This window comes from Acetatifactor muris (genome assembly GCF_024623325.1).
Lineage (GTDB): Bacteria > Bacillota > Clostridia > Lachnospirales > Lachnospiraceae > Acetatifactor > Acetatifactor muris.
In genome coordinates this window covers 230,686-286,381 of the sequence record NZ_JANJZD010000003.1, presented here as the reverse complement: position 1 = coordinate 286,381, position 55,696 = coordinate 230,686, and the positions used below count along the sequence as shown (strand labels likewise).

At 50.1% G+C, this 55,696-nt stretch carries 52 protein-coding genes and 1 tRNA gene (1 of these 53 cut by a window edge); 46 read left to right on the top strand and 7 right to left on the bottom strand.

Going from position 1 to position 55,696, the window contains the following annotated elements:
- Nucleotides 1–188 precede the first annotated feature (188 nt).
- Nucleotides 189–704: a hypothetical protein gene (locus NSB25_RS04525; protein ID WP_103238020.1), complete on the top strand. Its 516-nt coding sequence runs from the start codon at nucleotides 189–191 to the stop codon at nucleotides 702–704.
- Nucleotides 701–1,759, top strand: coding sequence for a hypothetical protein (locus tag NSB25_RS04520; RefSeq protein ID WP_103238021.1), 1,059 nt, complete (start codon nucleotides 701–703; stop codon nucleotides 1,757–1,759). The genes NSB25_RS04525 and NSB25_RS04520 overlap by 4 nt, the downstream gene beginning before the upstream one ends.
- Before the next feature lie 337 nt (nucleotides 1,760–2,096).
- On the opposite strand, the gene NSB25_RS29625 is transcribed toward NSB25_RS04520, so the two are convergent.
- Nucleotides 2,097–2,261, bottom strand: a complete 165-nt coding sequence (locus tag NSB25_RS29625) for a helix-turn-helix domain-containing protein (RefSeq protein WP_306817555.1) — start codon at nucleotides 2,259–2,261, stop codon at nucleotides 2,097–2,099.
- 167 nt (nucleotides 2,262–2,428) lie between these two features.
- On the opposite strand from NSB25_RS29625, the gene NSB25_RS04510 reads away from it, so the two are divergent.
- Together NSB25_RS04510 and NSB25_RS04505 are read left to right on the top strand one after the other, a co-directional pair.
- A complete protein-coding gene (locus NSB25_RS04510) occupies nucleotides 2,429–2,716 on the top strand; it encodes a DUF6809 family protein (protein ID WP_103238023.1) in 288 nt (95 codons plus the stop codon).
- A gap of 46 nt (nucleotides 2,717–2,762) precedes the next feature.
- Nucleotides 2,763–3,023, top strand: a complete 261-nt coding sequence (locus NSB25_RS04505) for a hypothetical protein (RefSeq protein ID WP_146039961.1) — start codon at nucleotides 2,763–2,765, stop codon at nucleotides 3,021–3,023.
- A gap of 78 nt (nucleotides 3,024–3,101) precedes the next feature.
- Here NSB25_RS04505 and NSB25_RS04500 read toward each other — a convergent pair.
- Nucleotides 3,102–3,174 (bottom strand) — tRNA-Gly (locus tag NSB25_RS04500).
- 181 nt (nucleotides 3,175–3,355) lie between these two features.
- Between NSB25_RS04500 and NSB25_RS04495 the strand changes: the two genes are divergently transcribed.
- From NSB25_RS04495 to NSB25_RS04475, 5 genes are all read left to right on the top strand, one after another.
- Nucleotides 3,356–5,266 carry a DUF5696 domain-containing protein gene (locus NSB25_RS04495; protein ID WP_242982279.1) on the top strand — a complete coding sequence of 637 codons (1,911 nt, stop codon included), beginning with the start codon at nucleotides 3,356–3,358 and terminating at the stop codon, nucleotides 5,264–5,266.
- A 143-nt stretch (nucleotides 5,267–5,409) separates the two neighbouring features.
- The gene (locus tag NSB25_RS04490; protein ID WP_103238025.1) at nucleotides 5,410–5,811 is read left to right on the top strand and encodes a hypothetical protein; all 402 of its coding nucleotides are present in this window, start codon (nucleotides 5,410–5,412) and stop codon (nucleotides 5,809–5,811) included.
- A gap of 177 nt (nucleotides 5,812–5,988) precedes the next feature.
- Complete coding sequence (locus tag NSB25_RS04485) at nucleotides 5,989–7,869, top strand: beta-L-arabinofuranosidase domain-containing protein (protein WP_103238026.1); 1,881 nt, start codon at nucleotides 5,989–5,991, stop codon at nucleotides 7,867–7,869.
- A 55-nt stretch (nucleotides 7,870–7,924) separates the two neighbouring features.
- The gene (locus NSB25_RS04480) at nucleotides 7,925–8,947 is read left to right on the top strand and encodes an endo-1,4-beta-xylanase (protein ID WP_103238027.1); all 1,023 of its coding nucleotides are present in this window, start codon (nucleotides 7,925–7,927) and stop codon (nucleotides 8,945–8,947) included.
- A 194-nt stretch (nucleotides 8,948–9,141) separates the two neighbouring features.
- The gene (locus NSB25_RS04475) at nucleotides 9,142–9,804 is read left to right on the top strand and encodes a TVP38/TMEM64 family protein (RefSeq protein WP_242982280.1); all 663 of its coding nucleotides are present in this window, start codon (nucleotides 9,142–9,144) and stop codon (nucleotides 9,802–9,804) included.
- Here the strand turns inward: NSB25_RS04475 and NSB25_RS04470 are convergent.
- The gene (locus NSB25_RS04470) at nucleotides 9,779–10,876 is read right to left on the bottom strand and encodes an acyltransferase family protein (RefSeq protein ID WP_103238028.1); all 1,098 of its coding nucleotides are present in this window, start codon (nucleotides 10,874–10,876) and stop codon (nucleotides 9,779–9,781) included. The two genes, NSB25_RS04475 and NSB25_RS04470, sit on opposite strands and share 26 nt — an antisense overlap.
- Before the next feature lie 248 nt (nucleotides 10,877–11,124).
- Here NSB25_RS04470 and NSB25_RS04465 point away from each other — a divergent pair, with 248 nt between their 5' ends.
- From NSB25_RS04465 to htpG, 5 genes are all read left to right on the top strand, one after another.
- Nucleotides 11,125–12,726: an MBL fold metallo-hydrolase RNA specificity domain-containing protein gene (locus NSB25_RS04465; protein WP_103238223.1), complete on the top strand. Its 1,602-nt coding sequence runs from the start codon at nucleotides 11,125–11,127 to the stop codon at nucleotides 12,724–12,726.
- Nucleotides 12,727–12,835: 109 nt separating this feature from the next.
- Nucleotides 12,836–13,327 carry a dihydrofolate reductase gene (locus NSB25_RS04460; RefSeq protein WP_103238029.1) on the top strand — a complete coding sequence of 164 codons (492 nt, stop codon included), beginning with the start codon at nucleotides 12,836–12,838 and terminating at the stop codon, nucleotides 13,325–13,327.
- A 108-nt stretch (nucleotides 13,328–13,435) separates the two neighbouring features.
- Nucleotides 13,436–14,488, top strand: coding sequence for a branched-chain amino acid aminotransferase (locus NSB25_RS04455; protein ID WP_257479229.1), 1,053 nt, complete (start codon nucleotides 13,436–13,438; stop codon nucleotides 14,486–14,488).
- A 55-nt stretch (nucleotides 14,489–14,543) separates the two neighbouring features.
- Nucleotides 14,544–15,605, top strand: coding sequence for a peptidylprolyl isomerase (locus NSB25_RS04450; protein WP_103238224.1), 1,062 nt, complete (start codon nucleotides 14,544–14,546; stop codon nucleotides 15,603–15,605).
- 258 nt (nucleotides 15,606–15,863) lie between these two features.
- Nucleotides 15,864–18,041: a molecular chaperone HtpG gene (gene htpG, locus NSB25_RS04445; protein ID WP_103238031.1), complete on the top strand. Its 2,178-nt coding sequence runs from the start codon at nucleotides 15,864–15,866 to the stop codon at nucleotides 18,039–18,041.
- A gap of 119 nt (nucleotides 18,042–18,160) precedes the next feature.
- Here htpG and NSB25_RS04440 read toward each other — a convergent pair whose 3' ends face one another.
- The gene (locus tag NSB25_RS04440) at nucleotides 18,161–19,441 is read right to left on the bottom strand and encodes a peptidoglycan-binding protein (protein WP_242982281.1); all 1,281 of its coding nucleotides are present in this window, start codon (nucleotides 19,439–19,441) and stop codon (nucleotides 18,161–18,163) included.
- 926 nt (nucleotides 19,442–20,367) lie between these two features.
- Here NSB25_RS04440 and NSB25_RS04435 point away from each other — a divergent pair.
- Both NSB25_RS04435 and NSB25_RS04430 read left to right on the top strand, forming a co-directional pair.
- Nucleotides 20,368–21,228 (top strand): helix-turn-helix domain-containing protein, encoded by an 861-nt coding sequence (locus NSB25_RS04435; RefSeq protein ID WP_103238226.1) that lies wholly within the window; start codon nucleotides 20,368–20,370, stop codon nucleotides 21,226–21,228.
- A gap of 113 nt (nucleotides 21,229–21,341) precedes the next feature.
- Complete coding sequence (locus NSB25_RS04430; RefSeq protein WP_103238033.1) at nucleotides 21,342–22,013, top strand: hypothetical protein; 672 nt, start codon at nucleotides 21,342–21,344, stop codon at nucleotides 22,011–22,013.
- Nucleotides 22,014–22,208: 195 nt separating this feature from the next.
- Here the strand turns inward: NSB25_RS04430 and NSB25_RS04425 are convergent, their stop codons facing one another.
- The gene (locus tag NSB25_RS04425; RefSeq protein WP_257479227.1) at nucleotides 22,209–22,400 is read right to left on the bottom strand and encodes a hypothetical protein; all 192 of its coding nucleotides are present in this window, start codon (nucleotides 22,398–22,400) and stop codon (nucleotides 22,209–22,211) included.
- 367 nt (nucleotides 22,401–22,767) lie between these two features.
- On the opposite strand from NSB25_RS04425, the gene NSB25_RS04420 reads away from it, so the two are divergent.
- The 16 genes from NSB25_RS04420 to NSB25_RS04345 all read left to right on the top strand — a co-directional run bounded on the left by NSB25_RS04420 (nucleotide 22,768) and on the right by NSB25_RS04345 (nucleotide 39,011).
- The gene (locus NSB25_RS04420; protein WP_103238035.1) at nucleotides 22,768–23,055 is read left to right on the top strand and encodes a co-chaperone GroES; all 288 of its coding nucleotides are present in this window, start codon (nucleotides 22,768–22,770) and stop codon (nucleotides 23,053–23,055) included.
- 47 nt (nucleotides 23,056–23,102) lie between these two features.
- Nucleotides 23,103–24,728 (top strand): chaperonin GroEL, encoded by a 1,626-nt coding sequence (gene groL / locus NSB25_RS04415; RefSeq protein ID WP_103238036.1) that lies wholly within the window; start codon nucleotides 23,103–23,105, stop codon nucleotides 24,726–24,728.
- A gap of 267 nt (nucleotides 24,729–24,995) precedes the next feature.
- Nucleotides 24,996–26,639, top strand: coding sequence for a glucosyltransferase domain-containing protein (locus NSB25_RS04410; RefSeq protein ID WP_146039963.1), 1,644 nt, complete (start codon nucleotides 24,996–24,998; stop codon nucleotides 26,637–26,639).
- Between the two features lie 38 nt (nucleotides 26,640–26,677).
- Nucleotides 26,678–26,851 (top strand): chorismate--pyruvate lyase, encoded by a 174-nt coding sequence (locus NSB25_RS04405; protein WP_103238227.1) that lies wholly within the window; start codon nucleotides 26,678–26,680, stop codon nucleotides 26,849–26,851.
- A gap of 206 nt (nucleotides 26,852–27,057) precedes the next feature.
- Nucleotides 27,058–27,519 (top strand): LytTR family DNA-binding domain-containing protein, encoded by a 462-nt coding sequence (locus NSB25_RS04400; protein WP_103238038.1) that lies wholly within the window; start codon nucleotides 27,058–27,060, stop codon nucleotides 27,517–27,519.
- Between the two features lie 34 nt (nucleotides 27,520–27,553).
- Nucleotides 27,554–28,270, top strand: coding sequence for a LiaF domain-containing protein (locus tag NSB25_RS04395; RefSeq protein WP_103238039.1), 717 nt, complete (start codon nucleotides 27,554–27,556; stop codon nucleotides 28,268–28,270).
- A 166-nt stretch (nucleotides 28,271–28,436) separates the two neighbouring features.
- Nucleotides 28,437–29,858: an acyl-CoA carboxylase subunit beta gene (locus tag NSB25_RS04390; protein WP_103238040.1), complete on the top strand. Its 1,422-nt coding sequence runs from the start codon at nucleotides 28,437–28,439 to the stop codon at nucleotides 29,856–29,858.
- Between the two features lie 16 nt (nucleotides 29,859–29,874).
- Nucleotides 29,875–30,666 (top strand): OadG family protein, encoded by a 792-nt coding sequence (locus tag NSB25_RS04385; protein ID WP_103238041.1) that lies wholly within the window; start codon nucleotides 29,875–29,877, stop codon nucleotides 30,664–30,666.
- Between the two features lie 113 nt (nucleotides 30,667–30,779).
- Nucleotides 30,780–31,160 carry a biotin/lipoyl-containing protein gene (locus tag NSB25_RS04380; RefSeq protein ID WP_103238042.1) on the top strand — a complete coding sequence of 127 codons (381 nt, stop codon included), beginning with the start codon at nucleotides 30,780–30,782 and terminating at the stop codon, nucleotides 31,158–31,160.
- A gap of 51 nt (nucleotides 31,161–31,211) precedes the next feature.
- Complete coding sequence (locus tag NSB25_RS04375; protein ID WP_103238043.1) at nucleotides 31,212–32,363, top strand: sodium ion-translocating decarboxylase subunit beta; 1,152 nt, start codon at nucleotides 31,212–31,214, stop codon at nucleotides 32,361–32,363.
- Nucleotides 32,364–32,430: 67 nt separating this feature from the next.
- Nucleotides 32,431–33,858, top strand: coding sequence for an oxaloacetate decarboxylase subunit alpha (locus tag NSB25_RS04370; RefSeq protein WP_103238044.1), 1,428 nt, complete (start codon nucleotides 32,431–32,433; stop codon nucleotides 33,856–33,858).
- Between the two features lie 125 nt (nucleotides 33,859–33,983).
- Complete coding sequence (locus NSB25_RS04365) at nucleotides 33,984–35,366, top strand: BaiN/RdsA family NAD(P)/FAD-dependent oxidoreductase (protein WP_103238045.1); 1,383 nt, start codon at nucleotides 33,984–33,986, stop codon at nucleotides 35,364–35,366.
- A gap of 86 nt (nucleotides 35,367–35,452) precedes the next feature.
- Nucleotides 35,453–36,133 carry a (d)CMP kinase gene (cmk, locus tag NSB25_RS04360; protein WP_103238228.1) on the top strand — a complete coding sequence of 227 codons (681 nt, stop codon included), beginning with the start codon at nucleotides 35,453–35,455 and terminating at the stop codon, nucleotides 36,131–36,133.
- 76 nt (nucleotides 36,134–36,209) lie between these two features.
- Complete coding sequence (ispH, locus tag NSB25_RS04355) at nucleotides 36,210–37,100, top strand: 4-hydroxy-3-methylbut-2-enyl diphosphate reductase (RefSeq protein ID WP_103238229.1); 891 nt, start codon at nucleotides 36,210–36,212, stop codon at nucleotides 37,098–37,100.
- Nucleotides 37,081–38,220 (top strand): 30S ribosomal protein S1, encoded by a 1,140-nt coding sequence (gene rpsA, locus NSB25_RS04350; RefSeq protein WP_103238046.1) that lies wholly within the window; start codon nucleotides 37,081–37,083, stop codon nucleotides 38,218–38,220. Before ispH ends, rpsA begins: the two co-directional genes overlap by 20 nt.
- Nucleotides 38,220–39,011: a CheR family methyltransferase gene (locus NSB25_RS04345; protein ID WP_103238047.1), complete on the top strand. Its 792-nt coding sequence runs from the start codon at nucleotides 38,220–38,222 to the stop codon at nucleotides 39,009–39,011. Before rpsA ends, NSB25_RS04345 begins: the two co-directional genes overlap by 1 nt.
- Before the next feature lie 98 nt (nucleotides 39,012–39,109).
- Here NSB25_RS04345 and NSB25_RS04340 read toward each other — a convergent pair whose 3' ends face one another.
- Nucleotides 39,110–40,213 (bottom strand): ribonuclease H-like domain-containing protein, encoded by a 1,104-nt coding sequence (locus tag NSB25_RS04340; protein ID WP_103238048.1) that lies wholly within the window; start codon nucleotides 40,211–40,213, stop codon nucleotides 39,110–39,112.
- 239 nt (nucleotides 40,214–40,452) lie between these two features.
- On the opposite strand from NSB25_RS04340, the gene rsxC reads away from it, so the two are divergent.
- From rsxC to NSB25_RS04275, 13 genes are all read left to right on the top strand, one after another.
- Entirely contained in the window at nucleotides 40,453–41,769 is a 1,317-nt protein-coding gene (rsxC, locus tag NSB25_RS04335) for an electron transport complex subunit RsxC (RefSeq protein ID WP_103238049.1), read from the top strand.
- A 14-nt stretch (nucleotides 41,770–41,783) separates the two neighbouring features.
- Complete coding sequence (locus tag NSB25_RS04330; RefSeq protein WP_103238050.1) at nucleotides 41,784–42,743, top strand: RnfABCDGE type electron transport complex subunit D; 960 nt, start codon at nucleotides 41,784–41,786, stop codon at nucleotides 42,741–42,743.
- Entirely contained in the window at nucleotides 42,733–43,353 is a 621-nt protein-coding gene (locus NSB25_RS04325) for an FMN-binding protein (protein ID WP_242982282.1), read from the top strand. The genes NSB25_RS04330 and NSB25_RS04325 overlap by 11 nt, the downstream gene beginning before the upstream one ends.
- A complete protein-coding gene (gene rsxE, locus NSB25_RS04320) occupies nucleotides 43,346–44,059 on the top strand; it encodes an electron transport complex subunit RsxE (RefSeq protein ID WP_103238051.1) in 714 nt (237 codons plus the stop codon). The genes NSB25_RS04325 and rsxE overlap by 8 nt, the downstream gene beginning before the upstream one ends.
- Before the next feature lie 9 nt (nucleotides 44,060–44,068).
- Entirely contained in the window at nucleotides 44,069–44,644 is a 576-nt protein-coding gene (locus NSB25_RS04315; RefSeq protein WP_103238231.1) for an electron transport complex protein RnfA, read from the top strand.
- A 14-nt stretch (nucleotides 44,645–44,658) separates the two neighbouring features.
- Nucleotides 44,659–45,456, top strand: coding sequence for an RnfABCDGE type electron transport complex subunit B (locus NSB25_RS04310; RefSeq protein WP_103238052.1), 798 nt, complete (start codon nucleotides 44,659–44,661; stop codon nucleotides 45,454–45,456).
- A 62-nt stretch (nucleotides 45,457–45,518) separates the two neighbouring features.
- Entirely contained in the window at nucleotides 45,519–46,625 is a 1,107-nt protein-coding gene (locus tag NSB25_RS04305) for a glycoside hydrolase family 25 protein (protein WP_103238053.1), read from the top strand.
- A gap of 146 nt (nucleotides 46,626–46,771) precedes the next feature.
- Nucleotides 46,772–47,425, top strand: coding sequence for a cell wall hydrolase (locus NSB25_RS04300; RefSeq protein WP_103238054.1), 654 nt, complete (start codon nucleotides 46,772–46,774; stop codon nucleotides 47,423–47,425).
- A gap of 84 nt (nucleotides 47,426–47,509) precedes the next feature.
- Nucleotides 47,510–49,090 carry a glucose-6-phosphate isomerase gene (locus NSB25_RS04295; RefSeq protein WP_103238055.1) on the top strand — a complete coding sequence of 527 codons (1,581 nt, stop codon included), beginning with the start codon at nucleotides 47,510–47,512 and terminating at the stop codon, nucleotides 49,088–49,090.
- Between the two features lie 268 nt (nucleotides 49,091–49,358).
- Nucleotides 49,359–49,952 (top strand): recombinase family protein, encoded by a 594-nt coding sequence (locus NSB25_RS04290; RefSeq protein ID WP_103238056.1) that lies wholly within the window; start codon nucleotides 49,359–49,361, stop codon nucleotides 49,950–49,952.
- A gap of 194 nt (nucleotides 49,953–50,146) precedes the next feature.
- Nucleotides 50,147–51,409 carry a histidine--tRNA ligase gene (hisS, locus tag NSB25_RS04285; protein ID WP_103238058.1) on the top strand — a complete coding sequence of 421 codons (1,263 nt, stop codon included), beginning with the start codon at nucleotides 50,147–50,149 and terminating at the stop codon, nucleotides 51,407–51,409.
- Between the two features lie 143 nt (nucleotides 51,410–51,552).
- Nucleotides 51,553–53,334 carry an aspartate--tRNA ligase gene (aspS, locus tag NSB25_RS04280; RefSeq protein ID WP_103238059.1) on the top strand — a complete coding sequence of 594 codons (1,782 nt, stop codon included), beginning with the start codon at nucleotides 51,553–51,555 and terminating at the stop codon, nucleotides 53,332–53,334.
- 3 nt (nucleotides 53,335–53,337) lie between these two features.
- Entirely contained in the window at nucleotides 53,338–54,144 is an 807-nt protein-coding gene (locus NSB25_RS04275; RefSeq protein ID WP_103238060.1) for a 4'-phosphopantetheinyl transferase family protein, read from the top strand.
- On the opposite strand, the gene NSB25_RS04270 is transcribed toward NSB25_RS04275, so the two are convergent.
- A complete protein-coding gene (locus tag NSB25_RS04270) occupies nucleotides 54,134–55,162 on the bottom strand; it encodes a glycoside hydrolase family 172 protein (RefSeq protein ID WP_103238061.1) in 1,029 nt (342 codons plus the stop codon). The two genes, NSB25_RS04275 and NSB25_RS04270, sit on opposite strands and share 11 nt — an antisense overlap.
- A gap of 280 nt (nucleotides 55,163–55,442) precedes the next feature.
- On the opposite strand from NSB25_RS04270, the gene NSB25_RS04265 reads away from it, so the two are divergent.
- Nucleotides 55,443–55,696: the 5' portion of a hypothetical protein gene (locus tag NSB25_RS04265; RefSeq protein WP_146039964.1), read on the top strand. Its footprint extends 829 nt past the window's final position; only the first 254 of its 1,083 coding nucleotides appear in the window; the start codon lies at nucleotides 55,443–55,445; its stop codon lies off the right edge, out of view.

Genomic DNA, 55,696 nt, shown 5'->3' with positions numbered 1-55,696 from the left:
CTTCCGTAAGCTTGATTACATATTTTCTGGGTCTTGCCATAGGAATCACCGCCGTTTTTTTCTTAGTATATACCAAAACGGCTGTATTTACCAGCATAATTTATCTATATATCAACATGTCACTACAGTAGTATAATTGTGTCAATCCTACAATCTGGATATGGGAAGCTGATAAATGGGAGGATTTCATGGAAAAATTAAGAGCAATTCTTTTCACGGCGGGTCTAATGCTCTTTCTTCTGGCAGCGGTAACGGGCTTTCTTTCCGTACAGGACTATTTGGATATTCTTCCGGCGGAAAGTTACGAGGATAAAGGTGTCTATACCTTCCGGCCTTACCAGGTGCTGCCGGTCCAGGTGGAGAATACCGGAACCGGACGGGAGAAGCGCATGAATCCCACCAAAACCGTTTACATGGTCTATTACAGGGATACGGAGGCAAAGGGGTATCGGTGGGAGGAAAGGGCTGTCAGCCGTGAGAGCGGAGAGAAGACCGTGGATGCGGGGGTGACTGTGGAACGCAGGGTTCTAAGCATTTTGAGTTCGGGGGCCTATATCACCGTGGCGCCGGAGTTGGATGCGGAGCGCTATACGGCGGGCCTGCGAAGAAGGGATTTGCTGTTACTGGGGGCGTCGGCGGCATATATTCTGTTTTACCTGGGGGCCTGGTGTGTCTTATGGTACAGGCGGAGGAAGTCAATATGATAAGGAATCAGCTGAAAGAGAAACTGGAAGAGCAGCGGAAGGTGTACGAGGCTCTGAAAGCCGGGGATGCAGGTCTGGTCTGTTATAAGGAATTCCAGAACGGAGAATGGGGCACGGACGACGCCAATTACACCAACCGCCTGCGACTGGCCTATTACCTTCTGTATGATCAGATTGACGACGAGAATATAGTAGAATATCTGTTCCGGGAGGAGCTGAAGGACAGGGAGAACAATTCCTTCCAGGGCATCGGGAGTACTCTGTGTATTTTGACATGGCTGTTGAGGAAGTATAACCAGGACCACAAGTACGACAGTCTGTTTGAGCAGGCAAAGAATGCGAATTTTGACTGCGCCTGCGGTTATGACCCGGAAGATACGGTTGAGGAGGCGTTCGACAGGAATGACCTTCTGGATTGTATTTATCTGTGCCGGGAACTGGAGTATAAGGATGTGATGGGCCTGTTGGTGGAGGCCTGGAAAAAGGAGACGGAGGATGGGGCGGGCTGGAACCATTCCAACCGCAGGATGCTGATCGAATTTCAGGCCTGTCTGGGCAGAGAGGGGGAAAACGAGAAGCTCTATCTGGAGCAGCTGCAGGAAACTTTGGAGGCAGATTCGGGAAAGGCGAGGGACATCATTGCAGGATACCGGGATTTGATTCGCCATTATCTGGATGTGGGGGACTATGGGGAAGGGGCCAGGTACTGCAGATTGGTTCTGGAAACCATGGACTGCGGAGAAATCAGAGGAATTCGTCTGTTTGACGATATCCTGGAGGAATGCTGCGAAGTGATTGCCCAGGTTTCCGGAGCGTGTATGAAAAATCATTCCCGCCATCTGTCGGAAAGCAATTCTGAAACATGCTCCGGGGAAAATGACGGGCTGTGGAAGCGGATAAAAGCAGAGCTGAAGAGCAAGTCCCGGTCTGCCTGGTATGGAAACCTTTATTCAAAGGCAATTGCCGCCGGGAAGGCCATGAATGACCCATATGCCCAGGTATTGGAGCGGGAGTATCTGGAATGGCGGAAAGACCGCGGTATAGTAACAGAATAGCCAATATCGGATGCTTTCCGGGGCGGCTTCTGTTCGTTTTGTCGTGGTGATACTGGTTCCGAAAGCCATTGAGACATTGAAACGGATAGAGAGACAGGGCGAGTACATGTTCATGCCATGTACACAAAAAACAGCGGAACCCCACATTTTATGGGATTCCGCTGCACATTAACCAGAGCGATAGACTGGACTCGAACCTTTTTCAGCCTTCGAAAGCCAATAAAATCAAGGAGGAATGCACACTGTCTACAAAGTGTCTAAATGAAAAAGTATAAATAAAGGTAAGTAAAGCCATGTGGGAAGACTCTCATATGGCTTTATTCTATAGTATAAATATCTAGGTAAATCTGACAATATCATTTGGCGAACAATCCAAAGCGCGGCACAATTTTTCAAGTGTCAGAATGGTAATGTTTCCATTTTTCCTTAAGTTGTATATGGTCTTAGTGTCTATATCCCCATGTTTTATCAAATAGTATTGCGATATATGTTTTTCTGCCATAGTCTTCCATAGTGGGCTGTAATCTACCATTTCTGTATCCTCCATGTAGGTATATTATCCCGCATTATAAGGGAAATTTGCAGAATGAGAATAATCATAATGATTTTTAACATTGTGAAAAAAGTCATAATATGATATTATGTACAAAAAATAAGGAAGACAGACATATGGTTGAAATTGAAAACTTAAAAAAGGAAATTTTAGATTTGATTACACCCTATCTTGCAGAACGCGCTGGGAAAATTTACATTGAAAATGAGGAATATAAAGAATCCTCAAAAAATGCGGATTTGATATTTGAGGAATTGAATGAGACATTGACGGATGAACAACAGGAATTACTTGAACGGTATTCTGTTGCAAATAACATTACAGTAGCTCTTACCGAACGACTTGCATATCAACAGGGAATGCGGGACTTCCTAAATCTTTTTATTTCACTCTTAAAGGGATAGCAGATTTAAAGAAATCAGGGACCAGACAGAGAACCGTTTTGAAGTCGTGGAGCATACTAAAACGAATCAGGACCGTTTCGTGATACTGGTTCCGAAAGCCATTGAGACATTGAAACGGATAGAGAGACAGAGATGCGTAAGACCTACGCCAAACTTGAATGCCGGCGGCGTCTCCTTAGACTGCATCCGGGAGCTGGTGGGGCATGAAGACGAGCGCACGACTTTCCACAATTATTGCTATAACCGGGAGACGGATGCCCGGACACATGAGAATATCGAGCGTGCGCTTTCACGGGATAAAGTGTAATCAAATGTAATCAGAACACATGTACACAAAAAACAGCGGAACCCCACATTTTATGGGATTCCGCTACATAAAAAGAAGAGCGATAGACGGGACTCGAACCCGCGATTTCCACCTTGGCAAGGTGGCGCTCTACCAACTGAGCCACTATCGCATAAAATAATTCATTGTCTCCTGAACGCCTTCATCTCTGAAGATTTCCTGCGAACAAAATGTATTTTACTACAAGATTTTCCTGTTGTCAATAAATTTTTTTATCTTTGACCGAAGTGCTGTATCTGTAGTAAAATGGTAGCAGTTCAGACAAAACAATAAAACCTTCAGGAGATTTGGATATGAATGACGACATGACAAAATCAAATTATCAGCCGCTGACGATCTCTGCAGCCGGGATTACCGTGACTTTTTTCCCGGACAGTCTGTGCTGCCGGGTGGAAGCCGGTAATCGTATCTGGGAACAGACCTGTCCTCCACGCATTGAGCGGAAGGAGTGCTCCGCAGTATTATTTTCAGATGCAGCCTCCATTTCGCACAGATATTATCAAAGCGGTGTGGGAACGGGGATTCTGTCTTCCTATGACGGCTTTGCCGAGATGGAGAAGTTTTCCTTTGAGACACTCATCTGGATTGAGCATGCCACCGGGAATGTGCGGTTTGAGCTGATTCCGGGCAGAGACGGGGAGGCGTTTGCGGCAGTACACTGGCCGACGCCTTTTGCATTTGACAATCCTGTCTCTTCTTCGTATACGGTCATGCCTGTACTGCAGGGGATTTTGATTCCCAATACATGGGAGACGGCCGTCGGAAAGCTGCCTTTTAACGGACAGATGTGCAGTGCGGGAGCTTATATGCCGTGGTTTGGCCAGGTGGAGGCGCGGAGAGGGTACATTGCCATCTGTGAACAGCCCTGGGACGCCGGATATGAAATTGACCATCCGGCGGGAGGGCCTTATTCTCATGTGGGAATGTATTTTCTGCCCAGCCTGGGACGCCTTGCCTACCGGCGTGTTACGCGGTTCACGTTCCTGGAAGACTGTGATTACAATGATTTGTGCAAGGTTTATCGGTCCTATGTGAAAGAGACAGGGCTTTTTACTACGCTGGCGGAAAAGTCGGCGCGAAATCCTCTGGTCAGGAAGCTGGTGGGTGCAGCCATTGTACATAAAGGAATCAAGACGCATGTGTCTCCGGATTCTTTGTTCTATGACAGGGAGCATCCGGAGAAAAACGATGTGGTTATCCCTTTTGCGGAGCGCACCCGGGAGATTCTGCGGTTCCGGGATAAGGGAATGCGCAGGCTTTACCTGCATCTGGACGGCTGGGGAGATCCCGGCTATGACAACAGACATCCGGACTATCTGCCTGCCTGTGAGGAGGCCGGCGGCTGGGAGGGGATGAAGGAGCTGTCCGAAACCATCCGGGAATGTGGCTATATGTTCGGCCTTCATGACCAGTACCGGGATTACTATATGGATGCGCCTTCTTTTGACCGGGAATTTGCCTGTGAGGCGCCGGACGGCTCGATTTTTGATATGGCCAGGTGGGCCGGAGGACGGCAGAGCTATCTGTGCGCCACGCAGGCGCCCTATTATGTGAAGCGGAATTTTGAGGAGGTGCTGCGGCATGGCATTCATCTGGAAGCTTCTTATCTGGATGTGTTCACCTGTAACGAAGGCGATGAATGTGCCAATCCCCGCCACAGAATGACCCGAAGGGAATGTTTTGAATATCGAAGCGCCTGCTTCCGGTATCTGTGTTCGAAGAAAATTCTGCCCAGCTCCGAGGAATGCGGCGATTGGGCCATGAGAGATCTTGTGTTCTGCCATTACGGGCCTTATGATTTTATGCTGGAAAAACCGGGAACGCCCCGGAGAGGAATTCCGGTTCCTCTGTTTAATCTGGTTTACCATGACTGTATCATTCTGCCCTGGCCCATGGACAGACTGCCGGATACGGAGGATTATATGCTGTATGCCCTGTTAAACGGCGGCGGGGCCTATGTGGATAAGGATGGAGCTTATCCGGACTGTGACGGTGCGTTTGACGCGGCCAGGGAAAAGCAGCTGGACGAGGACATTTCCCGTTACCGTGTGGTGGCCGCGCTTCAGGAGCAGGTTGCGGATTATGAGATGGTACGACATGAATTCCTGGACGGAAGCCCGCACAGGCAGCGGACTCTTTTTGCAGATGGCACACAGGTGACAGTGGACCTGAAGAGCGGAGAGTACCGGATCAGCCATCCATGAATGCCTTTTGTAAAAGGTATTTTCAGAGAAGCGGATTTGGGCCGGACTGACCGGAAAGGTATAAATATTTTGAATGGACATGAGGTTCCGGCTATGATATACTGGTGTTGTCGGAGAGGGCTTATCGCAAGGAGGAAAGGAATATGGCATTAACGAAGGAAGACCTGAAGGCGTTGTCGGATTTACTTGACGAAAGGCTCGACAAAAGATTAGAACCCATGGAGAAGAAGCTGGACAAAATTGAGAACAGACTCGATACGGTCGAGAGCAGGCTTGATACGATTGAGAGCAGACTTGATACGATTGAGAGCAGACTTGATACGATCGAGAACAGACTCGATACGGTCGAGAGCAGGCTTGACAAAGTTGAGAGCAGACTCGACCGGCTTGAGACAGATGTGGCAGCGGTGAGAAAGGGGTTGACGGAAGTCCGGGGAGCACAGATCAAAATGGACCGCAGAATTTCCGATATCTACAATCTCGCTCTGGACGCATGGGGACAGGGTGTGGAGAACAGAGCATGGCTCCAGAGAATGACAAAGTGACAAAGTAGTATTTATGTGATTCGGGCAGATCACAGACAGGGCAGAGACGGATGCAGATTCCGGTCTCTGCCTTTTTTCCTTCAATAAATGTGAGGATTCATCAATTATATATTAGTATTGTCCATTGCGGAGAAGCCGGCGGCAGCGTATAGTGGAAGAGAGAGGAGGAATAACACTATGGAGGGAAACGCAAATCTGCAGGAAAAGAGAGGACGGGAAGTCCGCATCCTGGACCCGGAGCTGCAGCGCCGGCAGGCGGCGAACAGGGATTATATGTATCATCTGGAAAATCGTTTTCTGCTGCTGAATTTTAATCTGGAGGCAGGGCGGGACACTTCGTCCAATGTAATCGAAGACATGCACGGGGGATGGGAATTCCCCACTTGCCAGCTGCGGGGACATTTTCTGGGGCACTGGCTGTCAGCCGCCGCAATGAATTACCATGCCACCGGCGACAGAGAGCTGAAGGCGAAGGCGGACGCCATAATAGCCGAACTGGAGGAGTGCCAGAAGGAGAACGGGGGCTCCTGGGTGGGACCCATTCCGGAAAAGTATCTGTACTGGATTGCCGGGGGCAAGAGAGTCTGGGCGCCCCATTACACGATTCACAAGGTATTTATGGGATTGCTTGACATGTACGAATTTGCGGGAAATCAGACGGCGCTGAAGATTGCAGAGAACTTCGCCGAATGGTTTTATGACTGGAGTGCAGGGTATTCCCGCGAAGAATTTGATGATATCCTGGACTTTGAGACCGGAGGCATGCTGGAGATATGGGCGCAGCTGTATGATTTTACCGGCAATGAAAAATATCGGGAGCTGATGGAGCGCTATTACCGGGGACGTCTGTTTGACCCGCTGCTGAGAGGCGAGGATGTGCTGACCAATATGCATGCCAACACGACCATACCCGAGGTAATCGGATGTGCCAGAGCTTATGATGTGACCGGTGAGGAAAAATGGCGACGGATAGCGGAAAGCTACTGGGAGCTTGCCGTGACAAAGCGTGGCTGTTATGCCACAGGCGGACAGACCTGCGGTGAAATCTGGTCTCCCATGAAGAAGCTTTCCGCCCGGCTGGGGCAGAAGGGACAGGAGCACTGCACTGTCTATAATATGATGCGTCTGGCAGGATTCCTGTTCCGATGGACCGGAGATCCGGCCTACCTGGATTATCAGGAGAGGAATCTGTACAATGGGATTATGGCGCAGGCCTACTGGCAGGGGAATTTTACCCACGGATTTACCAGTCCTTATCCCACGAAGGGTCTGCTGAGCTATTTCCTTCCCATGCAGGCGGGGGCCAGAAAAGGATGGAGCAGCAAAACAGATGATTTCTTCTGCTGCCACGGTACGCTGGCACAGGCCAATGCGGCGTTCAACAGAGGCATTTATCATCAGTCCGGAAGAACGATTTATGTCAGCCAGTATTTTGACAGCGAAGCCGCATTTGACGTGGAGGGTACCTCTGTGACCCTGCTGCAGAAAAGGGATCCGCTGACGGGAAGCAGTCATCTTTCCAGCGACTCCTCCGCGAGGCAGTCGGTGCTTGAAGATACCAGGAAATGGCCGTCTAATCCGGATTGCCTGGTGCCCTGCCTGCGCGTTCAGACGCCGGAGAAGATCCAGATGACACTGATGATTCGGATTCCCTGGTGGATAGCTGGAAAAGCACAGATTTTAGTCAATGAGAAGGAAGTATTCTGCACAGAGCAGGGAGGCATTTTTGTACCGCTGGAGAGGACCTGGGAGGACAAAGATGTGGTGCGCATTGTGCTGCCCAGAGCCGTGAAGGCACAGGCACTGCCTGACAGAGAGGACACGGTTGCATTTCTGTACGGACCGGTGGTGCTGGCCGGTCTCTGCGAAGAGGAGAGACTTCTGCATGTGCCGGATATCGCACACCCGGAAAGTGTCCTGGTTCATGACAATGAGCGGGAGTGGGGGAGCTGGAAATCCACCTTCCGCACGGTGGGGCAGGAGAGAGGCATCCGGTTTATTCCGCTGTATGAAGTGGGGTATGATACATATGGCATTTATTTTCCGATAAAACCTTGAAAGAATTTTAACGTTTCGTTATCGCGCAGTGATTTTAATCAGGAGGGATTACACTATGAGTTTGAGAGAAAGCTATCAGCCGTTTTTTAAGATGGGAGCAGCAGTTCCCGGCAGAATTTTCGGAGAGGAAGTCACTCTGGCACACATTGTGAAGGAGTATGATTCCATTACCTGTGAGAATGACATGAAGCCCATGTTTCTCCTGGACGAGGCACGCAACTGTGCCGAGCCGGAGAAATACGACCGCTGCCCTGCGGTTAAGTTTGACACCATTGAACGCTATATGGATTTTGCGAAGGAGAAGGGGCTTGGCGTCAGAGGACATACGCTGGTGTGGCACAACCAGACACCCAGATGGTTTTTCACGGAAGGGTACAGCAAAGAGGAGGAGGCGCCGCTGGCAGACCGGGATACCATGCTTGCCAGACTGGAAAATTATATCCGCGGTGTTCTGGAATCCATCCAGCAAAGGTGGCCCGGGGTGATTTACGTCTGGGATGTGGTAAACGAGGCCATTGACAACGGAGGACTGCGGGAATCCCTCTGGACGAAGACAGTGGGAGAGGATTTCGTCATCCAGGCATTTCGGTTTGCCAGAAAATACGCGGACAGTAATGTGAGTCTGTTTTACAATGATTATGATACCTTTGTGCCCTGGAAGAGAGATGTCATCTGCGAACGTATCTTAAAGCCTCTTCTGGAGGAGGGCCTTGTGGACGGCATGGGCATGCAGGCTCATCTCACCATGGAGACAGATATGGGTGAGTTTGAAAAAAGCCTGAAATGTTTCGGGGCGCTTTCCCTGCAGGTACAGGTTACAGAGCTGGATATTCACAATGCGGATCCTTCGGAGGACTCCATGAATGGACTGGCTGACCGGTATGAGAAACTGTTCCGAATGCTCCTGGACAGCCGAAAGGAAGGCAAAGCAAATGTTACGGGAGTCACCTTCTGGGGATTGCATGACGGTATTACATGGCTTACTTTTTTCAGAAGAGAGAGAAGTTATCCGCTGCTGTTCGATGAAAATCTTCAGCCGAAAAAGGCTTATGAAGCTGTGCTTTCTGCTAGCATATAGTCCGCCCTGTCCAAAAGTGTTTTTTAGGGATTTGTTTTAGAAATCTTTAGAATTGCCTGTGTAATATTTTAAGAATTGTCCGTTATACTTAGGTAACATCAGAAGAGGCATGTCAGACTGCCGCAGTGCGCAGAGACAGCCTCGCCTGAAATGACAGCAAAAGGATTTGCAACGGACAGGGAGAAAACAGACAGATGGCAATGAATGAACAGGCAATAACGAAACAGATAATGACAAAGCAACCAATGACCAAACAGCCAATGACAAAACCTTCGATGGCAGGGCAGGCAGAAAAATATAAAAAATGGGTGACGGCGGGAGTGCTGGCGTTATGCCTGCTGTTTACGGTGTTTTTATGTAAGGCTTATTTTGACGGGAAATTTAACTCGGTGGATACTTTCCAGAAATATATGGCAGGCTTCGGCCTGCTGGCGCCTTTGTTTCTGGTGGCGGTGCAGGCGGCGCAGGTGGTGCTGCCGATACTGCCCGGGCTTGCGGGCTGTGTGGCAGGGGCGCTTATGTTCGGGTGTATGGGCGGATTCTGGTGCAATTATATCGGCATTTCCGCAGGCTCCATCATTGCTTTCCTGCTTGCCAGGAGATACGGAAGCGGATTGGTCAAGAGGATGTTCCCCGGAGAGAAGTATGACAAATGGGCCAACTGGGCAGGCAACAGTAAGTTTTATACTGTGATATTGTTCCTGGGCATGGTGCTCCCGCTGTTTCCGGATGATTATTTCTGCTATTTCACCGGAATCACAAAAATGAGCACGCGTAAATTTGTGGCGATTATTGTGCTGGGGAAACCCTGGTGCATTCTTGCCTACTGTATCATGGCTTCGGCGGCGGTGGCGTAAGCAGCCGTCCGCGCAGCCAGTTGGACAATCTGACTTCTATCAGGGCATGGCTGACCAGCGCCAGGCCCACGCTGACGGCAATGGCAACAGCCGTACCTGCCAGGGCCCGGGAGCTGCAGACAGAAAAGTCGAACACGGCTCTGTCCAGCAGCATGACAGGATAGTAATGCATCAGATATAAAGAAAAACTGATATTGCCAAGTCTGACCAACGGACCTGGCATTTTTTTTGCGCTCAGACCTGCCAGGAAGGCGCAGAGTACAATGAGCAGAGCGGGCAGGCCCCACAGAATGGGCCTGCGGAATCCCAGAATATTGATGTGAGGTTTCGTAATCAGAAGCCCCCAGAGACAGCCCAGGCAGCCCGGAAATCCCAGCAGGAGACAGGCTCTGGGCAGTTTTCTGGTCCGGTACAGGCGATACAGCCCCCATGCGGCATAGTAGGCAAGGATTCCATAGATAAATTCCAGCATGACCGGATTTCCATAGAAAGCCAGGGCAGCAGGCGGGGCGGGCACCAGCCGGGCGATAAGTATGGTCGCAATGAGGAAAAGGCTGCAGAACAATCCCCGGAATCGGTGGCTGATGCCCAGAGCAATGCCAAATATAAGATAGAAAAACAGTTCACAGTTCACAGTCCAGCCGATGCGCATCAGAGGCTGAAGCACACCGCCGCCTATGTCAAAGGGGACAAAGCAGAGGCTTTTCAGCAGGAATACCGGGTCTGCATTTGTCTGCTGGAACATGGTCGGAAACAGCAGCAGCAGTATAAAAGTGCCCACAGTCATCAGGTAGTACAGCGGCAGAATGCGGATGAGGCGCTTTGCCAGAAAATGTCTGCCGTCTCTGTGAGTGGAGAACATAATCATGAAGCCGCTGATACAAAAGAAAATATCCACGCCGAAGGCGCCGCAGTTTAAGAAGCGGATGTGTTCCAATATGATAAAAACTGCCGTAATTCCCCGCAGTACCTGTATGGAATCAAAATGCATCTGATGAAAATCTGGTAATTTCTCTTCTTCCATGAGCGTCCTTTCATGTTGTGTCCGGCTTTCCCGAAACAGCTCCGCCATAGTTTATTTTGCCATTATACCGTATTTTGCCGCAAAAAGCCATGCCCAAAATGCAGATAAAGATTTCGCCGGAAAAAAGAACACAAAGGACAGCACTTTGCCGAATAAAATCATTGCGTTCCCGGGCAGTATCGTATAAAATTAATTTAGGAGACGGTTCTGTGAAAGCAGAAGCGGAACTGAGTACAGCAATCGTCCCGGGACGGTTAATTACGGAGCTGGAACAGCGAGAACAGGAGGGAAAAGGGATGAAGATGATTTTTGTCGGAGCGGCCCACGAGGTGACAGGAAGCTGTCATTATCTGGAGGCGGCAGGAAAACACATGTTAGTGGACTGTGGTATGGAGCAGGGCGTGAATGTCTTCGAGAATGTACCTCTCCCGGTGGATGAATCGCTGATTGACTATGTATTTCTGACACATGCGCATATTGACCACACGGGATTGCTGCCTCTTTTGTATGCAAAGGGCTTCCGGGGACAGGTATATGCCACGGATGCCACAGCAGATCTATGCAGCATTATGCTTCGCGACTGCGCTCACATTCAGATGATGGAAGCTGAGTGGAAGAACCGGAAGGCGAAGAGAAGCGTGGCGCTTACCGCCGAGGAGCCTCTGTACACCATGGAGGACGCGGAAGGTGTGATCAAGAGACTTGTCCCCTGCCATTACGGCACGGAAGTGAAGGTATGTGACGGTGTGACCATTCGCTTTACGGATATCGGCCATCTGCTGGGATCTTCCAGTATAGAAGTATGGCTGACGGAGGAGAATGAGACGAAGAAGATCGTTTTTTCCGGAGACATCGGCAATAAGAACCAGCCTCTGCTGCACAGTCCGATTCCAACGAAAGAAGCGGACTATGTGGTGATGGAATCCACTTACGGAGACAGACTTCACGGGGCGGAGCGGCCGGATTATGTGCATGAGCTGGCCGCCATTCTGAAGGAAACCTTTGACAGAGGCGGTAATGTGGTGATTCCCTCTTTTGCGGTGGGCCGGACCCAGGAGCTGCTCTTTTTCCTGCGGAAGATCAAGGCGCAGCGGCTGGTGAAGGGACATGAGAATTTTCCGGTGTATGTGGACAGTCCGCTGGCGGTGGAGGCCACGGGCATCTTCCAGGACAATCGGATGGAATGTTTTGCCGGAGAGGCTTTGTATCTGGTCCAGGCAGGTATCAATCCCATTTCCTTCCCGGGGTTAAAGCTTGCCATTACCAGCGAGGAATCCAGGGAAATCAACTTTAACGAGACGCCGAAAGTCATCATTTCCGCTTCCGGAATGTGCGATGCCGGACGTATCCGGCATCATCTGAAGCATAACCTCTGGAGACCGGAATGTACCATTCTGTTTGTGGGGTATCAGGCGGTGGGAACGCTGGGCAGACTGCTTGTGGACGGAATCGACGAGGTGAAGCTTTTCGGTGAGTCCATTCAGGTACGGGCGGAGATTAAAAAGCTGGTGGGCATGAGCGGTCATGCGGACAAAAACGGGCTGATCGAATGGCTCTGCGGCTTCGAGGAGAAGCCGAAAAAGGTGTTCGTGGTCCATGGCGAGGACAGTGTATGTGCCGGTTTCGCGGAATGTCTGAAGCTTGAGTACGGTCAGAGCACATACGCGCCGTACAGCGGGACCGTTTTTGACCTGCTCTCCGGTAAGCTGGAATATGAGGCAAGGCCTGTGCCTGTGAAGAAGAAGGCGAAGAGCGTCGTTTCCAATGTCTATGCCAGACTGCTTGCGGCGGCGCAGCGGCTGCTTAACATGGTCAGGGGAATCGACGGTATGCCGAATAAGGATATGGCGAAATTTGCCGACCAGATTAACTCGCTCTGTGATAAGTGGGAGCTGTAACGACTGTTGTTTCAACAGGATATCAACATTGCAGGACTTGAGAACCTGAATTTCAAAAGGCCGGGACCTGCAGATGAAACGAACACCTGCGGGGAGGGAAAGTATATTTATGAATATCATAGCGGCAGCGGACAGAAACTGGGCAATCGGCAGAAAAGGCCGCCTGCTTGTCAGCATACCAAACGACCATAAATTTTTCCGTGAGGAGACCATGGGGAAAGTCGTCGTCTTCGGACGAAAGACCCTGCAGACCTTTCCCCAGGGCATGCCTTTGCAGGGCAGAACAAACATTGTTCTTTCCAGGGACGCGGCCTTTCGGGTGAAAGGAGCTGTGACGGTTCATTCCCTGGAGGAGCTGAGACAGGTGCTGGAGCCCTATCCGACGCAGGATGTCTACTGTATCGGCGGAGAGAGCATTTACCGCCAGCTTCTGCCCTGGTGCGACACGGCGCATATTACGAAAATCGACCATATTTATGAAGCGGATGCATATTTCCCTGATCTGGACAGAGACTCCGGCTGGAGGATTACGGCGGAGAGCGACGAACAGACTTACTTTGACATTCCCTATACCTTTTTCCGCTATGAGAGGAGAAAATAAAACCGGATATATTGACTTTTTACGGGAAAAGGATAATAATGTTACCAACTCCCACGGAATGCCGGACGGATTACGATTCGGAAGGGGAGAGGCGGGAGTAATTTTACGATAAACACAGGAAAGAAGGGAACGGCAATGGAAAAGAAAAACATAGATTGGGGTAATATCGGATTCGGATATATTCAGACAGACAAACGATATGTTTCCTTTTTTAAGGATGGGGCATGGGATGAAGGCGTGCTGACAGAGGACGCCAATGTGGTTTTAAACGAGTGTGCGGGAGTGCTGCAGTATGCGCAGACCATATTCGAGGGACTGAAGGCCTATACCACAGAGGACGGACATATCGTGGCTTTCCGGCCGGATTTGAATGCAGAGAGGATGGAGTCCTCCGCAAAGCGTCTTGAGATGCCGGTATTTCCGAAGGAACGCTTTGTGGATGCCGTGACGAAGGTGGTGGAGGCAAATGCCGCTTATGTGCCGCCTTACGGCAGTGGGGCAACCCTGTATATCCGCCCCTATATGTTCGGATTCAACCCGGTTATCGGCGTGAAGCCTGCGGATGTGTATCAGTTCAGGATTTTATGTACCCCTGTGGGTCCTTATTTCAAGGGAGGTGTGAAGCCTCTGACCATTCGTGTCAGCGATTTTGACCGGGCGGCGCCTCACGGAACGGGAAATATCAAGGCAGGTCTGAACTATGCCATGAGCCTGCATGCCATTGTGACAGCCCACGCGGAAGGCTATGATGAGAATATGTACCTTGATCCCGGCACGCGCACGAAGGTGGAGGAGACCGGAGGGGCCAATTTCCTGTTTGTGACCAGAGATGGCAGGGTGGTTACCCCCAGGTCAGACAGCATTCTGCCTTCTATCACCAGACGTTCTCTCGTGCATGTGGCGAAGGAATATCTGGGGCTGGAAGTGGAGGAGAGAGAAGTATTCCTGGAGGAGGTAAAGGATTTTGCAGAGTGCGGTCTGTGCGGCACGGCGGCAGTGATTTCTCCTGTAGGAAAGATTGTTGATCATGGTAAGGAGATATGCCTTCCCAGCGGAATGACGCAGATGGGGCCTGTCACAAAGAAGCTTTACGATACCCTGACGGGGATTCAGATGGGCAGAATCGAAGCTCCCGAAGGCTGGATTCATGTGATTCAGTGAAATTCCGCCCGGAAGGGAAGCAGGCGATAATGTCAGTTTGGAAGTAAGGCGGGATATGAACAGAAAGTTTTTGAATATTTGTGAGAAATGCGGATGCCTGTTACTTGTGCTGATGCTGCTGACTGCCTGCGGAGAGGACGGCGGGGCGAAGGTGGTCTTTACCACCGGACTGGGAAAGGACGAAGTCTTCCGCATCGGGGATGCGGTCTGCACCACGCCGGAGCTGATGGTCTATCTGACCAATACGCAGAATCAGTATGAAAGCGTCTACGGCCCCGAGGTATGGAATGTCTCTCTGGACGGAGTCACACTGGAGGAGAATGTAAAGGAGACAGTGCTGGCGAAAACGGCTCAGATTAAGACCATGTACCTTCTGGCCGGAAAACGGGAAGTGGAACTGGACGAGACGGAAAGCAGACAGGTGGAACAGGCGGCAGAGGAATATTTTACTTCCCTGAGTGAGAGGGAACAGGAACTCATGGGTGTGAATGCTGATACGATAGAAAAGCTTTACCGGGAATACGCTCTGGCAGACAAAGTATATCGTTACATCATTCAGGATGTCAACCCGGAAATCAGCGATGACGAGGCGCGCACCATCACTGTACAGCAGATTCTGTTTCGTACCAGTACCGTTGACGGCGCCGGGAACAGAGTTGAGTATTCCGATGAAATGAAGCGGACAGTCTATGATAAGGCCGTGGAAGTGTGCGGAGAAGCGAAGGGAGGGGAAGCCGATTTTGTGGAGCTTGCATCCCGCTACAGTGAAGATGCTTCGATTACCCTGTCTTTCGGCAAGGGGGAGACGGAGGCTGATTTTGAGGAGGCGGCTTTTTCTCTTGAAACAGGAGAAATCAGTGAGGTAATTGAGACCACAGACGGCTATCATATTATCAAATGTATCAGCACTTTTGACAGGGAACAGACGGATTTGAATAAGCTGGCTATTGTGGAAGAGCGGAGAAGAGAGGTGTTCGGACAGGAGTATGATGCCTTTGTGGAGACGCTGGCCCGACAGCTGAATGCAAAACTGTGGGAAGAACTTGCCCTGCTGCATGACGACCAGGTAACTACAGCTGATTTTTTCGATATCTATGCGAAATATTTCCCGGAATAAAAGCTTTGTGAGCTGACTGGTTTTATTTCGAAGCAGTTTAGAAAAATTTTAGAAAGCGAAAAAAGCCCATTTTACGGGCTTTTCAATGTGATTATTAGCACTCAGTTAAAATGAGTGCTAATTTTGCCTTGACTTTTGGATAAGTCAGTCTTAAACTATGTGTCAGGGTGAATCGACCAGGTTTTGATGTAACAGTTCAGGCAGAAAGCGGAACCGTTGCATTTGTTTCAGAGATTATACAGAAAGGGATGTTGTAAAATGGCGAAGAGCGGTAATTTATCTATCAACAGTGAAAACATTTTTCCGATTATCAAAAAGTGGCTGTACTCCGACCACGATATCTTTTACAGGGAGCTGATTTCCAACGGCTGCGATGCTGTGACAAAGCTGAAGAAGCTGGATATGATGGGGGAATATACGCTGCCGGAAGGGTATAAGGCCCGGATAGATGTGGTGGTGAATCCGGAGAAGAAGACCCTGACCTTTACGGACAATGGTCTGGGAATGACTGCGGACGAAGTGGAGGAGTATATTAATCAGATTGCGTTCTCCGGTGCTGCAGATTTTATTGAGAAATATAAGGACAAGAGTAATGCAGACCAGATTATCGGGCATTTCGGCCTGGGATTCTACTCTGCTTTCATGGTGGCAGACGAAGTGCATATTGACACGCTTTCCTACAGAGAAGGCGCGAAGGCGGTTCACTGGGAATGTGATGGCGGAACCGAGTATACCATGGAAGAAGGGGACAGGACCGAGGTAGGTACTTCCATTACGCTGTTTCTGAATGAGGACTGCCTGGAGTTCTGTAATGAATACAAGGCCCGGGAGGTTGTGAAGAAGTATTGTTCCTTTATGCCCACGGAGATTTACCTTTCCAAAGCGAATACCACAGAGACGCAAATCATCAAAGAAGACGAGAAGCTTGAAGATGATGAAGTGCTGGAGGTAATTGAGCCTGAGAAGAAGGAAGAGAAGAAAGAAGAAAAGGCGGATGCCGAAGATACGGAAGCGGAGACCGGGGAAGAAGAGGAAGAGAAGGAGCCGGAACCGGTTAAGCTGAAGATTAAGAAGCGCCCTGAGCTGGTAAACGAGACGACACCGCTCTGGACAAAGCATACCAACGACTGTACCAGAGAGGAGTATCTGGAATTTTACCGCAAGGTATTTCATGATTATAAGGAGCCGCTGTTCTGGATTCACCTGAACATGGATTATCCGTTTAACCTGAAGGGAATCCTGTATTTCCCGAAGATTAACATGGAGTATGAGTCCATTGAAGGAACCATCAAATTATATAATAACCAGGTGTTCATTGCGGACAATATCAAGGAAGTCATTCCGGAATTTCTGATGCTGCTGAAAGGTGTCATCGACTGTCCGGATCTGCCTCTGAACGTGTCCAGAAGCGCCCTGCAGAATGATGGCTTTGTGAAGAAGATTTCCGAATACATTTCCAAAAAGGTGGCGGACAAGCTTTCCGGTATGTGTAAGACGGAAAAGGAAGAATATGACAAATACTGGGATGACATCAGTCCCTTTATCAAGTTCGGCTGCCTGAAGGATGACAAATTCTGCGAGAGAATGAATGATTATATTCTGTTCAAGAATCTGGATGGAAAATATATGACTCTGCCGGAGTGTCTGGAAGTGAAGCCCATGGGCGACGAAACCAAAGCGGAGGACGGGGAGAAGAACGCTGCCGATACCGGGGAGGAGAAGGATACCTCCGGAAGCGCCATAGATGAAAACGGTGAGAAGGTGGAAGCTGAGGTAGTCTCCGATGAAGACGACACAGAGGAGCAGGACAGGGAAGAGAAAAAAGAGAAGATCATTTACTACGTGACAGATGAACAGCAGCAGGGCCAGTATATCAGGATGTTCCGGGATAACGGAATGGATGCGGTCATTCTGACTCACAATATTGATCAGCCCTTCATTCAGCAGCTGGAGTCGAAGAATGAGGGTGTGAAATTCCAGAGAATCGACGCTGATGTGACAGATGCGCTGAAATCCGAAACTTCGGAAGACGTTGAGAAGGAGCTGGAGGAAGAGGCGAAGGCACTGGGCGAAATCATGAAGAAGGTTCTGGGCAATGACAAGCTTACCGTGAAAGTGGAGAAGCTGAAGGATGAGAAGATTTCTTCCATGATTACGCTGTCCGAGGAATCCAGACGTATGCAGGACATGATGAAGATGTACTCCATGCCCGGCATGGACATGGGCGGTTTCGGCAGCGAGGGTGAGACGCTGATTCTCAATGCGAACCATCCGCTGGTACAGTATGTGAATGAACATCAGGAAGGTGAGAATGTGGACATGATCTGTCAGCAGCTCTATGATCTGGCGAAGATTCAGCATGCGCCGCTCGCACCGGAAGCCATGACAAAATTTGTTGCCAGAAGCAATGACATTATGATGCTGCTGGCGAAATAAAGACAGGAAGATACCATAATCGACACAGGAATGGGAAAAGGATACCGATGAAGGGCCTTTTCCCATTTTTGCACAGGGTGCGTAAGGAGAACCGGAAAGGGCTGAAATATTCTTTCCGCTCACCCGGGTTCTGAAATCCTTGTCACTCCCACATAGATTTCTGAGATCTCGTACCAGGTGGGATAGTCTGTGACACCGGTCTGGGGCAGATTGAAGATACCCTGGAAGATGCGCACTGCCTCCGCTGTGGCAGGCCCGTAGATACCGTCTGCGGTTACCCTGGGAATGGCGGGGTAATTTCTGGAGATTCGATTCAGCTGGGTCTGGAGCTGCCGGACTTTTTCTCCTGAGGAACCTACACTCAGATCATAGCCGGGCCAGGAGGAAGGAACGCCCGAGATGATGTCCGCAGTGTTGATATACATATCATTCCCGTAATAATACCGTATGATTTCAATGGCAGAATATCCCTCGCTGGCCAGGTACATGGATCCCCACTGGCTCAATCCGGAACAGGTGACCCGTTTGCCGTCGCAGTAGGAAGTAAAGATGGGCTGGCGTACTCCGGGTCTGGACAGATAGTTGGCAAAAATCGTGTCCACAAGGTAATCAATATTCTCGAAAATATTTCTGCCGTATACCCATTTCTGGTCATAGGCTGTGGAGGAGGTGATGGTAAAGTTGTAGCCCTGGTTCCGGTACCACTCTGTATACACTCTGTTCAGAGTGAAAGACATAATCACCAGAATATTGGCATAAATCGCGTTTTCCGGCCAGGTGGAATAGATTTCACAGGAAGCCACATTTTTGATGTAGTCTTTATAACGCACCCAGTAATTGGGGGCGGTGGGATCGCCGGGGACGCCGTCGTGTACGATGATATATTCAGGAATGACCACCCGGCTCAGGACGATTTCGCCGGTCTCAGCCATGGGTTTGATTTCTTCTTCGGGTATTTTAGGGGGGAAATCCCCGAACAGGGTATGAGCCGGTATAATGACCACTTTTTCATCTTCTTCCGAGGCGGCCAGCGGATTCATACGGACAGGCTGCAGGGAAAGCTCATTTGCAAAAATTTCAGAACCGGAGATCAGGACAGGTTCATACCCTTCGGCTGTGACTTCAATATTATATTCAGAATAGGGCTGCTGTTCGTTTTCCGGCTGCAGTGACAGATCCAGAGGCGGTGCCGGGAGCTGGATGACGGGAGTCTGACCGGAACTGTCGGTGGTGAGCACATCCAGCGGGGAGCCGGGGTCACCTGTGTAAGAGATGGTGACGGAAGCATTCTCCACGGGAACCATCCCAATGGAGGAAACTACGCTGATTCGAATGGAACCGGTATAGGATACGACTTCGTTTTCTTCATTCGGCATTTCTGTTAAATTTGTATCAGGCATAATTGTCCTTATGCGCCGGAAGGCGCAGATAAATAGAGTTATACTATTATATGCAGCAGGTGGGAAAGGGTTACAGGGTCTGCCGTCAAAGTCCAGGATTCCTGCAAGGACTGACAAAGGGCTTTCCTTTAATGCAGAGGGACGGCGGAGAAGGGGTGGGAGGTTCTTTCCTCGGCAGGGGTAACGCGCCGATGAACTAACTGCCAACAGAAACTAAGGAGCGAAAGTACCGCTCCCAAGTTTCAGTAGGCAGTGGATTTCATCTCTGCTAAGGGCACCCCTTTGGTGCTGTCGGAAAGAACCTCCCACCCCTTCTCCGCCTGTTTTTCCGCAGGTTTTAGAAAAAGTGCCACAGATCGGCTTATAGCTCCAGATGGCTGGAGCTTTACAAAACGCGCTGGACCAGAACGCTTAGTCCATATCTGCCCCAGGCCAGTGTAACTTGCAAGAAACAGGCAGAGGAGGCCGGTGGCTCTTTCCGAAAGCACCAAGGGGTGCCCTTAGCAGAGGTAAAATCCAGCCTCTACGCAGACTTAAGCGCGGTACTTTCGCGCTTTAGTCGAAGTTGAGGATTAGTTTACCGGCGCGTTACCCCGCCGAGGAAAGAACCACCGGCCTCCTCTGCCGTCCCTTTGCTTTCACCCTGACCTGCCGCAGTAATCCCGGTCTCAGCGTCAGGGCCCCGGCAAGTCCTTGCAGGAATCTGGACCTGGCGGCAGTCCTCTGTGAGCCCTTGCAGGTCCCCTGGTCTCAGCTTCAGGGCCCCGGCAAGTCATTGCAGGAATTCCGGACCTGGCGGCAGTCCTCCTGTAAGTCCTTGCAGAAATCCCGGCCCCATGTGCATTAAACAGGAACTAATTTTGAAAATATGTTTTACTTTTAGGAAGAAAACGGGTAAAATAGCAGAAGGAGAAACGGAGGGCAAGATGGAAGTACAACAAAATACTGCGATATCCATAGAGGAAATGGATCCGACATTTCTCTTTATATGGAAAGGAACAAGAGGCAAGAACTGCGGGAAGCCGGAATACCACAGTCATGAACACCTGGAGATGGCCTATATTCTGTCCGGAGAGGGAAAATACCGCATCGAGAACAAAATATATGACATTCGGGAGGGAGACCTGCTGATTATTAATCCCGGTGTCAGACATCAGGCGCTGATCTGCCCGGAGGCGGATGTTCCGACCACAGAGTTTTTCGTGGGGTTTTCCGATATCCAGATTACGGGATGTCCGGCCAACTACATGCCCCTTCCGGAGGGGGAGTGTATTCTGCATACTGCCGGAGAGCTGAGCCAGAGGCTTTTTAAGATCTGCTCGTCCATGGAGGCTGAGAATGCCGTCCGCAGGCAGGGACGATATTTTATGCTGAAATCCTATCTGATCCAGCTGCTGCTTCTGGTCATCAGAGAGCAGTGCGAGCCCATGGAGAGACCGAAGGGCTGTGCATTTGAGTCCGCCAATAAAAAATATGTGGTAGAGCAGATAATAGATTATATAGAAGATCACTACAGTGAGAAAATTTCCCTTGACCAGATAGCGGAGAATATGTATCTCAGTTCTTTTTATATCTCCAGGATTTTTAAGAGTGAAACGGGGAATACTCCTATACGGCATCTGATTAATATCCGTCTGGAGAAGGCAAGGGAGCTTCTGGAAAACGGCTATCAGGGGAGCATTCAGGAAGTGGCGTCCATTGTCGGCTATGACGATGCATACCATTTCAGCAAGCTTTTTAAAAAACGTTATGGGATTTCGCCTTCCCAGGCCAGAAGGAGCTCGTGAATTGTTTATTTTTTAACTATTTGAAAAAGTGTTTTCAAATGGAGCAGAACTTGATACAATACTTTTGATTTCTGATAAAAGGGACAGAGGGTCCGGAGCGGAGGTAAGCATTTATGAGATATTTCTTTGAGTCGGTTGTGGAGAAAAAGGAAAAAGGATATATGATTCGGATTCCTTTTAATGTGTGGGAAGTCAGTAAGCACAGAGATGTCATTCAGGGCGAGGTGGTGCTGGATAACAGGATTATCGAATGTGAGCTGCTCCCGATAGATAAGGGAAACTATGAGATTCACATTGCAGACAATGATGCGGTGAATGTGGAGCCGGGTATCACTCATAAGATTCTGCTGCACATTACAGGCAGCCTGATTCGGATGGATCAGAACAGTCCTTATGATTTTGAACATCCCATTCGGGAGATTGACAGCATGAAGGTGATTATTCAGCCGGAGGACGGGCTCTGCGGACAGGCCTGCGTGGCAATGCTGGCAGGAAATACCATCGCGGAAGTGATCAGCGTCATGGACTGCCGTGAATGGCAGGCGACCATGGGACGCATGATTTCGGCCCTGAATTATTATGGGATTGACCACAGCGACGTGATTAATTACACGGAAGGCCGGGATGCGGTGCTCCCGAAATGCTGTATTCTGATGGAGAAAATGGGGCGTTTCTGCCATTATCTGATTCATTATGACGGAAAATATTATGATTCCAATTTAGGTGTGCTGGAAGAATACGATATGTCGAAGCTGCTGGGATATTTGGAGATTAAATGTAACTGACGGGTTATACGGTGTTCAGTGACTTGTCGGAATAACTGCGTTTTGTCGGATGAAAGTCAGAGAAAGAGAAATAATCCGGTAGAATTGAACTAACACAAAGGGGCTGACGCAGGAAGCATGCTGCTGGGGCAGGGCCATATCCAAAAGGAAAGTCTCTGTCTCGCGCATATGCTTTTGCGGCAGCCCTTTGCGGGGTCAGAAGGTATACTCTTTGCGGCAGTACTGGAAAGTCCGGAGTCTGCTGTTCCTGTCATAAGTTACGGTATAGCAGTCGTCCGGAGCTTTCTCTTCCTCTGTTTTGTCCAGCAGAATATCGAAGAATGATTTCTGAGAGCTCTTCTGCCTCTGCTGCTCGGAATCTCTGTTCTCCTTTTTCAGTCTGGGCACGCTGACTACCATCTGAACCGGGTACACTTTGAAATAGTTTTGAATTCCAATTCCGTTTGCTCCGTGAATCCCTCCCTGGATGTATATTTCAACAGTGACATTTGTACTATATATATCGGCAGATATGGAGGAATATCTTACCGAAAACAAAATCTAAAATAAATATTAAATCAGCGGACAAGGATTAAAGTGAGATAAGAAGAGAAAAAGAAAGATAATCGGAGAAAAAAAGAGATATTGAAATTTAGTTTTCTGTGAATATGTTTGCAAAGACTTCCATATAAAACTATTATATGTTCTAGTGATTAGCACTCATATTAAAAGAGTGCTAACAAAGAATAAGCTTAATATATAGGAGGCAATTATCATGAAGTTAGTACCTTTAGGTGACAGAGTCGTATTAAAGCAGTTAGTTGCAGAGGAAACTACGAAATCCGGTATCGTTCTTCCCGGACAGAGCAAGGAGAAGCCCCAGCAGGCAGAAGTTGTGGCGGCAGGTCCTGGCGGCATGGTGGACGGCAAGGAAGTCAAGATGGAAGTAAAGGTCGGCGACAATGTTATTTATTCAAAGTATGCGGGCACGGAAGTGAAGCTTGACGAGGAAGAATTCATCATTGTAAAGCAGAGTGATATTCTGGCGATTATTAACAACTAGGAAATGGAAATCTTATATCAATCATAGAAAACGGAGGCATAATCATTATGGCAAAAGAGATTAAATACGGAGCGGAAGCCCGTGCGGCATTAGAGTCCGGTGTCAATCAGCTGAGCGATACGGTGAGAGTAACCCTGGGACCCAAAGGAAGGAATGTGGTATTGGATAAATCCTTCGGCGCTCCCCTGATCACCAATGACGGTGTAACCATTGCAAAGGAAATCGAGCTGGCAGACGCATTTGAGAATATGGGTGCACAGCTGGTGAAGGAAGTGGCCACCAAGACCAACGATGTGGCCGGTGACGGTACCACCACGGCAACCGTGCTTGCACAGGCCATGGTAAACGCGGGAATCAAGAACCTGGCTGCAGGTGCGAATCCCATTATTCTGAGAAAGGGAATGAAGAAGGCCACCGGCTGTGCGGTAGATGCCATTTCCCAAATGAGTCAGAAGGTAAACGGCAAAGAGCATATTGCCAGAGTTGCTGCCATTTCCGCAGGAGATGAAGAGGTAGGACAGCTGGTGGCGGACGCCATGGAAAAGGTAAGCGGAGACGGTGTCATCACCATCGAAGAGTCCAAGACCATGCAGACCGAACTGGATCTGGTAGAAGGTATGCAGTTTGACAGGGGTTATATCTCCGCTTATATGGCAACAGATATGGATAAGATGGAAGCTACTCTTGAGAATCCCTGCATTTTGATTACAGATAAGAAGATCTCCAACATTCAGGAGATACTGCCTCTGCTGGAGCAGGTGGTACAGTCCGGCGCGAAGCTGCTGATCATCGCCGAGGACGTGGAGGGCGAAGCTCTGACCACCCTGATTGTCAACAAGCTGCGCGGAACCTTCAATGTAGTGGCAGTAAAGGCTCCCGGCTACGGCGACAGAAGGAAAGAGATGCTGCAGGATATCGCCATTCTGACCGGCGGTACCGTAATCAGCTCCGATCTTGGCTATGAGCTGAAGGATGTGACCATGGATATGCTGGGCCATGCGAAATCCGTAAAGGTGCAGAAAGAGAATACCGTCATCGTGGACGGCGAGGGTGAGAAGGATGAAATCCAGGCACGCATCGCCCAGATTAAGAAGCAGATCGAAGAGACAACTTCTGATTTCGACAGAGAAAAGCTCCAGGAGAGACTGGCTAAGCTGGCCGGCGGTGTGGCAGTGATTCGCGTGGGTGCGGCTACAGAGACCGAGATGAAAGAGGCGAAGCTCCGTATGGAAGACGCTCTGGCAGCTACCAGGGCAGCTGTGGAGGAAGGTATCATCTGCGGCGGCGGTTCTGCTTATATTCATGCGGCCAAGGAAGTCGCGAAGATGGCAGAAGGTCTGGAAGGCGACGAGAAGACCGGTGCGAACATCGTGCTGAAGGCTCTGGAATCCCCTCTGTACCACATTGCAGCCAATGCGGGACTGGAAGGCAGCGTAATTATCAACAAGGTGAGAGAGTCCGAAGTGGGCGTTGGCTTTGACGTTCTGAAGGAAGAGTATGTGGATATGGTACAGGCAGGCATCCTTGACCCTGCAAAGGTTACCAGAAGCGCTCTGCAGAATGCCACCAGCGTGGCGAGCACTCTGCTGACCACCGAGAGTGTTGTGGCCAACATCAAGGAGGAGACTCCCGCAATGCCCGCAGGTGCCGGCGGCATGGGCGGAATGATGTAATACCATGCATGTAAAATAAAGTAGAAGTCAGGTCCCCGGGTTTCAGGCAGTATTATATATATTGTCTGTGGAACCGGGGGCTTTTGCGTGGACCAGAAACCGAAAGAATTTGCATAATAGAATCCTGTTTTGCATTGTATTATCCAAATTTATATGATAGAATCCATTTGACAGCGGAAAAACAGCAACAGTTCGGTGTCCTGCCTGAATTGTTACGAAAGATATGGTGTCTCAGAAGAATACGAAAGTTGATAAGGAGAAAAAGCAGTGCGGCAGTTGAAAGAGGATATTAGTTTCTTTTTACATCAGAAGATGTTCGTGGTAATACTGGCTCTGACAGCATTAGGGAGTTATGGATTTGCCGTTACTCATGAGAGCATAGGGATAGACGACACCATGGTCGATGTGTATCTGAATGATGGAATAGAAGTACTGATGGGCCGCTGGACTATCTATTTGATAAATAAGCTGTTCTATCTGGGAGAATTTATGCCACACATAACGGAAATCGGGGGGGTAATGATTCTGCTGTTGTCAGTTGTGCTGTATTGTATATTGCTCAGGCGCATTTTGGGAGAAAAGATTGGAATCGGAGGTTATACCGCATTTGCATGTGCCTTTATTTCACAACCGTTTTTAGGAGGCCTGTATCTGTATTACTATCATAGTGGTATGGATGTAGGGTATTTGGCATTGGCCCTCTCCCTGCTGTTCTTGCTGGAGAGTTTTGGTCGGAAGGGGAAAAAGTACTTTGCATATCTGACAGGCAGTATGTTGGGGCTTTGGATTGCGGTGGGGTGCTATGAATCCTTTATTATTTTATACATTATGGGGCTCATAATGATTCTGTTTTTCAGAGGTATGACAGATCAAAATAAACTGACCTTCAAGCTGATATTTCAAAAACTGGCCCTGTGTGCAGGTCTGATTGTCGGATGCCTGGTTTTGCGAGCTGTGATACAGAAGGTACTGATTGCGATTTTTTCCATACAGTCAGAATATTCTGTGGAGTCCAGAGCATTGACCGCCTGCCTTGAATTTTTTTCGGATGGAAACGGACTTCAGAATGCGTTTATGCTGATTAAAAAATATTGGCTGCAGTATTTCGTAAATGCGGTAGTCTATTTTCCGGTTCTGGTGTATGTGATGTCGATGGTTGTATTTGCGGTTGCTGCCGGGGTATTGACAGTGAAAAGGAAAACAGGATGCTATCTGTTGTTGTTTTTGGGCATGATGACGACGCCTTTTCTTCTCACTTTGGTAGAGATGATGCCGCCTTTGTACAGAACCTGTCAGTTTATGCCTTTTTTTATCGGCTGTGCAGTATTGCTGTTTTATTTGGTCTGTAATCATAAACGTTGGAAGAAATATGGCTGTGTTGTATTTGGATTTGTGGCAGCCATGTTAATATGGAATCAGGCATATGAGATGAATCGTATTTTTTATATGGATTATAAACGGTATCAGTACGAGAAAGAAGTGTTGACAGACATTGCGAAAGAAGTCACCCAAAAATATGGGCGGGGATCAACGGTAATTTTTACCGGACACTATAGCTCTCCTTATGAGCTGGCGGATTACTACTATATTGATTATTCTTCGAAAGAGTTTGGATTAATATGCAGATTGACGGATTGGCTGGACCCGCATTTGAAAGAGAAGTATTATTCGCCATATGGTTATACTTTCGCCTTTGACATGTATCATTCAATGATCGAGTGGGGAATGTACGCTTTTGAGTATCCGGGCAGGGAATTTGTTAATTTCCTTCGCATGCATGGATATAGTCTGCAGACAGTGTATGAGGAAGCGTTGATACAGAAAGCAGACATTTATTCCGAAAACCTGCCGAATTGGCCGGAGGAAGGGTCTGTCACGGAGATGGACGGATATGTGATTGTTCACTTTTGACAAGTGCGGATATAAAATGCAGAAAGGATATAAAAAGTATGAATCGTTTCGAGTATATCGTTATGGAAATAGACGGAGATTATGCCCGTCTAAAACGTACGGACATAGAGTCCGAAGAACTGAAGCTGGTGGCGAGAGCGCTTCTGCCGCCGGAGATCACGGAAGGAACGAAACTTCTGTATGAGTGGATGAGTTACAGCATCCTGGAATAATGGGATTGGAGAGTGGTAAAAGCGTCGTGTTGCGGCGCTTTTTATGTTACAGGAAAGCCTGCCCCCCAATTTTTACTTCTTACACACGGAAATTAACCTCTTGCACAGAAAGGGTTTACAGATGCGGAATTATCTGTATACTGAAAAGTACATAAAGAAACGGAAAGCTAAACTGTTGCAGTCGCCGTGACGGCAGAGGAAAAGGGATGAAGGTAAAGATTGAGATTGAAGAAGACCTGACGGAGGAAGAAGTGATTATTCGATGCGGAAGCTTGAATGATACAGTGGTCAGTCTTCAGAACTACATATCGAAACAGGGCAACAGTAAGAGATGTCTTTCCCTGAAAAACGGCGGAACAGAATTTTTCGTGCCCATGGAGGAAATCTATTTCTTCGAGACGGAGGGAAGAGAGCTGCGGGCCCATACCGCAGACAACATGTTTCTCTGCGAGTATAAACTGTATGAGCTGGAAGAACTTCTGCCGGGCTGCTTTATGAGAATCTCAAAGTCCACCATTGCCAATCTGGATTTTGTCTGGTCTGTGACAAAGAACCTGACCGCATCCAGTCTGGTGGAATTTGTGGGAAGCAATAAAAAGGCAATGCTGTCCAGGGCTTACTATAAGGTTGTGACGGAGAGGCTGATGGCGAGGAAGCTTGGACTGTAAATGATTGGGATGAAGAGAAAGAGAGGTAGAAATAATGAGAGGTAAAAACAATGTTTTCTGGGGAATTATGCTTGTGCTGGGGGCTGTGGTGCTTCTGGTGGGCAGAATGGGATACCTGGAGGGTATCGGCGTCAGCTCCATTCTGCTGAATATTGCACTGGCTGCGATTCTGATCAAAGGGATTTTCAGGAGAAGATTCGGCACGATTCTGTTTTCCCTTGCCTTTCTGGTCATTATCAACGATGAACTGCTGCATCTGGAAGCCATTACCCCCTGGCCCGTCCTGGGGGCGGCGCTTTTGGGTACCATAGGACTGAACCTCCTGTTTCCGGGGTTTAAATATGGGAGAAGATTTGTCCCGCGTATCGGGAGTGGGATCCACTGGAGAAACGGGGGAACTTTGAACGGCAATGACAGTAACGGTGGGGTGGTATCCTTTGACAATGTGTTCGGCAGTACGGTGAAATACATTTCCGGTGCGGTCAGCTTTGTTGGCATAGACAATGTGTTCGGCTCCATGGAAGTATATTTTACAGATGCCTGCCTGATGAACAATAATGCCGGCATCACTGTGGATCTGGTATTCGGAGAAGTGGTGCTCTATGTGCCGGCTTCGTGGAAGGTGGAGGCGAAGACGGAAAATATATTCGGATCCACGGATATGAGCGGAAGGGGCACCGGCGACGGGGAAAATGTTCTGTGTGTGGGAGGCTCTGTGGTATTCGGACATCTGGGAATTGTGTATGTGTAGATTATTTTGGAAAAAATACAAAAAAATGCAATTCGTTCTTTGCGGGTTGCATTTTTTGTGTTATACTGTTACAGACAATAATCATGGGGTTCCATGCGGTTTCGGATTGAATACCCCGGATGTTAAATTGTTCGTATTTATTTATTATAAATGGAGGACTGAGAGCATGAGTACTACTTCAAAAGCGAGCCAAAGAATTACAGCTTTGCTCGATGACAACAGTTTCGTTGAAATTGGCGGACTTGTAACTGCAAGAGCTACTGATTTCAATATGAAACCCAATGAAACTCCTTCTGACGGTTGTATTACCGGCTACGGAGTAATAGGTGGTAAGCCTGTGTATGTGTACAGCCAGGATGCTTCCGTAATGAACGGAACCATCGGTGAGATGCACGCCAGAAAGATTACCAATCTCTATGACCTGGCAATGAAGACAGGCTCTCCCGTAATCGGCCTGATCGATTCCGCGGGACTGAGACTGCAGGAGGCGGCGGATGCGCTGAATGCATTTGGCGCCATCTACATGAAGCAGACACTGGCTTCCGGTGTAATTCCCCAGATTACTGCCGTGCTGGGCAGCTGCGGCGGCGGACTTGCCCTGTTCCCGACGCTGACGGATTTTACCTTCATGGAAGAGAAAAACGGGAAGCTTTTCGTCAACGCTCCCAATGCGCTTGACGGAAATTCGGTTGCAAAGTGTGATTCTTCCAGCGCTGTGTTCCAGTCCGAGGAAAGCGGTATTGTGGATGTGGTGGCGGACGAGGCGACGATTCTGACCAAAATCAGAGATCTGATTGCGTTCCTGCCTGCCAACAGCAGCGAGGGCAGCGATATTGTGGAATGCACGGACGATCTGAACCGTGTAAACGAAGAACTGGCGGGCTGTGCCGGAGATACATCCATTGCACTTTCCATTCTGGCTGACAATAACGACTTCTTTGAAGTGAAAGCCGGTTACGGTAAGGATATGGTTGTGGGCTTCCTGAAGCTGGACGGCGTGACAGTGGGTGCCGTTGCAAACCGCAGCGAGATCTGCGACGAAGAAGGCCAGGTTGCGGAGAAGCTGGATGCGGTTCTGTCGGAGCAGGGCTGCGAGAAAGCGGCAGATTTTGTGAATTTCTGTGATGCATTTGAAATTCCGGTGCTGACCCTCACCAATGTGAAGGGATATAAGGCCACTGTGTGTTCCGAAAAGGGAATTGCCAGAGCGGCGGCCAGACTGACTTATGCTTTTGCAAATGCCACTGTTCCCAAAGTGAATGTCATTGTGGGCAAGGCCCTGGGAACCGCTGCCACTGTAATGAACTCCAAGGCAATCGGTGCGGATATGACTTTTGCATGGCCGGGTGCTCAGATAGGCACTATGGAGAGCAAGCTGGCTGCAAAGATTATGTATGACGGTCAGGGTGCAGGTGTCATCAATGAAAAGGCAGCAGAGTATGAGGCACTGCAGCTGAGTGCGGGAAGCGCCGCGCGGAGAGGATATGTGGACAGTATCGTGGAGGCGGCCGACACCAGGAAGTATGTCATCGCCGCTTTTGAAATGCTCTTTGCCGATCGTCCCGTAAAAAAGCACGGAACAGTATAGAAAGGGTGATTATAAAATGAAGAAATTTTTGACTTTACTGTGTATGATTACCTGTATCTTCGGACTGAGCGCCTGCGGAAGCGAGGAAGTGCTGACGGAATATGAGCAGTATAAGGTAAGCAACGCACAGCAGCTGGCGGACGAGATGGTTCTCTATCTGTTTTCGCAGTATATGGACGACGAGGCGGCATCTGTTTTCGATGAATATACGGCGGAAGAGATTGAGTATCTGCTGAATAACCAGTACAATATCAGCGTCGATGGAAACGCGTTTGCCTCGGCTATGAAATCTTTTCACTCCGCGAAAGACACTGTGGGTGCCATCACGGAGACGGGAGGAAGCAGTGCCAGAATAAAAGGTGATCAGATTATTGTGGAAGTGGAAGTCACCGGCGAGAAGAAAAGTGCCACGGCAGAGGTGATTTTCTCCAATGATATGTTTATGAAGCTGGAGTCAGCGGCCCTGAATCCCAAGTCTACCGTGGGAGAACTGATGGGAAAAGCAGGCCTGAATACGCTGATCGGTATGGGAACTGTGTTCGCGGTATTGATTCTGATCAGTGCGATTATATCCTGCTTCAAGCTGATCTCGAAGGCTCAGGAGAGGAAAGACAGGAAAAAAGAGCCGGTGAAAGAAGCCACAGGGGTTGACAACGCGGTGACGCAGATTGCAGTGCAGGAGGAGGCCGTGGAAGAGACCGACGATCTGGAGCTGGTAGCCGTGATTGCGGCTGCCATTGCAGCGAGCCAGGGAGCTGCCTCCACGGACGGACTGGTAGTGCGTTCTGTGAGAAGGCGTCAGGCTTAAGGCCGGATTCGTAATTGTAGTTCAGGAATGACTGTTGCGGGCGGAGTCCCACAGACAGTCAGGTGATTTATAAAATAAGACAAAAAGGCGATTCTATTTAGGAGGAAATAAGAATGAAAAACTATACAATTACCGTGAACGGAAATGTATATGATGTGGTAGTGGAAGAAGGCACATCCGGAGCTCCCGTGGCAGCAAAAGCACCTGCCGCCCCCAAAGCGGCTCCCAAGGCAGCCCCCGCGGCGGCAGCTCCTGCGCCCGGTGCAGCCGGCGGTGCGGGAAGCATTAAGATTGAAGCCGGTGCGGCAGGAAAGGTATTCAAGCTGGAGAAGAAAGTTGGAGATGCCGTGAAAAAGGGAGATGCCGTTGTGATTATTGAGGCAATGAAGATGGAGATTCCTGTTGTGGCTCCCGAAGACGGCACGGTTGCAAGCGTTGACGTGGCAGTGGGCGATGCCGTGGAGGCAGGTGCTGTATTAGCTACCTTGAATTAAATTGCCGCCGTTGTACGTCAGCGGTATGAAAGAACAACAGGAGGTCAACAAATGGATTATATAGGTTCTACGCTGAACAACCTCATTCATCAGACTGCATTTTTTAACCTGACCTGGGGAAATTATCTGATGATAGCGGTTGCATGCTTTTTCCTTTACCTGGCTATCCGGCATGAGTTTGAACCCTTGCTTCTGACTCCCATAGCCTTCGGCATGTTGTTGGTCAATATTTATCCCGACATCATGCTTCATGCGGAGGACGCCTCGAACGGTGTGGGCGGACTGCTGTATTATTTCTATTTACTGGACGAGTGGGCGATTCTGCCGTCTCTGATTTTCATGGGTGTAGGTGCCATGACGGATTTCGGTCCGCTGATTGCCAATCCCAGGAGCTTTTTGCTGGGTGCCGCCGCGCAGTTCGGTATCTTTGCGGCATATTTCGGAGCCATTTTCTTAGGCTTCAATGATATGGCAGCTGCGGCGATTTCCATCATCGGCGGTGCTGACGGACCTACCTCTATCTTCCTGGCCAGCAAGCTGGGACAGACGGCGATTCTGGGACCCATTGCGGTGGCGGCCTACTCCTACATGTCGCTGGTGCCTATTATTCAGCCGCCTATCATGAAGCTTTTCACCACAGAAGCAGAGCGGAAGATTAAAATGGGTCAGCTTCGACCTGTATCCAAGCTGGAGAAGATTCTCTTCCCCATTATCGTGACCATTGTGGTATGTCTGATACTGCCTACCACCGCTCCGCTGGTTGGTATGCTGATGCTGGGTAACCTGTTCAGAGAGTCCGGCGTTGTCAGACAGCTTACCGAGACCGCATCCAACGCATTGATGTATATTGTAGTTATCCTGCTGGGTACCTCCGTGGGCGCTACCACCAGTGCGGAAGCATTCCTGAATCTGGATACGCTTAAAATCGTGGCGCTGGGACTGGTTGCCTTTGCCTTTGGTACGGCGGCCGGTGTTCTCTTCGGCAAGATTATGTGCAAACTGAGCGGAGGCAAGATCAATCCTCTGATTGGTTCCGCCGGTGTGTCAGCTGTGCCTATGGCGGCCCGTGCGTCCCAGAAAGTGGGAGCGGAAGCAGACCCCACCAACTTCCTGCTGATGCATGCCATGGGACCCAACGTTGCAGGCGTAATCGGAACAGCCGTGGCAGCCGGTACTTTCATGGCCATTTTCGGAGTATTTTAAGCAATAAGTGCATTGCTTAAGCCAGGCAGTTAACCTTAACTAAAATATATATGGAGGAAATTCGTAAATGTCAGAACAAGTAAAAAAACCGATAAAAATTACGGAAACCATACTGCGTGACGCGCACCAGTCTCTGATTGCCACCAGAATGCCCACGGATTTTATGCTTCCTATTGTAGAGAAGATGGATAAAGTGGGATATCATTCTGTAGAGTGCTGGGGCGGGGCAACCTTTGACGCTTCCCTTCGTTTCCTGAAGGAAGATCCCTGGGACAGACTTCGGAAGCTGCGTGACGGGTTTAAGAATACGAAGCTGCAGATGCTTTTCCGCGGACAGAATATTCTGGGCTACAGACCTTACGCGGACGATGTTGTGGATGCATTCGTTCAGAAGTCCATTGCAAACGGAATTGACATTATCCGTATCTTTGACTGTCTCAACGATCTGCGCAATCTGCAGGAAGCGGTAAATGCTACCAACAGAATGAAGAAGCAGGAAGGCAGAGGCCATGCGCAGATTGCGCTGTCCTACACCCTGGGCGATGCCTATACGCTGGAGTACTGGGCCAGCACGGCAAAGAAAATCGAGGAGATGGGAGCGGATTCCATCTGTATCAAGGATATGGCAGGTCTGCTGGTGCCTTACAAGGCGTCCGAGCTGATTAAGGCCATGAAGGAGAACACAAAGCTTCCGATTCAGCTGCATACCCACTATACTTCCGGCGTGGCCAGCATGACTTACCTGAAGGCGGTGGAGGCCGGGGTGGATGTCATCGACACCGCCATGAGTCCTCTTGCCCTGGGAACATCACAGCCTGCCACAGAGGTTATGGTGGAGACCTTCCGGGATACTCCTTATGACACAGGCTTTGACCAGAATCTGCTGGCAGAAATCGCAGATTACTTCCGTCCTTACAGAGATGAGTGCCTGAAGAGCGGTCTGCTGAACCCGAAGGTAATGGGCGTCGATATCAAGACTCTGCTTTACCAGGTGCCCGGCGGCATGCTTTCCAACATGGTGAGCCAGCTGAAGGAGCAGAATGCGGAGGACAGATATTACGATGTGCTTCGTGAGATTCCCGAAGTCCGCAAGGATCTGGGTGAGCCCCCTCTGGTGACTCCTTCTTCTCAGATCGTGGGTACGCAGGCAGTGTTCAATGTGCTCATGGGTGAGAGATACAAGATGGCCACCAAGGAGACCAAAGCAGTGCTGCGCGGCGAGTATGGTCAGACCATTAAGCCCATGAACCAGGAAGTCATCGACAAGGTTATCCCCGGCGAGGAGAGAATTACCTGCCGTTATGCGGATATGCTGGAGAATGAAATGGATAAGCTGGAGTCCGAGATGAGCGAGTGGAAGCAGCAGGACGAGGACGTACTGAGCTATGCGCTGTTCCCTCAGGTTGCCATGGACTTTTTCAAATATCGTCAGGCACAGCAGGAGAAGGTGGATATGACACAGGCAGATACCCAGAACGGAGCTTATCCTGTCTGAGATATGATTTGAGTTTTGAATAATAAAATGCGGTTTCCAGGGTGTCTTCAGGGGCACCCTGGAAATTCTGCAACAGAGAGCAGATAAATCTATCGGGTGGAAACGGATTGCGGAGGAGAGAAGATTTGGGCAGAGTGATAGTTGTGGGCGGAGGTGCCGCGGGAATGATTGCCGCGGTGGCGGCTGCGGACAGAGGCAACAGTGTATACCTGATAGAGAAGAATGAAAAGCTGGGGAAAAAGCTTTTTATTACAGGAAAAGGACGATGTAATGTGACCAATGCCGGGGATATGGATACACTTTTTGCCAATGTCCGTATCAACGGTAAATTTTTGTACAGCGCATTCTATGAGTACGACAATCTGGCCATTATGGATTTCCTGGAACAGGCAGGCTGCCCGTTGAAGACGGAGCGGGGGGAGCGGGTCTTTCCCCGGTCGGACCATTCTTCGGATGTCATAGGGGCATTCCAGCGGGAATTGAAAAAAAGAGGTGTTCAGGTTCTTTTGAATGCGGAGGTTCGGGAACTGATACTTGAGCAGAGAGATTCCGGCGAAATGCGGCAGGAAACCGGATCTGCCCGGCAGGAAACCGGCAGAGGCCGGGAGGAAGCGAACAAAGCGGGAGAAGATGGCAAAACGGAAAGGAATCCGACCAGAACAGCTTTACAGAGAAGAATCGCAGGTGTCAGACTGTCGGACGGCCGGGAACTTTGGGCGGACAGCTGCATAGTCTGCACGGGAGGTCTCTCCTATCCGGCCACCGGTTCCACCGGCGATGGATATCGTTTCGCGGAGGAGACCGGCCACAGAGTTACGGAGCGTGTGCCCGGTCTGGTTCCCTTTCGAATCCGGGAGAACTGGTGCAGCCGGCTGATGGGGCTTTCGCTCAGAAATGTCTCTCTGCGCATGGTATGCGGAGGCCGTGAAGTCTATCAGGGCTTTGGAGAAATGCTGTTCACCCATTTCGGCGTCAGCGGTCCCCTCATTCTGTCGGCCAGCAGCTTTTTCGGGCAGCGCGGAAAAGGAAAGGCGGGCCGGGGGGAAAAGGGGGAGAGTCAGACAGTGCTTTATCTGGATCTGAAGCCCGCACTGGAACCGGAACAGCTGGACAGGCGCCTGCTGAGGGACTTTGAGGAGAATAAAAATCGACAGTTCAAAAATGCTCTGGGCGGATTGTTCCCTGCAAGGCTGATTCCTGTGATGATGGAGCTGTCCGGGATTCATCCTGACAAAAAAGTGAATGAAATTACCCGGGAAGAGAGGCGTGCCTTCGGGGAGCTGATGAAAAACCTGCCGATGACGGTGACAGGGCTTCGGGGGTTTGAGGAGGCGATTATCACCAGAGGCGGCATTGATGTGAAGGAGATCAATCCTTCCACCATGGAGTCGAAGAAAGTACGGGGCCTGTATTTTGCGGGAGAGGTGCTGGATCTGGACGCGTTGACAGGCGGCTTTAATCTGCAGATTGCCTGGTCCACGGGACATCTGGCCGGAAGCAGTGTGTAAAGTGCGCTGAACATCGGCAGGGCCAGAGAAAAGCAGCGGCGGGTTCTCAAGGAGAAAAGCCGGAATAAATCGGAATGGAGAAAGTGATGAGTTTTAACGTAGCAATCGACGGGCCTGCAGGGGCGGGCAAAAGCACTGTGGCAAAAGCAGTGGCGAAGAAATGGAATCTGATTTATGTGGACACAGGGGCAATGTACCGGGCAATGGCGCTGTTTATGATGCGGGAAGGCGTAAATCTGCAGGATGAAGAAGCCATTGCCGGGAAGTGTCGTGAGGCGCATATCACCATTCGGTATGAGAATGGGACACAGGTTGTCTTTTTAAATGAAGAAAATGTAAATGCGCTTATCCGTACGGAGGAGGTAAGTCATGCCGCTTCCCTTGTCAGCGTGATTCCGGATGTGCGCAGGGCCATGGTGGAGCTTCAGAAGAAGCTGGCGGCAGACAGCGACTGCATTATGGACGGACGTGATATCGGCACCTGTGTACTGCCCGGCGCACAGCTGAAAATCTATCTCACGGCCAGCAGCACAGTGCGGGCCGGAAGAAGATATGAAGAACTGACAGCCAGAGGAGTAAGCTGTGACCTGAATCAGATTCAGGCAGATATAGAGGAGAGAGATTACAGAGACATGCACAGAGAAATTTCCCCTCTGAGACAGGCTGAGGACGCCATATTGGTGGATACGTCGGAGATGACCCAGGAGGAAGTGATTTCCGCCGTTTCCCGGCTGTGCGGTAAAGCAGGTGCCTTACAGATCCGGTGAATGGAAGCTGAAGCGGCCGTGAATATTAAAAATGAGAAACGCAGCTGTTTCGGCTGCAGAATTCCGGGAGGTTTTCATGGAAGTAAGACTTGCGGAATGCACCGGTTTTTGCTTTGGTGTAAAACGTGCGGTAGATACTGTGTATGAACAGTTAAAAAACGGGAAGACTATATATACCTATGGTCCTGTTGTAAACAATGAGGAAGTGGTGAAGGATTTGACTCAGAAAGGAGTCAGGGTTCTGGAAACGAAGGAAGACCTGATGAAGCTTCTGGAAGAAGTCGGTCCGGGGGCGGACTCCTGTGAGAAAAATGAGAACTGCAGTGTGATTATCCGCGCCCATGGCGTACCGGAGGAAATCTACCGTCTTCTGGAGGAGAGGAAAGTGGAGTGCGTTGACGCCACCTGCCCTTTTGTGAGGAGAATCCAGAAAAAGGCGGAAGAGGAAAGCCGAAAGGGAAATCATGTGGTCATTGTGGGAAATGCGGGACATCCGGAGGTGGAAGGGATTGTAGGGTGGTGTAAAGGGGACGTCACGGTTCTGAGAGACGAACAGGAAGCAGAAGCGTTTCTTCCTCCGGGAGACAAAAATATATGTGTGGTTGCTCAAACGACATTTAACTACAACAATTTTCAAGGCATAGTTGAAATTTTGGAAAAAAAAGGTTATAATGGTAGTGTTGTAAATACTATCTGTAACGCTACGGAGGAACGACAGCGTTCGGCAAGGGCGCTTGCGGCAGCGGCTGACGTAATGATTGTGATAGGTGGCAGGCACAGTTCCAATACCAGGAGACTATATGAAATCTGCAGTGAGGAGTGTGCGAATACCTATTTTATACAGACACTGGAGGACTTGTGTTTAGAATTGCCTAAAACTGCTCGACTGGTGGGTATTACAGCGGGGGCTTCCACCCCAAACAAATTAATTGAGGAGGTTCAAAATTATGTCAGAATTAACTTTTGAACAGATGTTGGAAGAATCTATTAAATCGATACACTCAGGAGAGGTAGTCGAAGGTACAGTTATTGACGTGAAGCCCGATGAAATTGTTCTGAACATTGGTTATAAGTCTGACGGTATCCTGACCAGAAGTGAGTATACCAATGATTCCAGTGTAGATCTTACCAAAGTAGTAAAGCCAGGTGACACCATGGAGGTGAAAATCCTGAAGGTGAATGACGGTGAGGGACAGGTTGTACTGACGTATAAGCGTCTTGCTGCCGACAGAGTGAACAAGAGAATTGAAGAAGCGTACAACAATCAGGAAGTGATGAAGGCGCCGGTTGTTCAGGTGATGGAAGGCGGACTGGGTGTGGTTGTGGAAGAAGCGAGGATATTCATTCCGGCCAGCCTTGTGTCCGACATTTATGAGAAGGATCTGAGCAAATATCTCGGACAGGAGATAGAGTTTGTGATCAGCGAGTATAATCCGAAGAGGAGAAGATACATCGGTGACCGGAGACGCCTGATTTCTGCCCGGAAGGCAGAGCTTCAGAAGGAACTTTTCGAGAGAATTCACGAGGGAGATATTGTTGCCGGTGTGGTGAAAAACGTTACTGATTTCGGCGCATTTGTGGATTTGGGAGGAGCGGACGGACTGCTTCACATTTCCGAGATGTCCTGGGGACATGTGGAACATCCCAGAAAAGTATTCAAGGTAGGAGATGAGCTGAATGTGCTGATCAAGGAAATCAACGGCAGCAAGATAGCATTGTCTCTGAAATTTGAAGATGAGAATCCCTGGAAAAATGCGGCTGAGAAATACGCTGTGGGAAATGTAGTTGCCGGCAAAGTCGCAAGAATGACGGATTTTGGTGCATTTGTTGAGCTGGAGCCCGGAATTGACGCATTGCTTCATGTGTCACAGATATCAAAGGAGCATGTGGAGAAGCCTGCGGATGTGCTGAGTATCGGTCAGGAAGTGACTGCGAAGATTGTGGACTTCAATGAGGCGGATAAGAAGATCTCACTGAGCGTTAAGGCAATGGCAGCTTCTCCGGCGCGGGAAGAGCAGGATGAAGATGTGGTTTCAGTGGATATCGATGCGGTGATTACAGCCCAGGCGGAGGATGATGCCCAATAATGACAGTTTTACCCACGATATACGGCTATGAATATTTTAAGAGGGAAGTCCTGTCTCTGACGGGAATCGATTTGAACTGTTATAAGGAAAACCAGATGAAACGCCGTATTGATACCCTGATTGCAAAGCGTGGTATCCAGGGGTATGACAGATATGTATCAGCGCTCAGGACCGACAGGGGAGTGCTGGAAGAGTTTGTGGCATATATCACCATCAATGTATCCCAGTTTTACCGTGATCCGGATCAGTGGAAGGTGATGGAGGAGAAAGCGATTCCGGAGCTGATTGCCAGATTCGGTAAGCGGCTGAAGATATGGAGTGCGGCCTGTTCCACAGGAGACGAGCCATACTCGCTGGTCATGGCCATGTCCAGATATATTCCGCTGAGTGATATCAGAATCTATGCCACTGATTTGGATAAGCAGGTGATTGAAAAAGCAAAAGCGGGTCTGTATTCTGATAAAAGTATTGCGACGGTACCTGCGGATCTGAGAAGGCGATATTTCAGACCGGCCGGCGAAGACTATAAAATATCTGAAGAGATAAAAGCCTGTGTGGAATTCAGGGAACATAATCTGCTGAAGGATGCATATCCGACAGGGTGTCACATGATTGTCTGCCGCAATGTGCTCATTTACTTTACTGAGGTGGCTAAAGACCAGGTGTTCCGCAGGTATTTTACATCTCTTATAAGCGGCGGGCTGCTTTTTATCGGGAGCTCGGAACAGATTATGAATCATAAAGAGATCGGATATCTGAGGAAAAATGCTTTTTACTATCAAAAGCCATGAGAGACAGTGAGAAAGCTGTCGCCCCAACTGACAGAGCAGTTGGGGCGGCAGCTTTTCAATGGAAAGTACAGATGTGGTTCCGACTGATTGCAAACCAACTAATAAGTGAAAACCATCATATTCAGAACATGCATGGCATAGGTAGAAAAAGCAGCCTTATTTTTCTTCAGCTCGTCGGTCAGCTCAAAGAACAGTTCATGACTTTTGTACTCCCGCTTGAAGAAAGGAGTGAACAACAGATCCCACTGGGGCAGATAGGACGAAACCTTTCGGGTGTAGCAGTTGGCAGCGGAAGCAGGAATCCGATATTCTCTGCTCACAAAACCGGCTACGGATTTATGAAGGGCCACGTCTTCATCGGGAAGATAGTAATAGTCATGATAATTGGAATAAAAATATTTCAATTCCTCCTCATAGATGGGAATTTTCAGAGAGCACTCTGTACCTTCCCCCCGGAAGAAACAATGACTGACATTTGCAGATATCGGCTTAGGCAGCGGAATATCCAGATTAAACATGAGGATCAATTCTCTGCGTCTGTTGCCGTTTAAATCCCTGTAGGAATTTGCCTGTGCCTTTCTGACTTTTACGGGCTGATTGAACAAGTCATAACAGGCAAGCATGGGAAGAATTTCCAGCATACCTTTTAAATCTTCCGCATTGTGAAGAAAGAGAGCGTTTTCTGCGAACTCGGAAGGATTTTTTACATAATCCAGATAAATGCCGATAAGCTCGCTGGCTGTAAACGCATCCTTGCGGGTCACACCCAGAAAGTTCTCCAGGGCCTTCTGCTTACAGCTGGGCAGCTTCAGAAAATACCGGTAAGGTGAAATCCTTTTATACAGATCAATACCTCTGAAATTGTCAAAACTATAGGGCAGTGACAGCAGTTCACATTTCTGCGTGATAAAGGGCAGATCAAAATTATTGCCGTTGAAATGAATCAGATAGCGGTATAGTTTGGCAAAGTCAAAAAAGGCCTTCAGCACATCCGCTTCCTGCTCGCGATTTTCGGCCATCCATTGAATGGTCCGCCACTCGCCGGCCAGATAGTACGCACAGCCTATGAGATACAGACCGGAGGTCCTGGCAGTGAAACCGGTGGTTTCAATATCGATAAAAAGAATGCGCTCCAGGGGTGCAAGTCTGTTCAGGGGATAGGAAATGGAAAAATTATCCATTGTTTCCTCGCAAATTTTCATGACGACCTCCGTTTCTATAAAGATGATGGCTCTGTTATTAATATGATATCATGGTTTGTATTTTAAACAGGGTATTTATGGGTTCCCGAAGCGGTTCCTGCAATATGGACACATTATATCATAAATTTATTTTTTCCAGTAGTATTTTGTAAAAAAAAATAGTATATTTATATGTAGATTTATTTTGCATCTTAAATAAGGATTTCAGTATGATCCTGGAAAGGACTTAAGAAAAGCGTATGGCGAAGTTTACATTTGTAGGCGGTATACACCCCTACGACGGAAAAGCTCTGTCAAAAGACAAACCCATTCGGGAAATTCTGCCCGGGAGCGAAGTGGTATATCCACTGTCGCAGCACATCGGCGCACCTGCCGCGCCGATTGTGGCCAAAGGGGACAGAGTGCTTGTGGGGCAGAAAATCGGAGAGAGCGGGGGATTTGTCTCAGCGCCCATACATACGGCGGTATCCGGTACCGTCAAAGCCATAGAGCCCAGACGGGTGGCCACAGGCGATATGGTGACAAGTATTATCGTGGAAAACGACGGGCTTTATGAAGAGACAGAGCTTCTGCCGTTGAAGAATCCGGAGAAAAGGAGCCGGGAGGAAATCATCGGCGCAATCAGAGAGGCGGGAATCGTGGGCATGGGCGGAGCCGGTTTTCCCACGCATGTAAAGCTGTCTCCCAGGGAACCTGATAAAATTGATTATGTGATTGCAAATTGTGCGGAATGCGAACCCTATCTGACTTCCGATTACCGCAGAATGCTGGAGGAACCGGAGAAGCTGATCGGCGGATTGAAAATCATGCTGATGCTGTTTCCCAATGCCCATGGAATTCTGGCGGTGGAGGACAACAAGCCGGATTGCATCGCTCTGCTGAAGCAGATGGCGAAGGATGAACCGAAGATCAGTGTCTGCGCGCTGAAGACAAAGTATCCTCAGGGCGGGGAGCGACAGCTGATTTATGCCGTTACCGGCAGAAGAATCAATTCTACCATGCTGCCTGCGGATGTAGGCTGTGTGGTGAACAATGTGGACACCGTCGTCGCCATATACCGGGCGGTCAGAGAGGGCAGGCCGCTGATGGAGCGAATTGTCACCGTTACGGGAGATGCGGTGGCCGACCCTGCTAATTTCCGTGTGCGTATCGGGACAGCATATGAGGAAATCCTGGCAGCGGCAGGAGGATTCCGGGAGAAGCCGGAGAAAATTGTCTGCGGGGGACCTATGATGGGCTTTGCCATGTATCATCTGAATATCCCTGCCACGAAGACCTCCACGGCACTGCTGGGGCTGACAAGGGATGAAGTGTCCGCCATGGAGCCGGGGCCCTGCATCAACTGCGGGCGATGTGTGGAGGTCTGTCCCGGGAGAGTGGTTCCCAGCAGGCTTGCGGACTATGCGGAGCATTCTGACGAAGAGGCCTTTCTGGCGAACTACGGCATGGAATGCTGCGAGTGCGGCTGCTGCAGTTTTGTCTGCCCGGCCAGGAGACAGCTGACACAGCAGATTAAGTCCATGAGAAAAATTCAGCTGGCCAAAAGAAAAAAATAATCAGGAGAAAAACCATGAGCGAATTGTTTAGAGTATCCTCCAATCCTCATATTCGTTCCAGAGTGACGACCAACGGGCTGATGCTGGCGGTGATTGTGGCCCTGATGCCCGCGGCAGGTTTCGGAATCTATAATTTCGGCCCCAGGGCTCTGGCAGTGATTCTGGTGACGATAGCGAGTACGGTGTTGACGGAATTTTTATTCGGATTTTGTAAATGGAAAGGAACTGTGCTGGCCCATCTCACTGTTGCGGACTTGTCCGCGGTGGTGACGGGACTTTTGCTGGCGCTGAATCTGCCGGTGAGTATTCCGCTGTGGATGGCTGCACTGGGCGGTGTGTTTGCCATTCTGGCGGTGAAGATGCTGTTCGGCGGTCTGGGGCAGAATTTTATGAATCCTGCGCTGGCGGCAAGGTGCTTTCTGCTGATTTCCTTTCCCACGGCCATGACAGCCTTCGACTGCGATGCCTATACGGGAGCCACACCGCTGGCGGCGCTGAAGGCAGGGGAGCAGGTGAACGTGCTCGATATGGTCATCGGCCGCACGGCGGGAACCATAGGAGAGACTTCGGTGATTGCCATTCTGGCAGGAGCCTGCATTTTAATTCTGCTGGGAGTCATTGATCTGCGGATTCCAGGCAGTTACATAGTGACTTTTGTACTTTTTGCGGGAATCTTCGGCGGACACGGTTTTAATCCGTCCTGGCTCTCCGCGCAGCTTTCCGGAGGCGGTCTGATGCTGGGAGCCTTTTTCATGGCAACGGACTATGTGACCCGGCCGATTACGGCGAAGGGGCAGTATGTGTTCGGCGTCTTTCTGGGGCTGATGACGGGAATATTCCGTATCTTCGGGCCCGGTGCGGAGGGCGTTTCCTATGCCATTATTCTGGGCAACCTGCTGGTGCCGCTGATTGAAAAATATACGAGGCCTGTTGCCTTCGGATACAGGAAGGGAGGAAAGCGCCGTGAAAAATAAGAGCGATGCAAATGTGATGTTGAAGGAAGCGGGCATCCTCTTTGCCATTACGCTGATAGCGGGTCTGCTTCTGGGCGTGGTCAACGAACTGACTGTGGAACCTATCCGCATACAGCAGGAGAAAGCTGTACAGGAGGCCTGCAGAGCCGTGTTCGAGACGGCGGCTTCCTTTGAGGAGCTGCAGTTCACACCAGAGCCAGAACTGCAGGAAGAGCTTGCCGGCATGGGAGTGAAAATCGGGAGCGTCTATGAAGCGGCAGGAAGCGACGGTGCGCTTCAGGGATATGTGGTGGAATCCGTCTCTACAGAAGGATACGGCGGGAATATTGTGCTGTATCTGGGAGTGACGCTGGACGGAACGTTGAATGATATCTCAATTCTGGAGATATCGGAGACTGCCGGACTGGGTATGCTGGCGCCGGAGGAGCTGGTTCCGCAGTTCCACCAGAAAAACGTGGACAGCTTTGTCTATACGAAGACAGGGGCCGCCGCCGAGAATGAAATTGATGCCATGGCCGGGGCGACTATTACCACAAAGGCGGTGACCAATGCGGTGAACGGAGGATTAAAGGCAGCAAATGCTTTGATGGGAGGTGGCCAAAATGAATAAAGCGGGAGAAAGACTATATAACGGTCTCGTGAAAGAGAATCCCACGCTTGTGCTGATGCTGGGAATGTGTCCCACACTGGCAGTCACCACTTCGGCCATGAACGGACTGGGAATGGGCCTCACCACCATGGTGGTTCTGGCGCTCAGCAACCTGCTGATTTCTCTGCTGAGGAATCTGATTCCGAACAGAGTGAGAATTCCGGCGTTTATCGTCATTATCGCGTCTTTTGTGACGGCGGTGCAGCTTCTGCTGGAGGCATATCTCCCCTCGCTGAACAAGTCTCTGGGGGTGTATATTCCGCTGATTGTGGTGAACTGTATCATTCTGGGCCGGGCAGAGAGCTATGCGTATTCCAATCCTGTGATTCCATCGCTCTTTGACGGAATTGGAATGGGGCTGGGATTTTCAATCGCGCTGACCTGCATTGGAGCGGTGCGGGAACTTCTGGGTGCCGGTGAAATCTTCGGCTGCGGAATTTTTCCGGAGTCCTTTCAGCCGATTCGCATTTTCGGGCAGGCACCGGGAGCATTTTTTGTGCTGGCGGCACTGACCGCTCTCCAGAATTATGTGAAAAACAGGAGAAAGTCAGCCGGAAAGGCATACGAAAAGATTGGATCCGGGTGCAGCGAAGACTGTATGAACTGCAGGGACAGTAAGGGATGTACGAAGAAGTTCTATGATGAAGCGGGCAAGGAGGACAGATAAATGGAAAACGTGAAGGAAATGCTCGTTATTTTAATCGGTTCTTCTCTGGTGAGCAATGTGGTGCTCAGTCAGTTCCTGGGACTCTGCCCATTTCTGGGCGTGTCAAGGAAGACGAACACGGCGGCCGGCATGGGTGCCGCGGTAATTTTTGTCATTACGCTGGCCAGCGGAGTGGCGGGAGTGATTTACAAGTTTATTCTGGTCAGATTTCATGTGGAGTATCTCAGGACCATTGTATTTATTCTGGTTATTGCGGCGCTGGTACAGTTTGTGGAAATGTTTCTGCGCAAGGCGCTGCCCTCCCTGTATGAGGCGCTGGGAGTCTATCTGCCGTTAATTACCACCAACTGTGCGGTGCTGGGCGTGGCGATTACCAATGTGCAGAAAGAATATGGCATTGTGACCGGCATTGTGAACGGTTTCGCCACGGCGGTGGGATTTACCGTTGCCATTGTGATTCTTGCGGGAATCCGTGAAAAGCTGGAGTACAATGATATTCCGGAATCCTTTAAAGGTATGCCTGCAGTGCTGCTGACGGCGGGACTGATGGCCATTGCTTTCTGCGGATTTTCAGGATTGCTGTAGAAGGGAGTAGACGGATGAGCATAACAGGTATTTTGTCGGCCGCTGCCATAGTGGGAGCAGTGGGGATTTTTGTGGGGCTCTTTCTGGGAGTTGCCGGCATTAAATTTAAAGTGGAGACGGATGAGCGAGAGGAAGCCGTGTTGGCGGCGCTGCCGGGAAATAACTGCGGAGGCTGCGGATATGCGGGCTGCTCCGGCCTGGCTGCGGCCATTGTAAAGGGAGAGGCGCCTGCGGATGCCTGCCCTGTGGGCGGTGCTGCCGCCGGGGCCAAAATTGCCGCCATCATGGGTGTGGAGGCAGGCCGGACTGAAAGAAAAGTGGCTTATGTGGCCTGCAGCGGTGACTGCGAAAAAGCGGGGCAGGACTATGAATATTACGGCGTTCAGGACTGCCGCATGGTGGGATTTGTACCAGGAGGAGGGCCAAAGTCCTGTGACAGCGGCTGTCTGGGATTCGGAAACTGTGTGAAGGCCTGTCCTTTTGATGCGATTCATGTAGTGAACGGGGTGGCTCTGGTGGACAGAGAAAAGTGCAGGGCCTGCGGGAAATGTGTGGAGGTCTGCCCGAAACATCTGATTTCACTGATTCCGTACAGCGCGGCATATGCGGTTGCCTGCAGTTCTGTGGATAAGGGGCCGGTGACCATGAAGGCCTGTAAGGCGGGATGTATCGGGTGTGGTCTGTGTGCCAGAAACTGTCCTGCCGAAGCGGTGGCAGTGAAGGATTTCCATGCGGTGATTGACCAGGAGAAATGTACCGGGTGCGGTGCCTGCGCGGAAAAATGCCCGAAGAAATGTATTGAGAAGTTATAATCGACGCAGCGACATCTGTCTTTGGAGCTGTCGCGCAGCGACTATATAGGAGAAGCTTTATTATGAAAATGCCGGATGATTTTGATGATCGTTCAAATCTGACTCCCACAGTGGTGATGGCCACTGTGGCGGTGTCGGTTTTCGTGGCGGTAATTCTGCTGGCGGTACTGTTTACGAATGACAGACGCAGCGGGCGCGCGGCGACGCAGCAGACACAGGAGAATGAATCGGTGCAGGCTTCCGGGGATACCGGATCCCCGGTTGTCCTGTATCCGGAGACTGACGAGCTGCTGACGGGGAGCTCACTGCATCCTGATGATTTTGATTTCTGGGATATGTATCCCGAGCCGGAGGCGACACCGGAACCTACTCAGACACCAGAGGCGGTGGTGGAGAATGATCCTTCCACCGACGGGAAACATACGCTGGTACAATATGCGGACGGCAAGGAGGAATGGGTCCTGATCAGTCCTTATCTGCCCAAACATGAGTATGATTTTACAAAGCTGGTGTGTCAGTCTTCTCTGATGAAGTACTATGAGGATGGAAAGCAGACTTCCTATGTGGGAGTGGATATCTCAAAATATCAGGATTATGTGGATTTTGTAAAAGTAAAAAAAGCCGGAATTAACTTTGTGATGCTGCGGGTGGGGGCCAGAGGATATGGAACGGGACAGCTGATTCTGGATGAATATTTCAGCGAGAATCTGAAGCGGGCTACAGATGCGGGGCTGGATGTGGGTGTCTATTTCTTTTCGCAGGCGATTACCAAAGAGGAAGCCGTGGAGGAAGCCAATATGGTAATCGAAAACCTGGGTGAGTATCAGATAACGTACCCGGTGGCCTATGACATGGAGCTTGTGGAGAACGATACTGCCAGAACGGATAAGCTGACTAAGGCGGAGAAGACCGAAATGGCAAAAACATTCCTGGACACCATTGCCGCCGCAGGCTATAAGACCATGATTTACGGCAACAAGGAGTGGCTGATTAAGGAGATTGATATGTCGAAGCTCACATCGTATGATGTATGGCTTTCTCAGGCTGCAGACATTCCGGATTATCCGTATAAATTTACCATGTGGCAGTATCAGCGTGAGGGCTCTGTGGATGGGATTGTGGGATATGTGAACATGAATATCAGCTTTATTAATTACGCGGAAAAATGACGGTGCAGAGCATTTGTACCGGCACAGCCTGCAGATGATGGATGAGGCTCACTGAACCGAGGCATATATTCAGATCTTTTCTCATATATTGATATATCGGACATGCTTTACAGGGCATGGACTGACAGAGAAAGGACTGAGGAGATATGTACAGGAAAGCAGTGAGTCTTTTATCGTTGATGAGTATTGCTCTGATGATGTGTTTTTTATGTGTCCGGGGAGTGGATGCGGTGAGATTATGCGGTGAGACAGCGCAGAATCTCAGGCTTGGTCTCTGGGAACTGGAGGAAGAATGGGCCGGAAAAGCCCAGGCTGCGGTGGACAGCAGAGAGAAAGGTCTCGGAATTGTGGATGTGGCAGTTTCAGATCAGAGAATCATTGATTTCTTTGTGATGGAACAGGAATACATATATGATTTATCGGATAAAGACCTTGAAGTATTGCTCAGAATTGTGGAAGCGGAGGCCGGTAACGAGGATGAAGACGGTAAGCTGCTGGTGGCCAATGTGGTATTGAACCGTATGAATGCGGAACAATTTCCGGATTCTGTGGAAAAGGTGGTATTTCAGAAAGAAAAGGGTGTGTGGCAGTTTTCGCCGGTATCCAACGGAAGCTATTATCGGGTGGAAATCAGCGAAGAGACTGTAAATGCCGTGGAACGGGCTCTGAAGGGGGAGGATATCTCACAGGGTGCATTGTACTTTGCAGCCAGAAAGTATGCGGACAGCAGAAAGATGAAGTGGTTTGACAGAAGCCTCACCTATCTGTTTGAACATGGGGGACATGAATTTTTTAAGTGAGAGCTTTGTGCCTGCGAACGCTTGAATTCACATCCATTTAATAGTATAATTGAAAAAATGATTTAAAGGAGGTCGGAGGCAATTATGATAACCTGGAACAATCTGGATACCATTCCCGCATACCAGGAGCTGTTAAAGGTGGCACCGGTAGAGCTTGCGGAGGCAATGACAGGGGAGAAGGGTGCGGAACGTGTCAGAAAATACAGCGTTCCCATGGCGGCAGGACTTTCCTGCAATTATGCGGCAAAACAGGTGGATGACAAAATACTCGAAGTTCTGGCAAAGCTGGCGGAGGAGACGCAGCTGGCCGGGAAATTCGAAGCTCTGTACAACGGAGAGGTGATAAATACCGGAGAAAAACGTATGGTACTCCATCATCTGACCCGGGGCCAGCTGGGGGAAGCCGTTGTTGCCGACGGAGTGGACAAGCGCAGTTTTTATGTACAGCAGCAGGAAAAAATAGCAGAACTGGCAAATAAAGTACACAGCGGAGAAATTACAAATGCGGCAGGTGAGAAATTTACCACTGTGGTACAGATCGGCATCGGCGGCAGTGACCTGGGTCCCCGCGCCATGTATCTGGCTCTGGAGAACTGGGCCAAGGTAAATCATACCTTCAAAATGGAAGCCAGATTTATCAGCAATGTGGACCCGGATGATGCGGCGGCGGTGCTGAATACCATTGATGTGGCCCGCTCTCTGTTCGTACTGGTATCCAAATCCGGCACCACACTGGAGACTCTGACCAATGAGTCCTTTGTGAAGGATGCGCTGAAGAAGGCAGGCCTGGAGCCTTCCAGACATATGATTGCCGTGACCAGTGAGACCTCCCCTCTGGCACAGAGCGATGAGTATCTGGCGGCATTTTTTATGGACGACTATATCGGCGGCCGGTTCTCGTCTACCTCCGGTGTGGGCGGCGCGGTATTATCCCTGGCATTCGGACCGGAAGTCTTCGCACGGTTTCTGGAGGGTGCGGCAGAGGAAGATAAACTTGCACGAAACAGGGACATGTATGCAAATCCCGCCATGCTGGATGCCTTAATCGGAGTGTATGAGCGCAATGTTCTGGGATATCAGAATACGGCCGTACTGCCCTATTCTCAGGCTTTGAGCCGTTTCCCCGCACATTTGCAGCAGCTTGACATGGAATCCAACGGCAAGTCGGTGAACCGCTTCGGAGAACCGGTGGATTATGTCACGGGTCCTGTGATCTTCGGAGAGCCGGGCACCAATGGACAGCACTCCTTCTATCAGCTGCTCCATCAGGGAACGGACATTATTCCTCTGCAGTTTGTAGGCTTCAGAGACAGCCAGATGGGCACAGATGTGGTGATCCAGGAAAGCACAAGCCAGCAGAAGCTCTGCGCCAACGTTGCAGCCCAGATTGTGGCGTTTGCCTGCGGGAAAGCAGATGACAACCGGAATAAAAACTTTGAGGGAGGACGTCCTTCCAGCATCGTGATTGGAGAACAGCTGACGCCGGAGGCACTGGGGGCACTGCTGAGCCACTTTGAGAACAAGGTAATGTTCCAGGGCTTTGTATGGAATATTAACAGCTTTGACCAGGAAGGGGTACAGCTGGGGAAGGTTCTGGCGAAGAAGGTGCTTGCCCATGACACGGACGGCGCGCTGAAGGCATACAGCGATTTGCTGAATATCTGACTTTAAGAAATAGACAGCCCGGATGAAGAAGCAGGGAACTGCCGTACACCGCATTTTCAGACGGAACAGGCTTCTGTAATTTGAAACAGTCTGTTCCGCAGGAAATATGCGGATTGCGGCGGTTCTTTTATTTTGAAAGTTCAGTGATTTGTCTGAACTGTCAGTTTCCATATTTGGTTCAGGCGGCTTTTTTTGGTACTGTTAGAAATGTGTATTCGCAGAGCGTTTACAGATAAGTACAAAAGAAGGAAGCGAGGAAAACACAGATATGGGAAACACATATGGCTATGTACGCGTCAGCACCAGGGAACAGAACGAAGTCCGACAGCTGATTGCACTGAACGAGGCGAGGGTACCGGGAGAAAACATTTACGTGGACAAAAAATCCGGAAAGGACTTTGAACGTCCCATGTACCGCCGGCTGATAAAGAAACTGAAACAGGATGATCTGCTCTATATCAAAAGTATTGACCGCCTGGGAAGGAATTATGAGGAAATTCTGGAGCAGTGGAGAGTGCTGACAAAGGAGAAGAAAATAGATATCGTTGTGCTGGACATGCCTCTTCTGGACACCCGGAGAGGAAAGGACCTGATGGGGGCTTTTTTAAGTGATGTGGTATTGCAGGTGCTGTCTTTTGTGGCCGAAAATGAGAGGAAGAATATCAGAGACAGGCAGAAAGAGGGGATAGAAGCGGCAAAGCAGCGGGGGGTTCGTTTCGGCAGACCGGAGAAAAGGCTGCCGGCAAATTTCGAACTGGCCTGCAGCAGATATGTCACGGGGGAGATATCCGGACGGGAGGCGGCAAAACAGTGCAATATGCCCATGTCGTCATTCTATCGGAAGGCGGGGAATCTGAGGTGAGACAGGTCACGGAAGTGCTGTGTTCTGGCATTCCGGACAGGTCGGCAGACTGTTCCGGCTGCGCTTACGGAATCGGAGGGAATGCCCCGGAAAGCCACAGAAAGAATACGTTTGGACCACAGAAAAGGCATTGACAGTAAACAAGAAAAAATATATCATGGATAAAACAGGAAAACAGTCAAAGGAGAATCATTATGGCATTGAATAAAAAGCCTGTGAAGGGCATGAAGGATATTCTGCCGGAGGAGATGCAGATACGGGATTATGCGATCAGTGTGATTAAGGAGACCTATGGCAAATTTGGTTTTACCTCTATAGAGACACCCTGTGCGGAGAGCATTGCCAATCTGACCAGTAAGCAGGGGGGAGATAATGAGAAACTGTTATTCAAGGTATTGAAACGGGGAGAGAAACTGGATGTGGCGGGAGCAGCATCCGAGGAGGATGTGGTGGACTTCGGACTGCGCTATGATCTGACGGTACCGCTGGTGCGGTATTATTCCGCGCACTCGGCGCAGCTTCCTTCTCCCTTTAAGGCACTGCAGATAGGAAATGTATGGCGGGCGGACAACCCTCAGAGAGGACGTTATCGTCAATTTATGCAGTGTGATATAGATATTCTGGGCGAAGCCTCCAATCTGGCGGAGATTGAGCTGATACTGGCCACCACCACTACCCTGGGGAAACTGGGCTTTAAGGGATTTGAAATCCGTATCAACGACAGAAGGCTGCTGAAGGCCATGGCCGCTTACAGCGGCTTTCCGGAAGAAGCGTATGACAGCGTATTCATCACTCTGGACAAGATGGATAAGATTGGGCCGGAGGGTGTGAAGACGGAACTTCTGGAGAATGGCTTTGGGGAAAGCTGTGTGGAGCGATATCTGGAACTGTATCAGGGACTGGAAAAAGCAGAAGATGGCGTGGCTTATCTGGCGGATATGCTGAAAGGCGTGGCGGAGACCTCCGTCACGGATAATCTGAGAGAAATCATTGACAGTGTACAGGCAACGAAGACGGCAGGATTTGAGATGGTGTTCGATGCCACGCTGGTGCGGGGAATGTCCTATTATACAGGGACTATTTTCGAGATTGCCATTCCGGAATTCGGCGGCAGCTGCGGCGGCGGGGGAAGATATGATGCAATGGTGGGGAAATTCACCGGGAAAGAGGTGCCGGCATGCGGATTTTCCATTGGTTTTGAACGAATTATCATGCTGCTTCTGGAAAATGGCTTCCAGATTCCGGACAGACCGAAGAAAATTGCCTGTCTGGTGGAGAAAGGCGTGGAGGGGCAGGCTCTGTGCGATGTGATCGCCAAAGCCCAGGCCATGCGGGAGACAGGCAGTCAGGTGCTGGTAGTCCGGATGAACAAGAATAAGAAATTCCAGAAGGAGCAGCTGATGGCAGAGGGGTATGCAGAGTTCGAGGAATTCTACAAAGAGGGATTGCGGAACTAAAACAGTCTGAAAAGACGGAACTAAAACAGTCTGAAAACGAACATGCCCGGGAGAATTTACAGATGCGTTCTGTGCAGCTGGAAATTACTCCCCCCAAAGGGGCATGGAGTTGAAAAGACGGAACTAAAATTGAGGAGAAAAATATGGCAGAGACAATGAAGGGACTGAAGAGGACTCATCGCTGCGGAGAGCTGACGGCGGCAAATATCGGAGAGACTGTCACCGTCATGGGATGGGTGCAGAAGCAGAGAAACAAAGGCGGAATCATTTTCGTGGATTTGCGGGACAGGGCCGGGATTCTGCAGGTTATTTTTGAAGAGGCGGAATGCGGAGCGGAGAATTTTGCGAAGGCAGAGAAGCTGCGCAGCGAGTTTGTGGCGGCGATCACGGGCAGAGTGGAGCGGCGGGCAGCGGCGGCCAATGAGAATCTGGCCACAGGGGAGATTGAGGTGCGGGCTTTGCAGGTGCGTATCCTGTCCGAGGCGGAGACGCCGCCTTTTCCCATAGAGGCAGATTCCCGGACGAAGGAGGAGCTTCGGTTGAAATATCGTTATCTTGACCTGCGCAGACCGGATCTGCAGAAGAATCTGATTCTTCGCAGCAAGATAGCCACCACAATCCGCACCTTTCTGAGCGAAGAGGGATTTCTGGAGATTGAGACCCCCATTTTAAATAAGTCTACCCCTGAGGGTGCGAGAGATTATCTGGTGCCCAGCCGGGTACATCCGGGAACATTTTATGCGCTGCCTCAGTCCCCCCAGATTTTCAAGCAGCTGCTGATGTGCTCCGGCTATGACAGATATTTTCAGGTGGCCAAATGCTTCCGGGACGAGGACCTGCGGGCGGACAGGCAGCCGGAGTTTACGCAGATCGATCTGGAAATGTCTTTTGTGGATGTGGACGATGTCATTGACGCCACGGAGAGAATGGTGGCAAAAGTCTGTGAGGAGGCCATCGGTCTGGAAGTAGCACTTCCCCTGAAACGGATGACATGGGATGAGGCCATGAACCGTTTCGGCTCCGACAAACCGGATACCCGTTTCGGTATGGAGCTGACGGATGTGTCCGATGTCGTGAAAGGCTGTGGGTTCGGCGTGTTTACCGGGGCGCTGGAGGCCGGTGGCAGTGTCAGAGGCATCAATGTAAAGGGGCAGGCGGAAATGCCCAGAAAGAAGATAGACGCGCTGGTGGAGTTCGCCAAAGGGTACGGAGCTAAGGGACTGGCGTATCTCTCTGTTATGCCGGACGGCAGCTGCAAGTCTTCTTTTGCCAAGTTTATGACGGAAGATGAATTGAAGGCGCTGGTGGAAGCCATGGGCGGTGAACCCGGGGATTTGCTTTTGTTCGCAGCCGACAGGCTGAAGCTGGTATGGTCGGTGCTGGGCGCGCTGCGAATCGAGATTGCCAGACAGCTTGAGCTGATTGACGACAATAAATTCAACTTCCTCTGGGTGACGGAGTTCCCGCAGTTTGAGTGGAGCGAAGAGGAAGAGCGGTATGTGGCCATGCATCATCCCTTTACCATGCCCATGGAAGAAGACCTGGCGCTTCTTGAGACCGAGCCCGGCAGGGTGCGTGCGAAGGCCTATGACATTGTGCTGAACGGTGTGGAGCTGGGCGGCGGCAGTGTGAGAATCTATCAGAGTGATGTACAGGAGAGAATGTTTGAAGCTTTGGGCTTCACGAAGGAGAAGGCTTATGAGCAGTTCGGCTTCCTTCTGGACGCCTTTAAATACGGCGTGCCGCCTCATGCCGGGCTGGCCATCGGTTTTGATCGTTTTGTGATGCTGCTGGTGAAGGCGGACAATATCCGGGAAGTGATTGCATTCCCGAAAGTGAAAGATGCATCCTGTCTGATGTCGGATGCGCCCAACCTGGTGGATGAGAAACAGCTGGAAGAGCTGCACCTGCGCATTACGGAGTAAATTATGTATCTTGCGGAATATCTTTTATCCATAAGAGAATTTCTGACGGAAGAAAGTGGAGAGGCCCTCGTTGAGAGGGCCTTTTCCTGCATAGACGAAGAGAGGAAAAGGAAGGCGGAGAAGATTCGCCCGGGCCGGGCCCGGGCGGCCAGCCTGGGGGCGGGCCTTCTGCTGCAGCTGGGGGCGGGGGAGGCGCTCCGGGGAGCCGGAGCCCGGGAGTCTGCCGGTGCTCCCTGTGCGGCGTATTCCGTCAGGGAAGTACTGAAACGCCTGGAGGAACTGCCCGGGCAGTCTCTCACCTACCGTTACGGAGAAAATGGAAAGCCGTATTTCCGGGAACTGCCTTTTTATTTCAGTCTGTCCCATTCGGGAGACTATGTCTTCTGCGTGCTGTCTGTGGAGGAAGTGGGGGCGGATATTCAGCAGCACCGCAGGAACCTTAAGGCAGGTAACAGAAGACATCTTGCGGACCGCTTTTTCTCGGAGGAGGAGAGGCGGGCCCTGGAGGATTCCGAAGAGAGCGAAGTCCTTTTCTACCGGCTGTGGGCGAGGAAAGAGGCTTTGGGGAAGCTGACCGGAAAGGGTGTCGCGGGCATTTTAAATGTGAATCTGTTGCCGGAGGAGGGAACGCTGTCCAGGGACGGAGTATCACCGGGAAATGTCAGGCTGTCAGGAGACGGGGGCAGAGCATCGCAGCAGAAGGAAGAACCTGTCCGGGAGAGGATTTTGCTCCCGGGCAGGCAGTTGGTCTGGAAAGAATACAGCGATATTGCAGGATACAGCATCGCAGTGTGCCATGTCACCGCATGACCAGTTCATGGTCGTCCGGCAAGTCTGCGGGCAGAGCGGCAGGCTGCTCCAGATACCAGTAGGCCACCGAGGTGTAATCGTCATACCGGGGGCCGGTCCAGCCCAGATTGTCCATGGTCATGCGGAAGGAACGGCTGAAATATACCGGGTCCTGGATGTGGAATCTGTACAGCAGGAAGCGTTGCTGCCCGTTGTACATTTCGCAGTCGTCATTGCCTGTGATAGCGTAGAGCCCGGCGTACAGACCGCTGAAAGTCTGATACCGTTTTTGCAGGATATCATTGCCGAAGCCATAGGAACCGCCGAAATAGTCTTCTGTGCCGGTGTAGTTGACAGTGGGATATTCGCTGTCGTCGATGTACATTTTGGGCTCGCCCTCCACCCAGCAGGTGTTGTGGCCGTTCATTCCGGCGGCAAAGCACAGACCCGCAAACTGTCCCCTGCCCCGGACTCCATCCAGTACCGTATAGGCCCGGCCTTTTTGCACCGGGTGCTCCTGACGGTAAAAAGCATGGAAATATCCGGCATTTGCGAGAATTTCTCCCTTCCAGCCTTCAATCATGTAATAGAGGGACTGGGCCTGTGTGCTCCGGTTTTCCATGGTGACTCTGCAGTGCCGGCGGAAGGGCATTTCCCAGTAGCAGTTGTATCCCCGGCCCGGGGCCAGGAGGATGGGCGCGGAGTTCAGCACCGGGTATTTTCCCTCTCTGTCCCTGAAATTTTCATCATATGCGCAGCCGAAAAAGGCTGAGATGGGGGCTTCCACAGAGGGCTTTTCATTCTCTTCCCAATAAACGCGCAGGATAAAGGAATGGCCCGTGTATCCTGTGAACCATATGTGGGTAAGCATCCCCGGGCCTTCCACGTCACACAGTGTCACGGTCTCGCCCGGCTCAATCTGGATGCAGGGCCGCAGCTTTTCGCAGTCTCTGCCTCTGCTTCCGCCGGAACGCGTTCCAGTGGGGTTCTCCGCGGAAAATCCGAAGCTTTCTCTTTCCAGAATCTCAAAAACAGACATGACAGATCCTCCTTTTTGCTTTCAGTATAGAGAATTTATTTCAATAATGCAACTCTTATTATGTATAAAAAAGTAAATTTATGATTGACATTGCCTGTCTTCACCTGCTATAGTAAATGTACATATCTGGGAAACATCTGATGAAACATCTGAAACCATTTCGGCTGAGAATCCCTGTATGAGAAGAGAACACGGCGGACTGCAGGCAGAAAATGGTGACAGGTTTTATTTACAGTTATCATATGCGCTCTTCTTTCCGCTGACAGGAAAGGAGAATGATATGAACAAAAATGAGGTAAGACAGAAGCGTGTTTCTGAAAAAGTGGCAGAGGAACAGAAGGCAAGAAAGAGACTGGCGGAAATGAATCTGCTGGATGACTTTCTGTTCAATACATTGGCGGCTTACCCGGAAATCGGGGAGAGATTTGTCAGAATTCTGCTGAAGATTATATTCGGCAGAGAATTTAAACATTTGTCGGTTACCGCGCAGAAGGTCTATTACGGGGCCGATACAAACCTGCATGGCGCAAGGCT

Coding starts and splice junctions, on each gene's coding strand:
- NSB25_RS04470 (WP_103238028.1), bottom strand. CDS start 10,876: ATGGCGGAGCTGTTTCGGGAAAGCCGGACACAACATGAAAGGACGCTC.
- NSB25_RS04370 (WP_103238044.1), top strand. CDS start 32,431: ATGTCAGAACAAGTAAAAAAACCGATAAAAATTACGGAAACCATACTG.
- NSB25_RS04495 (WP_242982279.1), top strand. CDS start 3,356: ATGAATGACGACATGACAAAATCAAATTATCAGCCGCTGACGATCTCT.
- NSB25_RS04270 (WP_103238061.1), bottom strand. CDS start 55,162: ATGTCTGTTTTTGAGATTCTGGAAAGAGAAAGCTTCGGATTTTCCGCG.
- NSB25_RS04435 (WP_103238226.1), top strand. CDS start 20,368: ATGGAAGTACAACAAAATACTGCGATATCCATAGAGGAAATGGATCCG.
- NSB25_RS04465 (WP_103238223.1), top strand. CDS start 11,125: ATGAAGATGATTTTTGTCGGAGCGGCCCACGAGGTGACAGGAAGCTGT.
- NSB25_RS04520 (WP_103238021.1), top strand. CDS start 701: ATGATAAGGAATCAGCTGAAAGAGAAACTGGAAGAGCAGCGGAAGGTG.
- rpsA (WP_103238046.1), top strand. CDS start 37,081: ATGTCAGAATTAACTTTTGAACAGATGTTGGAAGAATCTATTAAATCG.
- NSB25_RS04395 (WP_103238039.1), top strand. CDS start 27,554: ATGAGAGGTAAAAACAATGTTTTCTGGGGAATTATGCTTGTGCTGGGG.
- NSB25_RS04300 (WP_103238054.1), top strand. CDS start 46,772: ATGTACAGGAAAGCAGTGAGTCTTTTATCGTTGATGAGTATTGCTCTG.
- NSB25_RS04390 (WP_103238040.1), top strand. CDS start 28,437: ATGAGTACTACTTCAAAAGCGAGCCAAAGAATTACAGCTTTGCTCGAT.
- ispH (WP_103238229.1), top strand. CDS start 36,210: ATGGAAGTAAGACTTGCGGAATGCACCGGTTTTTGCTTTGGTGTAAAA.
- NSB25_RS04375 (WP_103238043.1), top strand. CDS start 31,212: ATGGATTATATAGGTTCTACGCTGAACAACCTCATTCATCAGACTGCA.
- groL (WP_103238036.1), top strand. CDS start 23,103: ATGGCAAAAGAGATTAAATACGGAGCGGAAGCCCGTGCGGCATTAGAG.
- aspS (WP_103238059.1), top strand. CDS start 51,553: ATGGCAGAGACAATGAAGGGACTGAAGAGGACTCATCGCTGCGGAGAG.
- NSB25_RS04305 (WP_103238053.1), top strand. CDS start 45,519: ATGAAAATGCCGGATGATTTTGATGATCGTTCAAATCTGACTCCCACA.
- NSB25_RS04275 (WP_103238060.1), top strand. CDS start 53,338: ATGTATCTTGCGGAATATCTTTTATCCATAAGAGAATTTCTGACGGAA.
- NSB25_RS04330 (WP_103238050.1), top strand. CDS start 41,784: ATGAGCGAATTGTTTAGAGTATCCTCCAATCCTCATATTCGTTCCAGA.
- NSB25_RS04485 (WP_103238026.1), top strand. CDS start 5,989: ATGGAGGGAAACGCAAATCTGCAGGAAAAGAGAGGACGGGAAGTCCGC.
- htpG (WP_103238031.1), top strand. CDS start 15,864: ATGGCGAAGAGCGGTAATTTATCTATCAACAGTGAAAACATTTTTCCG.
- NSB25_RS04295 (WP_103238055.1), top strand. CDS start 47,510: ATGATAACCTGGAACAATCTGGATACCATTCCCGCATACCAGGAGCTG.
- NSB25_RS04405 (WP_103238227.1), top strand. CDS start 26,678: ATGAATCGTTTCGAGTATATCGTTATGGAAATAGACGGAGATTATGCC.
- NSB25_RS04440 (WP_242982281.1), bottom strand. CDS start 19,441: ATGCCTGATACAAATTTAACAGAAATGCCGAATGAAGAAAACGAAGTC.
- NSB25_RS04510 (WP_103238023.1), top strand. CDS start 2,429: ATGGTTGAAATTGAAAACTTAAAAAAGGAAATTTTAGATTTGATTACA.
- hisS (WP_103238058.1), top strand. CDS start 50,147: ATGGCATTGAATAAAAAGCCTGTGAAGGGCATGAAGGATATTCTGCCG.
- NSB25_RS04420 (WP_103238035.1), top strand. CDS start 22,768: ATGAAGTTAGTACCTTTAGGTGACAGAGTCGTATTAAAGCAGTTAGTT.
- NSB25_RS04385 (WP_103238041.1), top strand. CDS start 29,875: ATGAAGAAATTTTTGACTTTACTGTGTATGATTACCTGTATCTTCGGA.
- NSB25_RS04345 (WP_103238047.1), top strand. CDS start 38,220: ATGACAGTTTTACCCACGATATACGGCTATGAATATTTTAAGAGGGAA.
- cmk (WP_103238228.1), top strand. CDS start 35,453: ATGAGTTTTAACGTAGCAATCGACGGGCCTGCAGGGGCGGGCAAAAGC.
- NSB25_RS04450 (WP_103238224.1), top strand. CDS start 14,544: ATGAACAGAAAGTTTTTGAATATTTGTGAGAAATGCGGATGCCTGTTA.
- NSB25_RS04480 (WP_103238027.1), top strand. CDS start 7,925: ATGAGTTTGAGAGAAAGCTATCAGCCGTTTTTTAAGATGGGAGCAGCA.
- NSB25_RS04310 (WP_103238052.1), top strand. CDS start 44,659: ATGAGCATAACAGGTATTTTGTCGGCCGCTGCCATAGTGGGAGCAGTG.
- NSB25_RS04460 (WP_103238029.1), top strand. CDS start 12,836: ATGAATATCATAGCGGCAGCGGACAGAAACTGGGCAATCGGCAGAAAA.
- rsxC (WP_103238049.1), top strand. CDS start 40,453: ATGGCGAAGTTTACATTTGTAGGCGGTATACACCCCTACGACGGAAAA.
- NSB25_RS04430 (WP_103238033.1), top strand. CDS start 21,342: ATGAGATATTTCTTTGAGTCGGTTGTGGAGAAAAAGGAAAAAGGATAT.
- NSB25_RS04525 (WP_103238020.1), top strand. CDS start 189: ATGGAAAAATTAAGAGCAATTCTTTTCACGGCGGGTCTAATGCTCTTT.
- NSB25_RS29625 (WP_306817555.1), bottom strand. CDS start 2,261: ATGGCAGAAAAACATATATCGCAATACTATTTGATAAAACATGGGGAT.
- NSB25_RS04380 (WP_103238042.1), top strand. CDS start 30,780: ATGAAAAACTATACAATTACCGTGAACGGAAATGTATATGATGTGGTA.
- NSB25_RS04400 (WP_103238038.1), top strand. CDS start 27,058: ATGAAGGTAAAGATTGAGATTGAAGAAGACCTGACGGAGGAAGAAGTG.
- NSB25_RS04340 (WP_103238048.1), bottom strand. CDS start 40,213: ATGAAAATTTGCGAGGAAACAATGGATAATTTTTCCATTTCCTATCCC.
- NSB25_RS04290 (WP_103238056.1), top strand. CDS start 49,359: ATGGGAAACACATATGGCTATGTACGCGTCAGCACCAGGGAACAGAAC.
- NSB25_RS04475 (WP_242982280.1), top strand. CDS start 9,142: ATGGCAATGAATGAACAGGCAATAACGAAACAGATAATGACAAAGCAA.
- NSB25_RS04490 (WP_103238025.1), top strand. CDS start 5,410: ATGGCATTAACGAAGGAAGACCTGAAGGCGTTGTCGGATTTACTTGAC.
- rsxE (WP_103238051.1), top strand. CDS start 43,346: ATGAATAAAGCGGGAGAAAGACTATATAACGGTCTCGTGAAAGAGAAT.